This is a genomic window from Rhizobium sp. P2_G2, assembly GCF_056403555.1.
This window is the reverse complement of record NZ_JBFUFF010000035.1, coordinates 1-57671: the sequence shown is the minus strand read 5'-3', so window position 1 is coordinate 57671 and position 57671 is coordinate 1. Positions and strand designations below refer to the sequence as shown.

Here is a 57671-nt window from a genome sequence, read left to right as displayed (position 1 = left end):
GGCCGAGATCGACGATATCCCGAATGGTGTCATGTGCGATAATCTGCCGATCGCAGAGAGAACTGTGGTAGAAAACGACCAGATTAAGACCGTCATGCCGAAGGCTCGGAACCAGCATGCCTTCGAAACCGACGCAGCTCGCGACATTTGTGACCTTGTCCGCGCGCGTAAATTGTTCCGTGACCCGATCCACTTTTCGGATCGCGCCATCTATCTTGATGAGCGTTTGCCTCATGATCACATCCTCCACTTCCAGGCGGCGGACGCCATCGTGGATGTCGTAAAAACGCTCCAGCGTCGGCATTGTGAGCCCGAATTTGGCAAGTTTTTTGGGAGCGCTGAGATCCAATACGGCATCGAGCCGAATGTTGAACTCGAATAGCCTCAAGGGTGTTTCGACCGACTTTCTCGGTGGGCTCATCAATCGATCGAAGTGCGCTTCCGCCAACGCGCCTTTCCGCGTCAGCGAAACGACGATCATATTAAGCCCTCCGCCTGGACACCACATGCTTTCATAGCGTGGCGAATCATGCATGTGCGGCATCGCGACTGCGACATACCACGCTCTGCTCTCACGCGAAGTGGCCGGCTCCTCCGCTATTGCCTTGCCAAGCGCACTGTTCTCCTCGCCTTCCATGAAACGCGATACTACTCTCGCCAATCGCTTCGCCTCTTTGCTTTGAATTCAGGTGCAGACTACTCGTTGAAACCAAAGCGTGCAATTGATCGGGCGTGGTAATCCGATCCTCCTGCTGTATATCATGTACCGCTCCATAGAATCATCCAGCGCAAGTGTGGCCATGTCCGACATCCGCCCCATCCTGATCCTCAATGCCAAGATCCTGACAATGGACCCTGACAATCCGCGGGCAGAAGCGGTTTACGCAGAGGACGGGCGTATTGTTGGTGTCGGCTCGAATGTCGAGATGCGGGCGCTCGCCAAGCCGGAGGCGGAGATCATCGACGCCGGCGGCAATACGCTGGTGCCGGGTTTTTCCGAAAACCATTTGCACCTTTTCTCCGGCGCAGCGGAGCTCGATCATCTGCATCTCACCGGCGTGCACGGTTTCGAAGCCCTGAAACAGGCCGCGCAGACCTATGCGGCAGCCCGCCCGAACGAAACCGTGATCTATGGGCAGGGAGCGGATTACACCATCCTCGGCGGCGACGAGCGTGTCACGCGCCATCATCTCGACCGCATCATCGCCGATCGGCCGTTCGCCATCGTCGCGCATGATCATCACACGGTCTGGGCCAATACCAAGGCGCTGGAATTCGCCGGCCTGCTCAATGGCAAGCAACTCGGGCCGGGCCAGGAAGTGGTTATGGGCGAGGATGGGCTTGCCAATGGCGAATTGCGCGAGATGGAGGCATTCGGGCCGCTGTTCATCGCCTCTGGCTTCGACCGCTATCGCCTTGGCCTCTCCACCGGCGGCGAGCCCAATCCCTATCCGGTCGGGGCGGAATGGGAGAAGGATATTGCCGTCATGCGCCGCGGCCTCGCCTATTGCGCCGAGCACGGTTTTACCTCGCTGCAATGCATGGATGGCAATCTCTATCAGCTGCAATTGCTGGCCGAGATCGAGGAGCGCGACGGTTTTCTGCCTTGCCGGGTGCAGATCCCCTTCCATCTCAAGAACTTCATGCCGCTCTCGGCGCTCGAAAAGGCGTCGATGATGGCCGAGGCCTATCATTCGGATTTCCTCAAATCCGGCGTGGTCAAGATGTTCTTTGACGGCGTGCTCGACAGCTGGACGGCGATCATGGTCGAGCCCTATGCCAACAAGCCGGATTCGCGCGGTGGCGAGAGCCTGTTCACGCCGGATGAGATGAAGGCGGCGGCGATCGAGATCGACCGGCGCGGCCTGCAGATTGCCGTGCACGCCATTGGCGACGGCGCCGTGCGGGCCGTGCTCGACGGCTACGAGGCGGCGCAAAATGCCAATGGCAGGCGTGACAGTCGCCATCGCGTCGAGCATATCGAGGTGGTCCATCCCGACGACATCTCTCGCTTCAAGCAGTTGGGCGTCATCGCCTCGATGCAGCCGCCGCATCCGCCAGGCGCCATGGGCCTGCCGCTCGAGCCGACCGTGTCGATGATCGGCCGCGCCCGCTGGCCCTATTCCTATGCCTGGCGGACGTTGAAGGAAGCCGGTGCGCATATCCCCTTTGCCTCGGATTGGCCGGTGTCGCCGATCGATGCGATGGCCGGCATCCAGGCTGCGGTGACGCGCAAGAAATGGGCCGAGAGCGATCCGGACCAGAGCTTTTCGCTGATGGAAGCCATTGCCGCCTACACGATCGAAGGCGCTTATGCGCAATTCGCCGAGGATCGCAAAGGCATGATCAAGCCCGGCTACTTCGCCGATCTGACGCTGCTGAGCGCGCCGGTGGAGGAGGTTCAGCCGGAGGACCTGCACACGGTGCGGCCGGTGAAGGTCATTTGCGGCGGCCGGGTAACCTATGCGGTGTGAGTGCGCCACATCTGGCTCGGGGATTCAATAAATCCGACCTGACTTGCGCCTTGCTTCGTTTAGGCCGAAGCAAGGCCCTGCGAAAATATATTGAACGAACGGTCAATAGCAGTTGTCAATTCCCATCCGCTGTGGTGAGTTAGCGTCGGTTTCGCCGTAAGACCCGATCAAAGACTGGGCGACGGCGCGATTGGGAACAGAGGCGACATTGCTATTCGCTACGGCACGAGGAGGGTGCACTTTTCCCATTTTTCGGCGGTTCCACGCTGATGGAATCAAGGGTAAACGGGCGATGTGAGCTATTATGGCTGATCAGAACGCGATCGAAATTCGCGGAGTCACAAAATATTACGGTTACGGCGAATATCGGGTGGCGGCGGTCCACGGCGCCAATCTTTCCATTCGCCAGAATGAGTTTTTCACCCTTCTCGGCCCATCGGGCTGCGGCAAGACCACGCTGCTCAGGCTGATCGCCGGCTTCGAATTCCCTCAGGAAGGCGAACTGGCGCTCTATGGCGACAATATCGCCGAAATGCCGCCCTTCAAGCGGCCGATCAACACCGTCTTCCAGAATTACGCGCTCTTTCCGCATATGAGCGTCGCCGACAATATCGGCTTCGGGCTGAAAATGCTCGGCAAGAGCAAGCAGGAGGTTGCCGCTCGCGTCGACCAGATGCTGAAGCTGGTGCGCATGGAGCAGTTCGCCAAGCGTGCCACCAGCCAGCTCTCGGGCGGCCAGCAGCAGCGCGTGGCGCTGGCCCGGGCGCTGGCGCCGTCGCCGAAAGTGCTGCTGCTCGACGAGCCGCTTTCGGCACTCGATTACAAGCTGCGCAAGGAGATGCAGATCGAGCTCAAGCGCCTGCAGGCCGAAACCGGCATTACCTTCGTTTTCGTCACCCATGACCAGGAAGAAGCGCTGACGATGTCGGACCGCATCGCGGTCATGTCGTCGGGCAATATCCTGCAGGTCGGCTCGCCGCGCGATATCTATGATCGGCCGGCGGACCGCTTCGTTGCCGACTTCATCGGCGAGACGAATTTCCTCAAGGGCAAGATCGAATCGCTCGCCAGCGACGAGGCGGTGATCGCGCTCAATTGCGGCGTCTCGGTGATCGCGCCGGCGCCGAAATCGGTCGCCGCCGGAGACGAGGTTACGGTGATGATCCGCCCGGAACATGCCCGCCTCGTGGGGGCGGGAGGGACCGAACGCGCCATCGTCAGCGGCCCGCTCGAGGACATCGTCTATTTCGGCACCGACACCTATTTCAACGTCAAGCTGGCCGACGGAACACTGTTTACCGTGCGCCAGCAGAACCGGCCCGGCGAAGAGGGAAGCTATGCCGGCGGTGACCGTGTCGGCGTGAGCTTCCCGGCCAATTCGATCCGCGTGCTCAGAGGCTGAAATGGCAAGTCATGAGCAACTGATCGCCAGGGAAATACGGAAAGATGTTCGCAATCGCTGGCTGCTTTCCACGCCGGCACTGCTGATCATCCTGCTCGCCGCCACCGGTCCCCTGTTGATCGTTGTCGTCTATTCCTTCCTGACGGCCGGCCCCTATGGCGACGTGGTGTGGAAGTTCTCGACCGATGGCTGGTTCAACGTGTTCTTCGAACGCGATATCTTTGACGGCACGCTGTCCTTCGCCGACGCGCAGCTCTCGATTCTCCTGCGTTCGGTGCGGCTCTCCGTGCTGACCACGATCCTGACGCTGATCTTCGGCTTTCCGACCGCCTATTTCATCTCCACCCGTCCGGCCAAGACGCGCGAGCTCTGGCTGTTCGTGATCACCATACCCTTCTGGACCAATCTTCTCATCCGTACCTTTGCCATGCTGGAAGTGCTGCGCAACGAGGGGCTGATCAACACCATCCTCATTGATCTCGGCATTATCGGCAAGCCGATCCAGATGCTGTTCACCGATGCGGCGATCCTGATCGGCATGGTCTATGTCTACCTGCCGCTGATGGTCCTGCCGCTCTATGCCAGCATGGAAAAGCTCGATTTCCGCCTGGTCGAGGCCGGTTACGATCTCTATGCGACACCGTTCCAGGTGCTGCGGCGGATCATCATCCCGCTGGTCAAGCCGGGCATGATCGCCGGTTCCATCCTGGTCTTCATTCCCTCGCTCGGCGCCTATGTGACGCCCTCGGTGCTCGGCGGTGGCAAGAACATGATGCTCGGCAATCTGATCGAGCTGCAATTCGGCCAGGGCCGGAACTGGCCGCTCGGCTCGGCGATTTCGATCGCGCTGATGGTGATCGTCATGGTGGCGCTGCTTGCCTATGTCCGCAATGCCGGATCATCGACGGAGAAGGGGCATGGCTAGGCAGTTCAACATCCGCCGCCAGGCCGGCTTCACGACGATCGCAATGATCTCGTTCTTCATCCTCTACCTGCCGATCGCGGTGCTGGTCGTGTTCGCCTTCAACTCGGGCGACAGCATGGCGCATTGGCAGGGCCTGTCGCTGCGCTGGTTCTACAAGGCCGCCGGCAATGTCGATGTGATCGACGCCTCGCTGCGCTCCTTCCAGATCGCCCTGATCGCCGGCATTCTGGCGACCATCACCGCGACGCTGGCGGCGATCGCGACGACGCGGACGGCAGCGTATCGGGGGCTGACGGCGAAATATGCGTTCATCAACCTGCCGCTGATGGTGCCGGAAATCGTCACCGCGGTGGCGCTGCTGATCTTCTTCTCGCGCATCAAGATCTGGACCGGCTATTCCGGGCTCGGCTACCTGATCGCCGCCCACACGGCCTTCTGCATTCCCTTCGCCTACCTGCCTGTCAGGGCGCGGCTGGAGAATATGGACCTGACGCTCGAACGGGCGGCTGCCGACCTTTATGCGACGCCCATCCAGGCGTTCCGCCACATCACCCTGCCGCTGCTCTGGCCCGGCATCATTGCCGGCTTCATGCTGGCCTTCGTCATCTCGCTCGACGATGTCGTGATCACCGAATTCGTCAAGTCGGGCGGACAGGACACGCTGCCGACCTACATGCTCGGCCAGATCCGCCGCGCGACATCGCCGGAGGTCAATGCCATTTCCACCGTCTTCCTGCTCCTGTCCGTGGCGGCGGTGACGATCTTCTTCTTCATCAACAACAAGCGTGCACAATGAGGAAAGGTAGAACCATGAAACTGGGAAGGAAATTACTGACGGCAGCCGCGATGCTGATGGCATCGGTCGGTCTCGCCCGCGCCGATGGCGAACTGCACATCTACAATTGGGGCAATTATACCAGCCCCGACATGATCAAGAAGTTCGAGCAGAAATACAATATCAAGGTGACGATCACCGACTATGACTCGAACGACACCGCACTTGCCAAAGTCCGGCAGGGCGGCACCGGTTTCGACATGGCCGTGCCGTCGCAGAACTATCTGCCGATCTGGATCCAGGAAGGCCTGCTGCTCGAAACCGATCCGGRCAAGATGGAGAATTTCAAGAATGTCGCCAAGCAATGGACCGATCCGCCGTTCGATCCGGGCCGCAAATATTCGGTTCCGTGGGCGATGGGCATTGTCGGCGTGGTCGTCAACACCGACGTCTACAAGGGCGACATCAACACCTGGAGCATCATCTTCAATCCGCCGGAAGAGTTGAAGGGCAAGATCAACGTCGTTCCGGAAATGTCCGACGTCATGGATGCGGCGATCCTCTACAATGGCGGCAAGAAGTGCACCGGCGACCTCACGGTGCTCAAGAAAGCCCGCGATACGCTGATGGCCGCCAAGCCCTATTGGGTGGCGATGGAATATAACACCATCCAGAAGATGACCGCCGGCGATTTTTCCGCCACCAGCGACTGGAACGGCTCGGCCTTCCGTCAGCGCCTGGCCAATCCAAAAATCCATTTCGGCTATCCGAAGGAAGGCTTCGTCTACTGGTCCGACAATCTGGTCGTGCTCAAGGAGGCCAAGAATGTCGAGAATGCCAAGCTCTTCCAGAATTTCATGATGGATCCTGAAAGTGCGGGCATGAATTCGGGTTTCCATCGCTATGCGAACGGCATCCTTGGTTCCGAAAAATATATGCCGGCCGACATGAAGGATGCGCCGGAAATCAACGTGCCGGACCAGTTCAAGTCCGTCGGCGTGCAATCGCAGACCTGCCCGCCGGATGTGCAGGCGCTCTACACCAAGATCTGGACCGAACTGCAGAAGTAAGCCTTATCCGGCCGCCTCGCCCCGCGAGGCGGCCGTTCCATTTCCTCATTCCGGCAGAAATCGCATGAAAACCGTCTATTCCGAGCGCCATAAGGGCCATTCCGGCAATGTCGAACTGGTGGCAGGCGCCATCGTGCCGGCCTTCGAAATGCCCTCGCGCGCGGCGTTCATCCTGTCACGCATCGATGACGTGAAGCTCGGGCCGGTGCTGGGGCCGCAAGAGCATGATCTCTCGACCGCCGCCAAGGTGCAGGACAAGGCCTTTCTCGATTTCCTGCCGACCGTCTATCCGCGCTGGAAGGCGGAAGGCCGCGACGGCACCGCACTGCCCTTCACCTGGCCGACCCGCGGCCTGCGCGGCGACAAGCTGCCGGAACATATCGACGGCCAGCTCGGCTTCTATTCCTTCGACGGCGGCTGCGGCTTTGTCGAGGGCACCTGGGACGCGATCAAATCTTCGCATGACGTGGCGCTGACCGCGGCCGGCCTGGTCAGGGGCGGCGAACGCGCCGCTTACGCGCTCTGCCGCCCGCCCGGCCACCATGCCGGGCACAATTTCATGGCCGGCTATTGCTACATCAACAACGCCGCCGTCGCTGCCCAATGGTTCCTCGACCGGGGTGCTGCCCGCGTCTCTATCCTCGATGTCGATTATCACCACGGCAACGGCACGCAGGAAATCTTCTACAGCCGCTCCGACGTGCAGGTGATCAACCTGCATGCCGACCCGATGCAGGAATATCCCTATTTCCTCGGCAGTGCCGACGAGACGGGCGAGGGCGAAGGCCACGGCTTCAATATCAACTATCCAATGCGCTGGGGCACGGACTGGAGCACCTGGAACGAGGCGCTGGAAGACGGCTGCCGCAAGCTCCGGGACTATGCACCGGACGTCGTGATCATCTCACTCGGCGTCGACACCTATGAGAAGGACCCGATCTCGAAATTCAAACTCAAGACCGAGGACTTCCCCAAGATCGGTGCCACGATCGCCAGGCTCGGCCTGCCGACGCTCTTCGTCCAGGAAGGCGGCTACGCCGTCGCCGAAATCGGCGTCAACGCCGTGGGCGTGCTGACCGGCTTCGAAGGCGGCTGAGAATTTTTCGCGGAGGGTGGGCCGGTTTTCCGAACCGCCCCTTGCAATGGCCGGGGAAACCTGCTAATTCCCCGCATCCTCGCGATACAGAAAAGCAAATCACCTTTGTTTTTCAATAGGATGGGCGTGTAGCTCAGCGGGAGAGCACTTCGTTCACACCGAAGGGGTCACAGGTTCGATCCCTGTCACGCCCACCATCCTTTTTATAATATTTTTAATGGTTTAAACTCCAATTGTGCTGAAGCGTCATGGTCCATGTTCCATGCCACTAAAGCCGCTTTCGACGATGAAATTCCACTTGGCACCGTCGCTCATGGTCAGGGGATAAGGCCTGTGATCCGATAGGTCCGGATTGTCCGGTCATAAATCCCGATGTCCTGGCAGCCGCGTGCGATTAATTGGGCCCCCTCGATCGCAGCGAAGATCGCCATCGCGTGCTCCTCCAGATCTTGCCCGCTCGCCGTAGTCCTTGCCCGTGACAACACCTTGGCGATCCAGCCGACATTGGTCTCGGCAAACTTGTCGACCTCGGTCCTGACCTCGGGGGGAAGGTCGTCGAGTTCGGCACTCATGATGCCGCACAGGCACATGCGGTTGTCGTTTGCCAGGGCGGAGCGGAAGATCTCCACGTAGCGATCCATGCACCAGGTAGCATCATTGGACGTCGCCAACAACTCCGCCAAGTAGGCTGCCCCGTCCTCGGTATAGCGACGCGCCAAAGCGGCCCCAAGGTCACCCTTGGTCGGGAAGTGGTAGTGCACGCTGGCACTCTTGATCCCTACCTCCTTCGCGAGCTCGCGGAAGCTCAGGGCATTGTAGCCGTGCGCCTGCACCGTTGCTCTAGCGGCCGCCATCACCGCCTCGCGCATATCATATTTCGTTCTTGCCATCGCCAACCCTTACCTATCACTCGATAGATAGTTGTTGACGTCAAAAAAGGAAAGGGCTAATCGTCTGGTCGTAACCTATCTATCGATAGACAGTTTAAGGAGTCTACTATGAAAATCTTTGATCGCCCCGGCTTTCCCAATCCGGCCCGCATCCGGATCGTCCTCGCCGAGAAAGGGCTCGAACCTGAAGTCGAGTTCGTCTCCGTCGATCTCATCGGCGCCGAACATAAGCAGCCAGCTTTCCTCGAAAAGAACCCTTCGGGCGTGCTGCCGGTCCTCCAACTCGAGGACGGCGCCTACATCAGTGAGGCCACCGCCATCACGGAATATCTCGACAATCTTGACGGCGATCCGCGGCTCACCGGCAAGACGCCGAAGGAAAAGGCCGTCATCCACATGATGCAGAAGCGGGCGGAAACCGAACTGCTCGACGCGGTTGGCAACTACTTCCACCACGCGACGCCTGGCCTCGGCGCCGAGTTGCAAATGTTCAAGAGCCCTGAATGGGCTGGCCGACAAGACTGGGGCATCCGCCAGCGCGATAAGGCCCTCGCCGGCATGAGATATTTCGACACGGTGCTGCAGGACCATCCGTTCGTTGCTGGTGATGCGTTCTCAATGGCCGACATCACTGTGTTTGCCGGGCTGATGTTCGCGGAGGCCGCCGGCATTGGCATCCCTGAAGATTACTCCGCCCTGACGTCCTGGCGCGCGAAAGTCTCTGAACTGCCGAGCGTCAAGAACCGCAGCGGCCAAATGTTTGACTCTGAGGATCTGCGCAGGCTCGGCTTCTAACGCCCGCGCGAATGCGGCTGGAACGCCCCGCCGACACCCCGTCCACATTTGCCAATCGCGCCGTCCCAGGCGGCAATTCTCACGGAGTTTCCTCATGTCTACGATCTCAACACCCGACAGCGCTTCGCGGCGCAACCTGCTCAAAGGGGTCGCCATCGCTGGCGTCGGACTTGCATCCGCGGGGGCCGGCGCCAATCCGGCGAACGCAAAGACCCCCGCGGCAAACCTTGCCGGCAAGCCATCCGGCGATCACCTCGTCACAAAAGATGGCACCAGCCTCTACTACAAGGACTGGGGCGCCGGTCCGGCCGTCGTGTTCAGCCATGGCTATCCCCTGTCGTCCGATGCCTGGGAGGACCAGATGTTCTTCCTGCTGCAGAACGGTTATCGCGTCGTTGCCCATGACCGCCGGGGCTTTGGCCGGTCGAGCCAGCCATCCAGCGGATACGACTACGATACCTTTGCCGACGATTTGGCCCAACTGGTCGAGGGGCTTGATCTGCGGGAGGCGACCTTCGTCGGCCATTCGATGGGCGGTGGCGAGGTTGCACGCTATGTGGCGCGCCATGGCCAGAGCCGCGTCGCCAAGGTCGCCTTCATCTCCTCGGTGACCCCCTTCCTGCTCAAGACCGCCACCAACCCAAACGGTGCGCCGAAGGAGTTGTTCGATACGTTCCGCGCGGCCGTGCAGGCCAACCGCTCCCAGTGGAATCTCGACGTCACTGTGCCATACTACAGCTTCAATCGGCCGGGGGCGCATGTCTCGGAAGGGCTGCGGGAGAGCTACTGGCGGCAGGGGCAGGCAACCGGTTTTCTTGCCGCCTACCATGCGCTTAGCGCTTTCTCGGAGACTGATTTCCGCGACGACCTAAAAAAGATCAGCGTCCCCGCACTGGTAGTCCACGGCAACGATGATCAGATCGTCCCGTTGGAGATCTCCGCGAAACTGACCGCCAGTCTCGTTTCGCATGCCAAGCTGATCGTTTACGAAGGCGGCTCGCATGGATTGCTGCATGTCGACAAGGACCGCTTGAACGCCGACCTGCTGGCGTTCCTTCGCAGCTGACGCTGTCGACTACAAAACGCCCGGGGCTGGCGGCAGCCTGAGCCCCGGCGACTTTGAGCCCCCCGGTCATCAATCAGACCTGCAACGATTGGTTCAAAGACGATCGAGTAGAATAATGCCAGCCCGCCTATTGTTTGATGCATGCCCATTGTCTGGACCCAATTGACTGGACTCGGCGGGGATCATTGATGAGGAAGTTCCAAGCGTTGACGCAGGCATCGACAATCGCCTCATAGCTTTCCCAGACGAGGGTACGAGCTGGTTGTGCCTCAGATATTGCCAGACATTTTCCATCGGGTTCAATTCGGGGGAATAAGGCGGGATGAACATCATGGTGATGTTGTCAGGCACTTTGAGTTCTCCCCCGGTCTGATGCCTGCTGGCGCCATTGCATAACAACAGCGCATGCGCGCCTTTAGCGACATGGGCGCTGATTTCCTTGAGTTGGTCGTTCATGGCACGCGCATCCGCGCACTACGGGCAGGAGTAATACTTTTCGAATTAGCAAAATATTAGTCAAACATAAATTAATATTTCCGCATGGACTGGCGCCGCAGCGATAACGCCCGTTGCGACATAGACGGAGAAGACCAATGCCCAAAATTAGCATCCGAACCTCTTTGGCCGTAATGTTCATTGTGCTGACGGCGTTATTGGTCGCGATTTCAGTCACCTCAGTGTTTCGCATGTCCTCCTTGTTTCAGAACGCGGAGGCGATCGGAGAGGACAAGCTGCCTAAGGTCGCCATAGCGGGGGAAATCAAGTTCAGCTTCAATCTCCTGCGTGCTGCCACTGCCCGACAACTGTTGGCGGTCACGCCGGATGAGATCGCCCTGGAGAACAAGTTCACCAAGAGTGTCGAAAGCTCCCTTGATGAAAGCATGGCGAAACTAGAGGCCATTCTGAACACGGAACGTGGACGCGCCCTGTTCAAGACGATGAAGCAAGAAACAAACAAATACCGCGATATGCGCGACCAGCTCGTCATCAAGCTCCGCGACGCCGGCAAACTCGATGAAGCCAAGGCAAACCTGCGAGGTCCTCTCAAGGATCAAACCGACGTTGCCAACAAGGTCATCGCCGAGATCGTCAATTTCAATATGGGACTAGCAAAGGCTGAGGTCGAAGACGGGAAGTCAAATTACCATGAAACGCTGTTAATCATGGCAATTGTCAGCACCGTGGCTGTTTTGATCGCCATGGGTAGCATGTTCTATGCCATGACAGGGATTTCGAGGCCGATCTCCCGAATCACCGGGGTTATGCGACGACTTGCCGAGGGCGACAGCACGTCTGAGGTGCCATTCTCCGGTCGCAGTGACGAGCTCGGTGAAATGGCTTCAGCCGTCGAAGTTTTCCGGCAGAACGCCATCAACAATGCCCGTCTGGAACAGGAAGCGGCTGCCAATCGCGGCGCTGCGGAAGTTGCCCGTGATGCCGAGCAGCGAAGGATTGCACGGGAAGCGGAGCAACTGCGCGTCGCAACTTCGACACTTGGTGAGAACATGAAGCGGCTGGCAGGAGGCGATCTCACTTGCCGGATCAATACTGAGTTTGCCCCGGAGTACGAGCCGCTCCGAACCGATTTCAACGCTACGGTCGAGCAGCTTAGCCAGACGATTTGCTCTGTTGCTGTTGCGGTCCAGAACATGGACAGCGGCACCCGCGAGATCGCCAATGGCGCCAGCGACCTATCCAAGCGTACCGAGCAGCAGGCGGCTTCGCTGGAAGAAACGGCAGCTGCGATGGAGCAGATTACATCCAATGTCTCCACCTCGACCAAGATGACAGGGGAGGCGAGAAATATCGCTCAGGCAGCAAATAGCAGTGCGACCCAGTCGGCCGAGGTCGTGTCTCGCGCCGAGCAGGCTATGGGACGAATCGAGGAGAGTTCGCAGCAGATCTCCAACATCATTGGCGTAATTGACGAGATCGCGTTCCAGACCAACCTTTTGGCTCTGAATGCTGGTGTCGAAGCTGCGCGCGCTGGCGAGGCAGGCAAGGGTTTTGCTGTCGTCGCTCAGGAAGTACGCGAACTGGCCCAACGGTCGGCTCAGGCCGCCAAGGAAATCAAGGGACTCATTCAGAAGTCTACCGCGGAAGTCGAGGGAGGGGTCACGCTGGTGCGCGAAACCGGCTTGTCTCTGAAAACCATCGGCGACTATATCGCCGAGGTTAACCGGCATATGCAATCGATTGCCCAGGCAGCTCAGGAACAGTCGACTGGCCTCTCTCAGGTCAATGTTGCCGTCAACCAGATGGATCAGACAACCCAACAGAACGCGGCGATGGTCGAGCAGTCGACCGCAGCGGCTGCCGCCCTGGCGCAAGAAGCGGCGAAACTGCGGGACCTCGTGGCAAAGTTCACCGTGGAGCAGAGTTCCACTCAGAGCCAAGCTCTGCGCCAAACGGCGACTGCGATGGCGCGCCCGGCTCCGTCCGTCGCCAAAACCCCTGTACTGCCTCGCACAGCAGGTGGTCCCCGCGCATCGGGCAATTTGGCGACGAAAAGTGACTCGTGGGAAGAATTCTGACGAGACTATCATAGATGTGCCATTTGACGTTGGTCGAACGTGCCTTTGACGCAGGTCTGTGCAGATTAAAATGCTGTTCAGTTTGCGGTGCTTTCGGTTTGGCCGGGGTCAACGTTCGACGCTTATGGTGGGGTCAAACGCACGCCGAACACAGTCTGGCGAGCTTTCAAAGGCTGTGATGGTCGTGGTCATCGCATTTCTGCTTTATCGCCCCGAGGATGATTTTTCGCGTTTACCGGCGCATATTCCATGGCGAAGACGCCATTGCTGAGGGGCGAAGCCGAAATCAGCTCAAACTGCTGCTGCTCTCCAGGTGCGAAGAGGGGTTTGCCCTGGCCGACTGCGCCGGGATAGCTGAGCAACCGGATGCGATCGACCAGGTCGTGGCGCAGAAGCTGCTGGACGATACTGAGGCTGCCATGCACATAAATGTTACCGCCGTCGCCGGCCTTCAGCGCCCGGACCGCATCCGACAGCGAGCCCTTCAGCAACTCGGCCGGCTTCCATTCGAGCGTCTTCAGGCTCGATGACACGACATATTTCGGCAGGGCGTTGAACCTGTCGGCGAAGTCGCCGGTTTCCTCGGGCCAGGAGCCGGCAAAAATCTCGTAGGTCGTGCGGCCGAGAAGCATGGCGCCGCTATCGGCAAGCTCCTCTTCCTTGAACCTGTTCATCTCGTCGTTCCAGGTCACGCTGGGCAGCTTCTCGACCTCGGCAATTCCGTCGACGCTGATGAATTCGGTGACAATAAGCTTCCTCATCTTATCCTCGTTTCTTGACTGCAGCCGGTGATTTCCGAAGTGATGTTTTGAAGACGTGCGACGCCACTCAAATCCGACATGGTGCGCGCATTTCTCTCGGATAGCGGTCGGGAACAGAGAAGATTTTGTCAGCCTGGTTGACAGCGTTCACGCTGATCCGGACCGCATACCCAAAAATCGCTCTGAGAGGCTTAATATCGGTGTGCTTGCCGGTCTCGCCACCTTGGCGACGACTGACCAGCACTGCGCCCAGAGGGCTCCATCAGAGGCCCTTGCACATCTGACCGACATAGAATGATCAATAGTTGAAGAGGAAATCGGTCTCGTCGAGAACGTGATGATCCGTATTTTTCAGAATGAGCACATCCTTGCCGAAAACGAGCCAGGTGTCTGCCTTATGCTGCTCGATATGTGGCTGGAGATCGGCGAAGTTGTCAGGGCCGAGGAGGTAAATATCGATTTGGTCGAGGCCATTGGTAAACCCGCGGGCGGTGTCATGGCCATAGCCTTTGCCGATGCCGAAAAGGTCATATTCGGCGCCACCGATCAGCGTATCTGTGCCACCCCTCCCGAACATCTCGTTGTAGCCTGATTTCCCATTCAGGACATTGTCGCCCGGATTTCCATAGAGATAGTTGTCGCTACCAGTATCGTCGCTGCCAGTGGCGTTGATGTTCTTTTTGCCAAGCAAGGTCAGCGTTTCGACATTGTTTGAGAGGGTGTAGCTGACAGACGACTTCACCGTGTCGGTGCCCTCACTTTCGCTTTCCGAGAACGTCACTTTGGCATTGTCGGTCATGAAGACATCATTGCCGAGCCCGCCGTAGACCGTTTGCTCCCCCTTGGTGCCTCGTAGATCGACAATATCATTGCCATCGCGCAAATAAATCAGGCCGCCAGTAATAACGCCGTCGCTAATCAGTTTTTCCGCTCCGTCGTCTCCGAAGATCCCCCCGACGATCGTTCCGTGATTGACAATTTTGGTGGCAACGCCCGTCGCTGTTTCTATCGACAGCGCCACACCATCAGCGCCAGTGATTGTTCCGCCAACGTCGTTGACGATGGTGTTGCCGGCGCCGGTCACCTTCACGCCACGACTGCCGAAGATAGTACCGCTGTTGGTCAACGTGGCGGCGTCGCCGTAAAGCAAGATCGCTTCGTAGACTTGCCCTTCAACTCTGCCATGGTTTTCAATCGTTGCGAAGTCGCCACTGGAAAAAATTGCCTGATCTCCGGTAATGAGACCAGTAGAGCCAACGACAATATGGGTATTGTTCTGCTGGTTGTTTATCCCGAGAGCCCATAGTTGATCACTATTGCTAACCGGGCTTGAGGCAACGAGGAAGCCGTTAACTGTTATATCCACCCCTGTAGTGACAACATTGACTGCCCACTCGTCTTGTTGTTGGAACAGAGATATTCCGCCGGTCTTTGTCACAACCAAGGAGGTCAGATTGAAGTCTTGGACTCCCTCATGGACAACTGTATCGATGACTGTCTTTGTCACTGCCGTTTCCTCCATGTTTATTAGCATGTAATCATATTGATCTGGCAAATGAAAGGCGCTTGCCCTCAGGGTCTGGCCGGTAATCGGCCACTGGCGATCGTTATCCGTAGACTTTGAACGACTGGCGACGATAGTGTCGCCAGAGCCAATGCAACGGAATCCGCAATGCACACTGACAACGGGATAGTTGCCTGATGCCACGCCACGGGGAGAGGTTGCCTTACACCTCGCTATCCGGAGAGCCGGCGCAGATCGCTATATCGGCCGAACAATGGCGCCTCCTGGAGAAGGCGTTAGGCAGGTCCGTCCTGCTGGGTGCTCGTGAAGCTTTTCAAACCCTCTGCAATGATTATCTCTTGCGTGAACAGCTTGAGCAGGCAGCCATCCGTGTTGCCGATGTTAAGCGATGCGCGGAGAGCGTGAATACCTTTCTGACGCCGCTTCTTCAATTTTCCTTTGGCCAGCCACTTGTTCCGAAGGGCGTCTCGCAGGCCGCCTGGGATGAGTTTCAGTCGCAATTCGACGAGGCGCTGGAAGGTTTTAAGGTGCCGGTTGGGCAAGGGACACCCGGTGACGATGGGGACGCACCAGTCGGCGCCATCTCTCTGTCGCGCAATATGGTGATGGAAGTTGCCACCCGAATCTCTGCAGCGCTTGCGAAAATCCAGAGCGCCGGGGGCGTACCGGACACATTTCAGGATTCAGACGGCATCGAGGTCGGCATGGCACTGCAACACTTTGTCGTTCGCGCCMAGGCCTGGGCGAAAGACAACGGGCTTCCCTACGGCTCGATGAGGTCCCTGGACGACACGGCCGCGCCCTTCGCAACTTTCCTCCATTACGCGATGCGGCTGATGCCGGCGGATATCGTTCCGAGCATCCCGAGTGCTCAAGCCATGGCCGCCCGCATCCTCCGCTCCAAACGAGGCAATTGAAGGCGGGATGCAAATAGACTAAGGAAAATAATCCTATTTGCATCCCTGCTATTTGGATCGTTGTGTGAAAAATGGGCGACGAACACCGGTGAACGAACCGGTGTTCGCGCCACCGGGCGTCTCCCCGGCGAGATGGACCAATGTCTAAAATTTCCATGACGATCGACGATGCCGTTGCCTATTGTGGCATCGGACGGACGAAACTCTACGCGCTGATCAAGGAGGGCAAGCTCACCTCGAGGAAGAGCGGGCGCCGCACGCTGATCCTCACCGAAGAGCTGGATGCCTATGTCCGCGCTCTGCCAAGCTCCAAGACAGCGGCGTGAGGTGTGGCCATGGCAAAACCGACCGAACCGGCGGCGCAACCCGGCACCAGCCGGGCTCAGAGAACCGTGGCAACCGGCCAGACAGTCGATGAACGGAAACCCGCCGAAGYCGCTCTCCAGCTTCAGCCCAATACGCCCACCCCGCCGACGGAGCAGACCATGYCGTCGCTTACCCGTCAGCAGAAATGGAGCCGGGCAAATCCGCTGAAACGGTGGGCACATATGGCGCTCCGCTCGGCCGTTCGACAGGGCCTCGTCGCGCAGAGAGCCTGCGAAGATTGCGGCAGCGAGAAGTCCGAGGCGCACCATACCGATTATTCGCGGCCGATCCATGTCCAATGGCTCTGCCGCGCCTGTCATATGGCCGCACATAAGCGCCTGAAGGGAGCAGCGTTCGATGACAACGCCTCCCTTTGACCCCGTCCGCGCAGCGGCAGAATGGCTTGTGCAGCAGCAGGAGCCACCCTCCATGGTGATTCCGGTCCTGCGCGAACGGTTCGCCCTTTCGGTGACGGAAGCCTGTCACGGCTGCCGGATTGCCGGTGAACTTCGGAGGGCCGCGCATGCGTGACTTCACCAAGGTTTCGCCACTGATCTGGCGGGACAAGCGCTTTCACTGTCTCGCGTCTACCGACGCGAGACTGCTCTATTTTTACTTTCTCACAGGCGAACATCAGAACGCGTGTGGCTGCTTTCGCATTCCGGATGGCTACGCAGCCTCCGATCTACGATGGGATGCGGAGCGCTATGTCCAGGCGCGGGACGAGGTCGTCGCCGGTGGGCTCGCACAGTTCGATCCGGAGACAAGCGAGATCTACGTCAGCGGCTGGTACGAGACCAACCCGATTTGCAACGACAGCCACTTCAAAGGCGCACTCAAAAGTGTCTGCAACATCGAAAGCGACATGATCCGCGAGATTGTCGAACCTGAGATCGAGGCGAGCGACCAGCAAAGGCGCAAGAAAGTGCCAGAAAAGCAATCGCGGCTCGATGCAGCCCTGTTTCGGTCGAGAGACCTTTAGGGGCCGACACGTGACACCCGTGGGACACCGGTGTCGGACCGGTGTCGCACCTGTGTGACCATACAGAGACACAGACACAGACTGAGACGCAGATGGAGACCAAACAAAACCAAACAAAACAAAACTTGAAACCCGCTTCAGTCGCTGCAGTACGAGGTGCGTGGCGATGAACCGGCCGATGGCGTCTTCGGCTACGGCACGGAATCGTGTTCTCCGAGTGCCCGGGGATGAACCGTGAAAGCCCGCGATGTAACCGGCACCAAACGGGTGTTCTCCGCATGCGCGGGGATCGACCGATTTACAACAACTTCGAAACTCCGGCGTTATGTAGGAACCCCACCAGCATTTCGATCCGGAATTAGGTACAGATGTCCCCCAAGGCTGGCGGCACCTGGCTGGCAACGGAAATCTCCACACCTTTGCTGCCCAAAGTTCGCTGCGCAAAGCTGTTGACCGCCGGCCTCCCGAAAGCCGTCGCAGATGAGGTCGAATGCTCGATCCCAACTGCCCTTGCCGGCTTTTTGTACGGATCGAGGCGGACGCCAGTCAGCCGAGCAAAACCGACAGGCCATCTGGCGCCGCCTATGGTCTCGACTTGCGAACGAAGACCGGATCTTTTTTCCGCGGGTCCGGAACTCTGGATTTGCCGTGCTGGTTGACACCAGAACCGAGTTCGATGGTCTGCCAGATGTGGGCCGCATTCGAAACTCCGAACTTGTCCTCCAGCATCCAGACAAACGCCTCTGTCGAGAGAATGTCCAGGTTAAGATTTTCCACCTGCCGCAGCGCCGCTCTTGCCTTTCGATCATCGACGATAAAAACCACGGCCCCGTGATCCCTCACGACTTTTTCGGCGGTCGACAGGATATTGAGAAGGCTCGCATCGCCGCGGCCCGTCCAACTCGGTTTCAAGTCCGGTCGGCTCCCGCCGATCGTCCAGTTGACCATCGCCTTCAGATATTCCCGGCCAGCTTCCGTCTCCATCACCGAAATTCGATGTTTGTTGGCATCGAACCAGTCGCCGATGAGTTTGCGTTGTTCTCTTCTGGGGTCGTCCCCGGGGTCGGGCTCTCGCGTGGATTCGATTTTCACCATGTCGGTGACCCAGACCTCGACCCCTGGGATGAACAGGGCGTCGAGGCCATCGAGCCCCGCATGAGACAGTAAGGACAGAGGGGAGTTGTCCGGGATCAGAAGCCGCGGCGCGCGGTCAATCCCGTCGTTCATCCGCCCATCCCCCAGCGCCGCATTGCGGCCGCCACCTCCGACCGGATTTCATCCTTGTGTTCCCCACTGAGAGCGTGCCTGGCCACTTTCAATGGGAAGTCGGGATCGGCGGTATCGTATCCCAAGGGGTCGACAACTGGCCGATGTAGCGTGGGGCGTGATTTGCGAACCTCCGGGGGAACCGCTTCTCCGGCCGCGATCTTCAGGCGGATGAACTCCTCGGCGGACATGACCACCGTGCGGGGCTGATCCCTGTTCATCACCACGACCGCTTCGACATCGGCCGCGCGCAAGACATCGCCGAGGTTCTTTTGAAGATTGATTGATCGAATGGACTGCATGGCGGCCTCCATATGTTTTACGTAATTTTACATAAATGCGGGGTCGAGTGCAAGAATGGCTTCGGTAGGGCCGATGGGGTTTTTAACCAGCCTGCAGGACTGAACATGAAGGCCGTAAACCCCTCCGTCATGGAACCGTCTATTGCGAGCTGTACGGCGCAGCGAGCAGCGTATTCTCCGCATCCGCGGAGATAAACGGAGAGAAAATGGATCCAGCCAATTCGGCAGTCACCCACTTGCAGACTTTTCGCACGCTTGACGAACCCCACTCGTCCGCATAACCTCACCGCATTCACCAGGGGGGTCCCGACAAGGGGCTGAGATACTGCTGAGCGATTTCGCGGCGCAGTGACCCGTTGAACCTGATCCAGTTCATACTGGCGTAGGGACGGTGCAAGCGCTGACGACACGCGGATTCACGCCCTGAATCCGTATCGGCGTTCTCCATCATTCCGGCTCGATGACTGGGTCTCCAACGCGAAAACTTTGGAGCCTCACGATGAATATTGCCGCAAAGCCTGAAACCCCGACAGTCACCACCGGCCCGCTTCCGGCGTCGACGAAGATTCATATCCAGGGGGAAATCCATCCCGGCATCCGGGTGCCGATGCGCGAGATCGCGCTGCATCCGACCGCTGGCGAGCCGCCGGTGACGGTCTATGATTCCTCCGGCCCCTATACCGATCCCGCGCATGTCGTGGCGATCGAATCCGGCCTGCCGCGGCTGCGCCAGGCATGGATCGAAGCGCGTGGAGACGTGCAGGCTTATGAGGGGCGCGTGGTGAAGCCGGAGGACAATGGCTTTGTCACCGGCGACCGCCTGACGCCGGAATTTCCGGTGCGCGAGCGTCCCTTGAAGGCCAGGGATGGCAGGGCGGTGACGCAGCTTGCCTATGCGCGGGCCGGGATCATCACGCCGGAAATGGAATTCGTCGCCATCCGCGAGAATATCGGACGCAAGGCGATCCGGGAAAAGCTCGCGCGCGACGGCGAGAGTTTTGGCGCGGCTATTCCCGATTATGTGACGCCCGATTTCGTGCGCGAGGAAATCGCCCGGGGGCGGGCGATCATTCCGGCCAATATCAATCACCCGGAGAGCGAGCCGATGATCATCGGCCGGAATTTCCTAGTGAAAATCAATGCCAATATCGGCAATTCCGCCGTCACCTCGTCGATGGCCGAGGAGGCCGACAAGATGGTCTGGGCGATCCGCTGGGGCGCCGATACGATCATGGACCTGTCGACCGGCCGCAACATCCACAATATCCGCGAATGGATCATCCGCAATGCGCCGGTGCCGGTCGGTACTGTGCCGCTCTACCAGGCGCTTGAGAAGGTGGGCGGCATCGCCGAGGACCTGACCTGGGCGGTTTTTCGAGACACGCTGATCGAGCAGGCCGAGCAGGGTGTGGACTATTTCACCATCCATGCCGGCGTGCGGCTTGCCTATATTCCGCTGACGGTCAATCGCGTCACCGGCATCGTCTCGCGCGGCGGCTCGATCATGGCCAAGTGGTGCCTGCATCACCATAGGGAGAGTTTTCTCTACGAGCATTTCGAAGAAATCTGCGACATCTGCCGGGCCTATGACGTCTCCTTCTCGCTGGGCGACGGGCTGCGGCCCGGCTCGATCGCCGATGCCAATGACGCGGCGCAATTTGCCGAACTCGAGACGCTCGGCGAGCTGACCAAAATTGCCTGGGCCCGAGACTGCCAGGTGATGATCGAAGGCCCCGGCCATGTGCCGATGCATAAGATCAAAGAGAATATGGACAAGCAGCTTGCGGTCTGCGGCGAGGCGCCTTTCTATACGCTCGGACCGCTGACCACCGATATCGCGCCGGGCTATGACCACATCACGTCCGGCATTGGTGCCGCGATGATCGGCTGGTTCGGCACGGCCATGCTCTGCTATGTCACACCCAAGGAACATCTCGGCCTGCCCGACCGCAACGACGTCAAGATCGGGGTGATCACCTACAAGATCGCCGCGCATGCTGCCGATCTCGCCAAGGGCCATCCGGCCGCGAAAGTCCGTGATGATGCGCTGTCGCGGGCTCGGTTCGAATTCCGCTGGGAGGACCAGTTCAACCTCTCGCTCGACCCGGATACTGCGCGTTCCTTCCATGACGAGACGCTGCCCAAGGAGGCACACAAGGTCGCGCATTTCTGCTCGATGTGCGGGCCGAAATTCTGCTCGATGCGCATCTCGCACGATCTGCGCGCCGAGGCGCAGAAGGAGGGGCTCGAAGCCATGGCGGCGAAATACCGCGCCGGCGGCGATCTCTATATGCCCGTGGGAGAGTGAGATGCGCATTCTCGTCAGGGGGGCCGGTGTCGCCGGCCTCGCGGTGGCGCATGAACTTGCGTCTCTCGGTTTTGCTGTCGATGTCAGGGATGTCGCACCATCGATCGGGGCGGGTGCCTCGTGGCTGGCCGGTGGCATGCTGGCGCCCTGGTGCGAGCGGGAAAGTGCCGACGAGCGGGTGCTCGTGGAAGGCAGGGCTGCCGCCGATTGGTGGGAGGCTGCCGTGCCTGGCGAAGTCATGCGCAAGGGCACGCTGGTGGTCGCGCCGCAGCGAGATCTGGGCGAGCTTGCCCGCTTCGCGTCACGCACATCCGGATATGAGTGGCTGGGTGAGGATGGCATTGCCGAGCTGGAGCCGGGGCTTGCCGGCCGCTTCCGCAAGGGGCTGTTCTTCCGCGAGGAGGCGCATCTCGATCCGCGGCGGGTGATGCAGGGCCTGCATCGATCGCTGCAGATGCAGGGTGTCCGGTTTCATCTCGGTGTGGCTGACGGTTTGGTCGAGTGCCAATTTGAGCCAGGGCAGTCGCATGTGCCGCAAGACCCTCTCTGGCCTGCCGGCCATCTCCCCCACAAGGGGGGAGAAGACTTGCGGCACCCTGTTCGCCTCAATCAAGGCACAGCGGTGCGGCGAGGTAAGCCCCTCCCCCTTGTGGGGGTCCGAAGGACGGGCCGAGACCGGCGGCTCGACCCTGTAAGTTGGGGAGGGGTCGCCTTGCATTACGATCAAGTGATCGACTGCACCGGTTCTGCAATGATCGGAAGGCTGGAGCGCCTGCGCGGCGTGCGCGGGGAGATGCTCTATCTGGAAACAGAGGAGATCGCATTGTCCCGGCCGGTCCGGCTGCTGCATCCGCGTCACCCGATCTATATCGTCCCACGGCAGCATGGCCGCTTCATGATCGGCGCGACGATGATCGAGAGCGATGCGGGCGGACCGCCCAGCGCGCGTTCGATCATGGAACTGCTCAATGCCGCTTATGCCCTGCATCCGGCCTTTGGCGAAGCCCGTCTGATCGAGACCGGCGCGGGTGTGCGGCCTGCTTTTCCGGATAATTTTCCGCGCGTGATCGCAGCGGGACAGGCGCTGCATGTGAACGGGCTCTATCGCCATGGCTTTTTGCTGGCGCCGGCCATGGCCCGGCAGGTGGCGGAGCTTCTGGCAACGGCTGAGATGAAACGAACAAAGGCAGGAGCGACGGCATGAAACTGATCGTCAATGGCGAAGATCATCACCTTGATGCGGCAACACTCACCGATGTCATGACCCTGCTTGACTACGAGGGGGGATGGCTGGCGACCGCTGTCAATGGCGAGCTCGTTCATCGCGAGGACCGAACGGATTGCCGTCTCACCGACGGCGATCGGATCGAAATTCTCACGCCGCTGCAGGGAGGTTGACATGGTCGCGTTTTATGGAACCGAAATCGGTTCGCGCCTGCTGTTGGGCACGGCGCGCTATCCCAGCCCTGCCGTTCTCGAAGAGGCGGTGCGGCGGTCCGGAACGGAGATCGTGACTGTATCCTTGCGGCGTGAAATGGCCGGCAGCAAAGCAGGCGGGACATTCTTTGACCTGATCCGGGCGCTTGGGGTGCGCGTGCTTCCGAACACGGCAGGGTGCCATTCGGTGTCCGAAGCGGTGCTGACGGCAAAGATGGCGCGCGAGCTGTTGCAGACCGATTGGATCAAGCTGGAAGTGATCGGCCATCACGACACGTTGCAGCCCGATGTCTTCGCCCTGGTGGAGGCGGCAAAGATCCTTTCGGGCGAGGGCTTCAAGGTGTTTCCCTATACCACGGACGATCTCGTCGTCGCCGAACGCCTGCTGGACGCCGGCTGTGAAGTGCTGATGCCCTGGTGCGCGCCGATCGGCTCGGCCATGGGGCCGGTCAACAGGATGGCGCTGAAATCGATGCGGGCGCATTTCCCCGATATTCCCCTGATCGTCGATGCCGGCATCGGCCGTCCCTCGCATGCGGCCACGGTGATGGAGATCGGCTACGATGCCGTGCTGCTCAACACGGCTGTCGCGGGTGCCGGGGAGCCGGCTTTGATGGCCGAGGCCTTCGCGCAAGCCATCGAGGCGGGCCACAAGGCCTGTCGTGCAGGACCGCTCGAACCGCGGGACATGGCCGTGCCGTCGACGCCGGTGATCGGCAAGGCGGTATTCGCATGACGCTCGATCCCTTCTACCTGATCGTCGACAGCGCCGACTGGATCGAACGGCTGGTTCCGCTGGGCGTGAGACTGGTGCAGTTGCGGATCAAGGATGTCTCGGATGACAGGCTGCGCCAGCAAATCCGCCGGGCAAAGGCGATCTGTGCCGATCACGGCTGCCAGCTTATCGTCAACGACTATTGGCAGGTCGCGATCGAGGAAGGCTGCGATTTCATCCATCTGGGCCAGGAGGATCTTGCAACTGCCGATCTCTCAGCCATTCGTCGGGCCGGCTTGAAGCTCGGCCTTTCCACGCATGACGAGGCGGAGCTTGCAACGGCGCTGGCCGCCAGGCCGGACTATGTCGCACTCGGTCCGATCTATCCGACCATCCTCAAGCAGATGCAATGGGCACCGCAGGGGCTTGAACGCATCAGAGACTGGAAACGGCGCGTCGCCCCGCTGCCGCTGGTGGCGATCGGCGGCTTGAATGTGGGGAGGCTGCAAGGCGTGTTCGAGGCGGGTGCCGATAGCGCGGCTGTCGTCACCGACATTACGCTCAATGCCGATCCCGTGGCGCGGACACGGGAATGGATCGAACGAACGGCGGCGTGGCGATGAGTGTCAGACCGAAAGTTCTGGTTGTCGCCGGCTCGGACTCTTCCGGCGGCGCTGGCGTCGCACGCGATGTGGCGACGATTGCCGGTTTCGGCGTCGGAGCCTCGGTCGCCATCACGGCGATCACCGCGCAGACGCATGCGGCCGTCATCGCGGTCGAGCCCATATCCGCGCATCTGGTCGCCGCCCAGATGCGGGCGGCACTGGCCGCCGATCCGATCGCAGCCATCAAGATCGGAATGATGGCGACGGCGGAGGTGGTGCAGGCCATCGCCGACGTGCTGGCCGACAATGCCGGCATTCCGGCCGTTCTCGATCCGGTGCTTGCGAGCTCGTCGGGAACCCGGTTGCTCTCTGATCCCGGGCTCGACAGCCTGAGGCAAAGGCTGCTGCCCGCCGCTTGCCTGGTGACGCCCAATCTCCCCGAGCTTGGTATTCTCACAGATCGCGAAACGGCCCGTTCGGACGCTGAAATATCGCACCAGGCCGCGCAAATCCTGGACACGGGCTGTCCCGCCGTGCTGGTCAAGGGCGGCCATGGGGACGGCGCGATGTCGATCGACACGCTCTATGTGTCCGCCGTGCCGCCAGGATACTTCGCTTCGCCGAGACGCCAGGTCACGTTGCGGGGAACGGGCTGCATGTTGTCGAGCGCCGTCGCGGCGCATCTGGCGCTCGGCCAGGACATGCCGGCGGCGCTCGCCGCGGCAAAGGCGTTCATGGACCGGCAGTTCGATGCGGCGGCCGAGTGATCGTCGACATTGCGGTCGATGGCCTGAACGAAGCCGATGACGGGGACGCAGAGATATTCTTGCCGCCGCTGGCCGATATACTGCGGGGCCCATGCAAAACACGCCGGGTCCCCTGAACAGGGGATTGTGCGACTTTGTCGCATCTATACCGTTTTGAGATCAAAACGGGGAGCGATCAATGTCTTATTCAATGGTGTTGAAGGAAACTGTCGAGGGAACCGACAAATCCGTGACCTTTGCCGGCATCGGCGGGGATTCGGTCATCGTCACGGGGACCGGGTTCAAATACGATGCCGACGGCTATCTCAAGGCCGGCAACATCACCAAGCTGACCTATATCGACGATGATTTTTCAGGCCCCGTGAAGGCGCAGACGGTGACGATGAAGCACGCCGTCTCCGCCGCGGACCTATATGACGATCTCCTGTCACCGGCGATTGCGCTGATCAAGCAGACGGCGGATTGGTCGACGATCGATACGATCGACACATTCACGTCCAAGCAGATCGTCATCGAGATGGACAACTTCAATTTCGTCACGATCAAGGGCACGGGCTTCACCCAGGATCCGACAAAGGGCACGGTGACGTCGCTCGAATATTCCGACTTCAACGGTCATTCGCTCGACACGGTCGACAACCTGCATGCCTCGCTGTCCGCGGTCATGACGGCGCTCGGCGGGTCGGGTGATATCTACAACTACCTCGCCCAGGGCGACAGTTCGATCAAGGATTTCACCGCTTTCCCGCCGACGCTGGAAGGAGGCCTCGGCGATGACAGGCTTGATGGCGGCGATGCTGCCTTTCCCGTTGCTGATTATCGTCATACGGCGCTTTCGGGGATCAAGGCGGACCTCGGTACGGGAAAAGTGACCGGCGGTGCGGGCCATGACACATTGGTCGATGTCATCGGCCTCCAGGGCAGCAATTTCAACGACGAGATCATCGGCAAGGATACAAAGGACGGCACCTTCGGAGAGCAGTTGAACGGAAATGGCGGCGCCGACAAGATCAGCGGGCTTGGCGGTATCGACTATCTCTATGGAGATGACGGCAACGACACGCTTTCGGGCGGCAAGGGCGACGACAAACTGACCGGCGGAGCCGGCAACGACAAGATCGATGGCGGTGACGGGGTCGATCTTGTCAGTTTCGATGGCGATGTCCTGGGCAAGAAGGGCGTCGAGATCGATCTCGGCAAGACGGGCCTCCAGAATTTCGGCGCCTGGGGGAAGGACACGATCCTGAATGTGGAAGGCGTCTATGGCAGCGCCAACAATGACTCGATCACGGGCACCGACAAGCGTGACGAAGTGCTGATCGGCGGCGGCGGCACGGATGTCATCAAGGGGCTCGGCGGCAATGACACGCTCTATGCCCAGATCGGGCCGGGCGGCTTCTACACCGAAGTCATCGGCAACGATACGCTGGATGGCGGCGCCGGCAATGATATCCTCAATAGCGGTGACGGCGCCGACCTGATGATCGGAGGCGCGGGCAAGGACACGTTCGTTTTTCAACGGCTTCCCCAGACATTTTTCGGCGACGACGTCGACAAGATCAAGGATTTCGACAGCAAGCAGGACACGATCAAGATGGCCCACCAGGCGATCGACCAGTTCGATGCAGGCAAGGTGAGCGCCGACCATTTCGTCCTCGGCACCGCCGCCAAGGATGGCGACGATTGGCTGATCTATGACAAGAAGACCGGCAATCTCTACTACGACGAGGATGGCAGCGGCACCGATCACGATCAGGTGTTGATCACCACCCTCATGAACAAAGGCGACCTGTCCAATACAGACTTTCTCCTGACCTGAATTCGATCGGGTGCGCTCTCGGCCATATTGCGATTGCAGCGACTGCGCCAACGCGGCGAGGCGTCTGTCACGGCGTAACGCGATGCGAATGGTTGAAAAATGAGCACGAAATTCGATTGACTACAAAGTGAGCTTGTCATAGCTTCGCCTGACAAATGGCACTGATCGCCAACGGCAAATGAGCCCCGATCTCCGCAAATTTCTGCGGACGGGGCTTTTTTTATGCCGTTTCTCCGGTCGTGCCCTGGCCTGATTGTTCCAATTGGGAGTTTGGCGTGGCAGACGGTGTTCGTGGTCAGAGCGGTGGATTGCCGGGCAGGTGTCAGGCCGGTGCGTGCCGTCATCGTCCCGGATTGCAGGAGGCGTCGTGATCCGGAAGACCATCCCCCTTTCGCTGCTTTATTCGACCACGGGCACCTATGCGGCGCTTGGCCGCGACGCCGTGGATGGCGCCCTGACGGCTGTTGCCGAGGTCAACGGCGACCCCGCTTCATCCTTCCAGTTCGAGCCGCGGGTCGATGATCCCGCTGGCAATGCCGAGCGCTATGCCGAATTCGCCGAAGCGGCCATCCGGCAGCGGGGATGCCGGCATATCGTCGGCACGATCACGTCCTGGAGTCGCAAGGATGTGCTGCCGGTCGTCGAACGGCATGGGGCGCTGCTCTGGTACGCTTTTCCCTATGAAGGCTATGAGACCAGCGACAGCGTCGTCTATCTCGGAGCCTGTCCCAACCAGCATCTGCTGCCGCTGTTCGATCATGTGCTGCCGCGCTATGGCAGGCGGCCGTTCATCGTCGGGTCGAACTATATCTGGGGCTGGGAGATCGGCCGGATTGCCCGTGAGATGACCGAGGCGGCGGGTGGCGAAGTGCTGGCCGAGCGCTTTGTGCCGCTCGGCTCGGAAGAGGTCGACCATCTGATTGCCGAGATCCGCCAGAAGCGGCCGGATTTCATTCTCTCCAATCTCGTCGGCCGCTCCGTCCATGCCTTCATCCGCGCCTATGCGGAATTGCGCGACAGCGACCCGGAATTCGGCGCCGACCGCCGGCCGATCGTCGCCTGCAACTTTTCAGAAACAGACCTCGAAGGGCTGAGCCCACGCGCAAAGGCAGGTCATATCGTCACCGATATCTATCTGGACAAGCTCGACACCGAGGAGAACCGGCGTTTCAAGGCGCGGCTGGCGGCGCGTCGCGGGGGAGGGCGGCCGGTCACCGGGCCGTTCGTCTTTGCCTATATGGCGGTTTCCATCCTTGCCCAGGCCATCGCCGATGCCGGCACCGACGATCCCGATGTGATCCGCAAGGTGGTGACGCAGCGCCGGTTCGAGACACCGATCGGGCCGGTCTCCTTCGATCCGCGCACGCATCACGCCGGGCTGAGGCCCTATATCGGCCGCTCCGACGAGGAGGGTGGCTTCGAGGTGTTCGACATGGACACGCCGGTCATCGAGGCCGATCCCTATCTGGTGCGCTCGGCCTTTCCCGCCAAGCCCGTGGGCCATGCGCCGGCACCGGGACTGAAGGTGGTGAAATGAGCCAGTTCGAACGGCCGATGTTTTCGAACTGRCAGGCGGTGATCCTGCACCGGCCGCATCCGGCCGTCGAGGCGCTGACGCGGCAGCTGCAATCGCTGCATATCCGGGTCAGGTCCGTCTGGCCGCAGCTCGACGAGCAGGATGCGACAGCCGATGTGGTGTTTTTCGATGCCGATATGGGGCACGACCAGCAGTTTCCCTGGCCATCGGGCTTTTCGCCCATGCCGCTCGTGGCGCTCATCGGCTCGGAAGCGCCGGGACGGATCGAATGGGCGCTGGCCCAGGGTTCGAACGCGCATATGCTCAAGCCGATCGGCTCGACCGGCGCCTATAGCGCGCTGCTGATCGCCGCGCACGCCTATCGGAAGGCGCGCAGCCATGCCGACGATATCCGTGTGCTCGAGGACCGGTTGCGGCAGCGGCCGATCGTGGTGCGCGCCGTGTTGCAGCTGATGCAGCAGGGCTATGCCGGCGAGACTGCGGCCTTCAAGCGGCTGAGAAGCATTTCCATGGATTGGGGCATGACGATCGAGGAGGCGGCGGATGCCATCTGCAGGAACGACAAGCGCACGCGCGGCGGACCATAGAACAAGGATGAAAAAGGGAGACGGAATATGGAGATAAAGGAAGGCTATGCACCCTATGGCGCCTACCGGACCTGGTACCGGATCACCGGCGACCTGGCCTCCGGCAAGCCGCCGCTGATCGTGGCGCATGGCGGGCCGGGCTGCACGCATGACTATGTCGACAGCTTCAAGGATATTGCCGAAACCGGCCGCGCGGTGATCCATTACGATCAGGTCGGCAATGGCAAATCCACGCATCTGCCGGACAAGGGCGGGGATTTCTGGACCGTCGATTTCTTCAAGGCCGAGCTTCACAATCTCATCGATCATCTCGGCATTCGCCAGAGCTATTGCCTGCTCGGCCAGTCCTGGGGCGGCATGCTGTCGGCGGAGTTTTCGGTCGACCGGCCGGCCGGGCTGAAGGCACTGGTGATCGCCAATTCGCCGGCCGCCATGGTCACCTGGATTTCTGAGGCCAATCGCCTGCGCGATGCGCTGCCGGCCGATGTGCAGGCGACGCTGCTCAAGCACGAACAGGCCGGCACCACGGATTCGGCTGACTATACCAAGGCCACGGATGTGTTCAACGAGCGCCATGTCTGCCGCGTCGTGCCGATGCCGCCCGAGGTGAAGCGCACCTTCGATGCCATCGCCGAGGACCCGACCGTCTACCACACGATGAACGGGCCGAACGAATTCCACGTCATCGGCACGATGAAGGACTGGTCGATCGTCGGCCGCCTGTCRACCATCACTGTGCCGGTGCTGCTGATCTCCGGCCGCTTCGACGAGGCGACCGCGGCCTGCGTGCAGCCCTATGCCGATGAAATTCCGGATGTGCGCTGGCGAATCTTCGAACAATCCAGCCATATGCCGCATGTCGAGGAACGTGCCGCCTGCATGGCCGAGGTGGGTGCCTTCCTGGATGCGAAAGCGCCCTGAAAACAGGGCCGCCCTTCGGGGCGGTCGCGAATGCCAGTCCTATCGAACCAGCCACAACAACAGGGGAACAGACCATCATGACCAAGAGATCAATGACAACCTTCCGTCGTGCAGGGGCCGCTCTTGCCGGCGTCCTGCTCGCCCAGACTATGCTTGCGGGCCTCGCCCATGCCGAGGACCGTGCGGCGCTCATGACCCAGCATCGCGGCGGCAGCATGGTGCTGTCGGCCGTGTCTGCGGCCGGCACCATCGACCCGGCGATCAACTATACCGCCCAGTACTGGCAGATCTACCAGATGACCTATGACGGCCTGGTCAAGTTCAAGCAGGCCGGCGGCATCGAGGGCTTCAAGATCGTCCCCGATATCGCCGAGGCGATGCCGGAGATGAAGAATGACGGCAAGACCTTCGTGTTCAAGATCCGCAAGGGCATCATGTTCTCCAACGGCAAGGAACTGACGCCGGCCGATGTCGTCGCCTCGTTCCAGCGCATCTTCAAGGTCAAGGGGCCGACCGTCGGCAGCTTCTATAACGGCATTGTCGGCGCCGACAAATGCATCGCTACGCCCGATACCTGCACGCTCGACGGCGGCATCAGCGCCGATGCGGCCGCCGGTACTGTGACCATCAATCTCGTCGCAGCGGATTCGGAGTTCTTCGACAAGCTCGCCGTGCCGCATGCCTCGATCGTGCCGGCCGATACCCCGGCCAAGGATGCCGGGACGACGCCGATCCCGACCACTGGTCCCTATTATTTCGACAGCTACAATCCCAATGAAGCGCTGGTCATGAAGCGCAATCCGCATTTCAAGGAATGGAGTGCCGATGCCGAGCCTGATGGCTATGCCGACGAGATCATTTACAAGTTCGGCATGACAGAAGAAGCTGTCATCAACGCCATACAGAACGGCCAGGTCGACTGGATGTTCGATACGCCGCCGGCCGACCGTCTGCCGGAACTCGGCACCAAATATGCCAAGCAGATGCATCTCGATCCGCTCGCCGCCTTCTGGTACGCGCCGATGAACACCAACCTGGCGCCGTTCAACAATGTCAAGGCGCGCCAGGCGCTGAACTATGCACTCGATCGCGATGCGCTGGTCGGCCTGTTCGGCGGCGACGCGCTGGGGCAGCCGACCTGCCAGATCCTGCCGCCGGATTTCCCCGGCCATGTTGATGATTGCATCTACACCAAGGATCCAGGCCCGACCTGGTCGGAGGCCGACATGGACAAGGCCAAGCAACTGGTCGAGGAATCCGGCACGAAGGGCCAGAAGGTCACCGTGATCGCCGAAGACAATGCCGTTGCGCGGGGCATCGGCACCTATGTCCAGAGCGTGTTGACCCAGCTTGGATATGAAGCCTCGATGAAGGCGATCTCGCCGAATATCGAGTTCTCTTACATCCAGAACACCAACAACAACGTCCAGATCAGCATCACGCAGTGGTACATGGACTATCCGGCGGCGTCGGACTTCCTCAACGTGCTGCTCTCCTGCGGCAGCTTCACCAAGGGCAGTGATTCCTCGATCAACATTTCGGGCTATTGCAACAAGGACCTCGATGCTCAGATGAAGGCGGCGATGAAGCTCTCGCTCACCGACGAGAAGGGCGCCGAAGCCGAATGGGCGAAGATCGACAAGGGCTATATGGCTGAGGCGCCGCTTGCGCCGCTGTTCACGCCGAAAAGCGTCAATTTCAGCTCGGCCCGCCTCGGCAATTACCTGTTCAACAAGCAGAACCGCTGGATCATCTCCCAGTCCTGGGTGAAATAATCCGTGTGGGCAATGGCGTGCAGCCGCATGCCATTGCCCGCTTCATCCTTGAACAATCCGAATCGGCGAGAACAGCGGCTGTTTGCGACCGTGTGACCGTCGGTGACGGCAGGAACTGGAAATGACCCTCGTATCCGACAGCATTGCCAATCCGATGGAGAATTCGGAAAGCAAAGGCCTCCGAAAAGGCTCCAGCCACTGGCAACGCGCCTGGCGGCTTCTCAAGCGCGACAAGCCGACGATCGCCGCCGCCCTGGTGCTGCTGGTGATCATCCTGTCGAGCCTCGCCGCACCGCTTTATGCGCATTACGTGTCGGGCACCGATCCGTTCAGCTCCAATCTCAGCGGCAAGATCAAGATCGACGGCAAGAAGGTCAAGATCATGCAGCCTTCGACCGAGGGGCTGGGTCTTGGCGTGACGCCGATCGGGCCGACTTGGGCTGCGCAATATTTCCTCGGCGCCGATACGCAGGGGCGTGATGTCGCCGCCCGGCTGCTTTACGGCGGCCGCAATTCGCTGCTGATCGCATCCTGCGCCACGGCCATCTGTCTTGTCTTCGCCGCGCTGATCGGCATCTGCGCCGGCTTTTTCGGCGGCGCCGTCGATATGGTTCTGTCGCGGTTCCTCGACATCCTCTGGGCCTTTCCCGTCTATCTCCTGGCTATTTCGCTGTCGATCGTGCTGATTTCCAAGGGCATCGTGCTCGGCCCGATCGAGATAACGGCAGACAGCCTGCTGCTGCCGATCGGCATTATCGGCATCATCTACGTGCCCTATGTGGCGCGCCCGGTGCGCGGCCGCGTGCTGGCGCTGAAGAACAGCGAATTCGTGCTGGCGGCGATCGGTCTCGGCATTCCCGAATGGCGCATCCTGTGGAAGGACATCCTGCCGAATGTCTCGACCATGTTGATTGTCTTCATTCCGCTGATGATGGCGCTCAATATCGTCACGGAATCATCGCTCTCCTTCCTGTCGATCGGCGTGCAGGCGCCGGATGCAAGCTGGGGCACCATCATCCAGGATGGCCAGACGCTGCTTTACACCCGCCCGATCGTGGCGCTGGCGCCGGGCATTGCCATCGCGCTCACCGTGCTGACGCTCAATGTCGTGGGCGACAGTATCCGCGACGCGCTCGACCCGCGCACCAAGATCGTCTGAGGAGGCGGAGATGACCTACGCAATCCTCCAGCGTCTCGGGCAGATGCTGTTCGTGATGTTCGGCATTTCGGTGCTGGTGTTCCTGATCTTCTTCGCTACGCCCGGTTCCGACCCTGCCGCCCGCATTGCCGGCCGCAATGCCTCGCAGGAGACGGTCGCGCAGATCCGCACCGAATTCGGCTTCGACCGGCCCTTGCCGGTGCAATATGTGCTGATGATGAAGCGACTGTTCGTGACGCAGGATCTCGCATCCTACGTCAATCGCGGCATGCGCGTCGTGCCGCAGGTCGTGGAAGCGGCGCCGGTGACGCTGTCGCTGGTGTTCGGCGCCGCCGTGCTCTGGGTGGTTGGCGGCGTGGTCTTCGGCGTCATCGCCGCGATGGCCCGCGACACCGTGCTCGACCGGGGCCTGATGGCGCTGGCGCTGATCGGCGTCTCCATGCCGGTCTACTGGCTGGGAGAGGTGATGAACCTGATCTCGCAGAGCCGGTTTCATGACAGCTGGGCATTTTCCTGGGTGCCGGCGCTTGGCTACAAGCCGCTGTTTTCCGATCCGGTCGGCTGGTTCCTGACCCTGATCATCCCGTGGTCGACGCTGGCCGCGCTTTATGTGGGCATCTATGGCCGGGTGCTACGCGCCAATCTGGTCGAGGCCTATCAGGAGGACTATATCCGCACCGCCCGCGCCAAGGGGCTGAGCCCGATGCGGGTGATGCTGCGGCATGCGCTCCGGACATCCTTGATCCCGTTCGTGACCATGTTCGGGCTGGATTTCGGCGCGCTGGTCGGCGGCTCGGCGCTGCTGACCGAAGTGGTGTTCGGGCTCAACGGCGTCGGCCGGCTGACCTACCAGGCGCTGCTCAATCTCGACCTGCCGATGATCATGGGCACGGTCATGTACGCCTCCTTCTTCGTCGTGCTCGCCAATGGCCTGGTCGACATCGTCTATGTGCTGATCGACCCGCGTATCAGGGAGAATTGAGATGACGCCCCCTGAAAAACCGCTGCTGCTCGATGTCAACGGCCTGAGCGTCTCCTTCGCCACCGACCACGGCGTGGTCAAGGCGGTCGATGATGTGTCCTTCAGCGTCCGCGAAGGTGAGATCCTGTCGATCGTCGGCGAATCCGGCTCGGGAAAATCCGTGACGCTGCTGTCGCTGCTGGGACTGCATGACCGCAAGACCACGCGCGTCGAAGGTGCCGTCTCGTTTCGCGGCCAGCATATCATTGAAATGACGGCCAGCCAGATGCGCCGTATCCGCGGCAAGGAAATCGGGCTGATCTCGCAGGACCCGATGACGGCGCTCACGCCCGTCTATACGATCGGCTGGCAGATCGCCGAGCAGATCCGCGCCCATGAGCCGATCTCTCAGCGTGCCGCTCGGCTCAGGGCAATCGAACTGCTGGCCGAAGTCGGTTTCTCCAATCCCGCCGAGGCAGTCGAGCGCTATCCGCACCAGCTGTCCGGCGGCATGCGGCAGCGGGCTGTCATTGCCATGGCGCTCTCCTGCCAGCCGGCGCTGCTGGTCGCCGACGAACCGACGACGGCGCTCGACGTGACGGTGCAGGCGCAGGTGCTCGACCTGTTGCTCAGGCTGCGCAAGGACCTGGGCTCGGCGATCATCCTCATCACCCACGACATGGGCGTGGTCTCGGAAGTCGCCGACAAGGTGGCGGTGATGTATGCCGGCCGCATCGTCGAGCGCGGCACGACACGGGAAATCTTCTCCAATCCCATCCATCCCTATACCTGGGGCTTGATGGCCTCGATCCCGCCGCTGACCGGCGAGCGTCCGAAGCGGCTGATTTCCATCGCCGGCATGCCGCCGACGCCGGGYAGCATTCCGGAGGGTTGCGGCTTTCAGCCGCGTTGCCGGTTCGCCCGCCCCGAATGCGCGGGCCGGCCGCCGCTGCGTCGCATCGACGATCAGGCAGCCCTTTGCATCCTCGACGGCGAGCAGCGTGATGCCCTGCGCAGCACTGTTTTGACATTGGAAGAGCCCGCATGAGCGCGACCGACAAGACCAAGCCGCTGCTTTCCGCCGAGGCGCTGACCAAGAATTTTGTCGTCGGCAAGACCATCCGGCCCGGTTCGGGACGCATTCTGCATGCCGTCGACGACATCAGCCTCGATGTCTATCCCGGCGAGACGCTGGGCCTGGTGGGCGAATCCGGCAGCGGCAAATCCACGCTCGGCCGCTGCCTGACCCGGCTTTATGACATCACTGCCGGTCGGCTGACCTTCGACGGGCAGGATATTTCCAAAGCGGAAAAGCGAGCGCTCAAGCCGGTGCGGCGCAAGATGCAGATGATCTTCCAGGATCCTTCCGCCTCGCTCAATCCGCGCCGCAAGGTGCGCGACATGCTGGGCGAGGTGCTGAAGGTGCATGATATCCGCCGGGGATCGGAGATCGACGATCGCTTGGCCGAACTGATGGAACTGGTCGGCCTGCGCCGCGAATATCTCGACCGCTATCCGCACGAATTCTCCGGCGGCCAGCGCCAGCGCATCGGCATCGCGCGGGCACTGGCAGTCGAGCCGGCGCTGATCGTCGCCGACGAGCCGGTGTCAGCTTTGGATGTGTCGGTCCAGGCGCAGATCGTCAACCTGTTCGCCGACCTGCGCCAGCGGCTCAACCTCACCTATGTGTTCATCGCCCATGATCTCGCGGTGGTGCGGCAAGTGTCGAGCCGGGTGGCCGTCATGTATCTTGGGTCGATCGTCGAAGTCGGCGAGACCGATGCGCTCTACGGCGCGCCGCGCCACCCCTATACGCAGGCGCTGCTTTCGGCCATCCCCCAGCCGCACAATCGCGGCAAGCAGGAGCGCATCCTGCTCACGGGAGAAATCCCAAGCCCGCTCAATCCGCCCAAGGGCTGCAAATTCTCGACCCGCTGCCCCTATGCCCAAGCGCTCTGCCATGAGACGCGGCCGGTGCTGACCGGCGATGCAAGTGGCCGCAGCGTTGCTTGTCATTTTCCGCTGGAGTGATCGAACTCACGCCTTCACATAGCGGACACCGCGGGCCAGCCAGCAGCCAATCGTCAGTCCAGTGACCTTGCCGTCGCCATTGCGTTCGAAGACCATGCTCCAGTCTCCCGGCGCAGGCGCATCGAGGCCGCGCGGGCAGGGCATCAGCCAGACGTCCGTCCCGATTGCATAGAGGGACTGCATGCGCGATGTGCCAAGGAAACCCTTGCAGACAACGAACATTGCACCGCCGCTGGAAGTGACCTGGAGGTCGGCATCCAGTTCTTCGCAATGAAAGCGGCCCTCGATATCCTTACGCGCCTCACCGCTGACAGGCTTCAGCCGTAGCGATAGATTCTCGTCCGCACGCTTCAGGAGGATGTCGCTGCCGTCTCGCGACAGCACCATTTCGTCGGAGCGCGCCGTTCCATCCGGCATCAGGGTCACGATTTCCGGCGAGGTCTCGAACCGCGCGGTCAAGCGACCGGTGTCGAGCGGCGTCAGGCTCAATGTGAGCTTCGTCTCCTGGTCGAGATAGTGACCGGCCCAGTCTGCTTCGCGGGCAAGGCGCGCCGGAGCAGCCTTCGTTTGACCGAGGGCGGCGAGCATGACCTGCTCCGCGGCGGCATGGGCATCGCTCTCATGGTTGAACATGACGACAACCGAAAGCCGCTCGGATGGCGCATGGAGCCGCTGCAATCGCCAACCGCGCAGCGCCCCGCCGTGACCGGTCATTTTGATGCCGCCGATGATCATATGCGCCAGGCCGAAACCATAGCTGGCGGCAGCGCCGTCCGAAAAGGTCTGCGGCTTCGAGATGCGCGCATAAGGGCTTGCCATGTCGTCACGGCCGGCGTCGATGAAAGTCTCCCAGGCGATCATGTCGTCCAGCGAGGCCCAGATGCCCGCATCGCCGGACCAGTAGAGATTGTTTATGGCCGGGCGGAAGCCAACCTGGACATTGCCCTCATAGCCGATGGCCGCTCCCTTGAACTTGCCGGTGTCAGGAAACAGCTCCGCCGTCAGCATGCCTGCCGGTCCGAACAGATGCCTGGCGAAGAGATCGCCAAGCTTTTCGCCGGTATGGGCCTCGATCAGGTCGGACAGGATACGGAAATTACCGTTCGAATAGGAATAATGCGAGCCGGGCGCAAAATGCGTCGTCCTGGTCCGCCCAAGCAGGCTCGGCCCATCTTCCGGCCGGAACGCGCCCTCCGGATCGGCGCCGCAGAGAACCGTCAGCGCCCAATAATCACGCAGGCCGGATTGGTTGTTGCAGAGATCGACGACGCGGGGCAGATCGCTCTCGAAGTTGGGCAGGTAAGCCGCGAGCGCCGCGTCCAGCAGGGAAGGATCGCCGACGCTTTCCAGGAGGGTCGCGCAGGTGAATTCCTTGCTGATCGAGCAGATCGGCATGATCGTCGAGGGTGCCATCGGCACATGACGTTCAAGATCCGCATAGCCCCAGGCATCTCTGACCTCGATCTGGCCGTCGCGGATCACGGCAACCGCGCCTCCCGGCCCTTTGTAGAGATCCGGCAGGGAGCGAATGGTGGCGTCGAGGAGCGGATGCTTGGATGACATGTGAACTCGCATCAGATGAACGTGGGGGCAATTCTAGGGGGCGTTAAGAACAGGAAGTGCGACTCAGCGAGGTCGGCCTTGCCCACATCATCCAGGATAAGCACAGACTTGTGGCATCGGAATAGTCGGAAATGCCTACGGCATTGAGTGCGCTCGATGATTGTGAGCGTCCTCGCCGAAAGGTCGCGGTCTCTGGCGAGAGGTCCTACAGGGCCAGCGCGTCGCGGAGCGTCAGGCCTTCCTGAACCCTGAGATCGAGGTCCGCCTCGATATGATGGATGTGATGCAGCATCAGGTCGCAGGCGCGATCAGCGTCATGTTTTTCAAGCGCATCCAGAACGGCGCCGTGTTCGTTGTGGCCACAACTCGAAATGCCGGAGCGGCCATAGAGGGCGATCACCAGGGATGAGCGGGCGAYGAGCTCGTCCATGAACTTCTGCAGGATGGCATTGCCCGCATGGCTTGCCAGCATCAAATGGAAATCGCCGGAGGCCTTGATCTCGGCCCGCCGTGCCGTCGGGCCGCGCTCGTTCATGAAGCGCGATTCCTGCTCCAGGTGTTGGCGAAGTGCCGCAATGTCGGCCGGCATCAGCCGCTCGGCGGCGGCGCGCACGATGCCCGGCTCGATCAGACGGCGGGAATCGAACACCTGCCTGGCCTCTTCCGGCGTCGGATTGGAGACGAAGGCGCCGCGATTGCGCTCAATCTTTACCAGGCCTTCATAAGCCAGCATCTGCAATACCGAGCGCACCACGGTGCGGCTGACATCGAACAGCGTGCCGACCTCGGCTTCCGAGAGTTTTGCCCCCGGGGCAAGCCTGCGGTCGACGATCGCGTCACGCAGTGCGTCGCGGATCGCCTGGGCGCGGTCTTCCTGGTTCTGGTCGATGTCAGCTGTTTTTTCGATGATATTCATGCGCGGATTCCCATCATCTTGTTCTATCGCGAATGGGGCCGCGTGGGAATGCTGATGATCCTAAAAATTATTGCATACGATTTGACCATGGGATCGCCGACAATCGCTTGTTTTTTACGCAAGCAGGGGAGGGTGGTTTTGCCGACATATTACTAACAGGAAAATAAGAATGTAAATCAGCGCTTTATTGCAATGCGGCGAAGTTGGCACGGCGGATGCATGGCTTGTGCAGTGCATGGGAGCGCCGCATGAGCAAAGCCGCCGAAATCGACATCGTCTCCGTCTCCAAGGTCTATGGCCAGACGACGGCAGTGCATTCGATCAGCCTGAAGATTCCTGCCGGCACCTATTGCTGCCTGCTCGGGCCATCCGGCTGCGGCAAGACCTCGACGCTGAGAATGATCGCCGGCCATGAGGCGATTTCGAGCGGTGACGTCAGGCTCGGCAATATTGTGGTGACCGACCTGCCGCCGGCCAAGCGCGGCACAGCAATGATGTTCCAGTCCTATGCGCTGTTTCCGCATCTCGATCTCGTCGACAATGTCGCCTTCAGCCTGAAGATGAAGGGTGTCGACAAGGCCGAGCGCCATGCCAAGGCGATGGCCATGCTCAAGCTGATGCAGCTTGAGCCCTATGCGACGCGGCGGCCTGCGCAATTGTCCGGCGGCCAGCAGCAGCGCGTGGCGCTTGCCCGCGCGCTGATCACCGATCCCGAGGCCTTGCTGCTCGACGAGCCGCTCTCCGCACTCGATCCGTTCCTCAAGATCAAGATGCGCGCCGAGCTCAAGAAGTTGCAGACCTCGCTTGGCATTTCCTTCGTGCATGTGACCCATAGCCAGGAAGAGGCGATGGCCCTGGCCGACCTGATCGTGATCATGAACGATGGCCGGATCGAGCAGGCTGCGGCCCCGCGCACAGTTTTTGAGCAGCCGGCCACGGCCTTTGTCGCCCGCTTCATGGGGGATCACAATGTGATTTCCGGCAAGATCACCGCCACGACTGAACATGGCACCGATCTCGACGTGGTGGGCGGTGGCAAGTTCTCGGCGACGGGCCGGCAAAGCGAGATCGGCGCGCCGGCGGACATTGCCATCCGCACCGATCGCGTTCGGGTCGGCGAGACCTCGATACCAGGTTTCGGTTTCACCGGCATCGTCTCCAACGTCGAATATCGCGGCTCGACAGTGAAACTGTCCCTCGCCGGCGCAGGCATCGAGGACTTCACCGTCATCCTCGGCGACAACGAATTTTTTGCCCAGCCGATCACGGTCGGCCAGGCCGTGCCCCTCTTCTGGGAGCCGCGCGACGCCATCGTGCTTGGCCGGCTCGACAGCTGATCCCTCAGAACAACATAAAAGGAGAACAGACCATGCGTGACACCAATAATGACAAGACTGCCGAAAAAGCGGGCATTTCGCGCCGCTCGCTGTTGAAAACCGGTGCCGCCGCCGTCGGCGCCGCCGCCGGCACAGGCCTCATCACCGGCTTCCCGACCATCTGGGCGAAGACCAATATCACGCTTCGTCAGTTCGGCACCGGCGTGTCCAACCTCAACGACATTGCCGAGAAGTGCAAGGCCGATACCGGCATCACGCTTGAAATGACGGCGACTGACTCCGACGCCGCCGCCCAGCGCGCCGTGACCCAGCCGAACTCCTACGACATTGCCGACATCGAATACTGGATCCTGAAGAAGGTCTATGCGGCCGGCGTCATCCAGCCGATGGAAACCAAGAAGCTGAAATATTACGATGCCGTCGTGCCGCTGTTCAAGAATGGCAAGCTCAAGCCCGACAGCGTTATCGCCCAAGGCACCGCGCCGCACACCGTCGGTTATGTCGAGACCAAAGACGCGAAGAAATTCGCCGGCCACGAGACCGAATTCTTCACCATGATGCCGACGATCTACAATGCCGATACGCTGGGCATTCGTCCCGACCTCGTCGGCCGCGAGATCACCAGCTGGGCCGACATTCTCGACCCGAAATTCAAGGGCAAGACGGCGATCCTCAACATTCCGTCGATCGGCATCATGGATGCGGCGATGATCATGGAAGCCGCCGGCAACATCAAATATGCCGACAAGGGCAACATGACCAAGGAAGAAATCGACAAGACGATCGACTTCCTGATCAAGACCAAGGGCGACGGCCAGTTCCGCGCCTTCTGGAAGTCGTTCGACGAATCGGTCAACCTGATGGCCTCGGGCGAAGTCGTCATCCAGTCCATGTGGTCGCCGGCCGTCGCGGCCGTCCGTTCCAAGGGCATCGCCTGCAAATTCCAGCCGCTCAAGGAAGGCTATCGTTCGTGGGGTGGTGGCCTCGGCCTCGCATCGCACCTCTCCGGGGCACAGCTCGATGCGGCCTATGAATATATCAACTGGTACACGTCCGGCTGGGTCGGCGGTTATCTCAACCGCCAGGGCTATTATTCGGCCTGCATGGACACCGCCAAGAAATATATGTCCGAGGACGAATGGGGCTACTGGATCGAAGGCAAGCCGGCCAAGGGCGACATCAAGGCTCCGGACGGCAAGGTTATGGAAAAGGCCGGCGCTGTGCGCGACGGCGGCTCGTTCGAAAACCGCATGGGTCACGTCGCCTGCTGGAACTCGGTGATGGACGAGGACCGCTACATGGTCAAGCGTTGGAACGAATTCATCGCGGCGTGAGGCTTCGTCCCTCGCAGGGCGATGCATCCCGATCTGCCCCTCACCCTAGCCCTCTCCCCGTTGAAACGGGGAGAGGGAATCCGCTTCGAGACCGCCTTGCTGTCAGAACATTCTGCAACGGCTGAGGGGCGGGATGCCGGCGCCGCATTTCCCTTCTCCCCGTCACTACGGGGAGAAGGTGGCGGCAGCCGGATGAGGGGCATGGCACTGCTTGAACCGCTGGAGAAACCCGATGGCCGCCGTCGCAGACGCCGCAATCGTCAAGACCAAATCGAGGACCCGCAAACCCGGCAGCACTCTTGCTGCTGTCGCCGCCTATCTGCAGGCGCTGCCGCTCTTGCTCATCCTCGGCTTCTTCCTGCTGATCCCGGTGCTGATGATCGTCGTCGTCAGCTTCTGGGATTACGACTTCGCTGCCATGTATCCGGCCTTCCTCACCTCGAATTACACCGACACGCTCGGATCCTGGGTGACGTGGAAGACCTATCTCAACACGCTGAAATTCGCCGTCATCGTCTGGGCGATCACCCTGTTCATCGGCTTCTGGGTTGCCTACTTTCTCGCATTCCACATACGGACGACGGCAATGCAGATGGTGTTGTTCCTCGTCTGCACCGTGCCTTTCCTGACCTCGAACATCATCCGCATGATCTCCTGGATTCCAGTGCTCGGCCGCAACGGCCTTGTCAATTCGGCACTGGTCAAGCTCGGCATCGTGCCGCAGCCGATCGAGTGGCTGCTCTATTCGGAATTCGCCGTCGTGCTCGCCATGGTGCATCTCAATACACTGTTCATGGTCACGCCGATCTTCAACACGCTGATGCGCATCGACAAATCGCTGGTCGAGGCGGCCCGCGACGCCGGCGCGTCGAGCTGGCAGATCCTCACCAATGTCATTATCCCGCTTGCCAAGCCCGGCATGGCGATCGGCACGATCTTCGTCGTGACATTGGTGATGGCAGACTTCTCCACCGTGCAGGTGATGTCCGGGGGCCAGAGTGCGTCGGTGGCACTGATGATGAAGAACCAGATGTCGCTGCTGCAATACCCGGCAGCAGCAGCGAATGCCGTGGTTCTCCTGGTGCTCGTGCTCCTGATGGTCGCGGGGATCCTGCGCATCGTCGACATCCGCAAGGAGCTCTGACATGCACCGTGAGAAACGCTCCCGTGAATTTTACATCCTGGCCGTCTTTTTCGCGCTCTTCGTGCTCTTCCTCTACGGCCCTTTGTCGGCGATCCTGATCCTGTCTTTCCAAGGGCCGGATGGCGGGCTGACCTTCCCGCTCAACGGCGTGTCGCTGCACTGGTTCGCCAACCTGTTCGAAAAGCAGGCGGTGGGCGATTTCGGCGGTTCGTTCGAGCGGTCGTTGACCCTCGGCCTGATGGTCATGGTGGTCAATGTCGTCGTGTCGCTGCTTGCCGGTCTCGCCTTTCGGCGCAAGTTTCTCGGTGCAACGCCGCTGTTCTATCTCGCCATTGCCAGCCTCGTCGTACCGTCGATCATCATCTCGCTCGGCATCGGCGTTCTCTTCCAGCAATTGGGCATCGAGCCCTCCTGGTACACGTCGGGCTTCGGCGCGCATCTCACCTGGACACTGCCGTTCGGCGTGCTGATCATGTTTGCGGTGTTCAACCGGTTCTCACCGGCCTATGAGGAAGCGGCGCGCGACCTCGGTGCGACGTCCTGGCAGACGTTTCGATATGTACTTCTGCCGATGATCGCGCCGAGCCTGGTCGGTGTCGGCCTGTTCGGCTTCACGCTTTCCTATGACGAGTTCGCCCGCACGCTGATGACATCGGGGACCTATAATACGCTGCCGCTCGAAATCTACGGCATGACCACCAATGTCACGACGCCGGTGCTCTATGCGCTCGGCACGGTGACGACGGTTTTCTCCTTCCTCGTTATCGGCGGCACGTTGGGCACCATCGTCTACCTCAATCGGGCGCGGGCGCGCGGATGAGCGAAGTCAGGCGAACGAAACTGCTGGTCGTCAATCCCAATACGACAGCAAGCATGACTGCGACGATTGCCGACGCCGCCGCGCGGGTCAAAGGACCGCTGACGGATGTGATCGCCATCACCTCGTCCATGGGACCGGTGTCCATCGAGGGTTATTATGACGAGGCTTTCGCGGTGCCGGGCCTGCTGATCGAACTGGCAAAGGGCGAACAGGCGGGAGCGGATGCTGCGATCATCGCCTGCTTCGACGATACGGGCCTGGATGCGGCGCGGGCGCTGGTCGATATGCCGGTGATCGGGATCTGTGAGGCGGCAATTGCCGCAACCGCGTTCATTGCCCAGCGTTTCACGGTGGTGACGACGATGGAGCGCTCGCGCCAGCCGCTCGAACATCTCGTGCAACGCTATGGCATGGCGCATCGCTGCAATGTGCGGGCGGCCGATATTCCGGTTCTGTCGCTCGAAGACCCCCGTTCGAACGCCAAGCCGCGCCTGCGCGAGGAGATCGCCTCGGCACTGAAACAGGATCGTGCCGAAGCGATCGTACTTGGCTGCGCCGGCATGGCGGATCTCGTCGAGGATTTGCGGGCAGAGTTCGGCGTGCCGGTCATCGATGGCGTYGCAGCCGCGGTCAAGCAGGCCGAGATGCTGGTGGCGCTCGGGCTGAAGACATCCAAGCGCGGCGCCTATGCGAGGCCGATCGGCAAGCCCTATCTTGGGCTGTTGGAAGCCTTCGCACCAGACAGGATTGCTGGTCGCTCTCACGGGTTATGATCTTTCTGCCAGGTGCGCCTCGGTCGTTCGCTTCACGCAGGACCGGCGATCGCATCGTCGTGCGATATTCGCAACGCGCATAAAACAAACCTCGATTTCGTTTTTCCGCTGACCGGATTGGCAAGCAACTGGCGCTGAGCCTTCTGGCGTCGGCGCGTTGGTACACCCAAACGTGAGAAAACCTTTTCTCACTTGACATCCATCATGAGAAAAGGTTTTCTCTCGCCAATCGAGGAGAAAAGAGCTGAAGGTCGAGGGAGGAAAAAGAGGGCGTACCACGATCCACGATGTCGCTCGCGTGGCCGGTGTCAGCATTTCGACGGCATCGAAGGCATTGAACGATACGGGGCGCATGTCGACGGAGACTCGGGCACGGGTCAAGCGGCTGGCGATCGAGATCGGGTTCCGGCCAAACGCTCTGGCGCGCGGGCTGCTCAGCAAACGTAGCTTTACCATCGGGTTGCTGACCAATGACACCTATGGCCGTTTTACCCTGCCTGTGATGGCGGGGATTTCGGAAGCCTTGGTGGATCACGGCGTCTCGGTTTTCCTCTGCGCCATCGAGGATGATCCGGCGCTCGCCCAGATTCATGTCGATGCGATGCTGGAGAAGCAGGTCGATGGTATTATTGCCACGGGAAAGCGCCTCGATCGGCGCCTGCCTGTGGACCTGTCGCACCTGCCGGTGCCGGTGGTCTACGCCTTCACCGAAGGCACGCCCGGCAGTGTCACTTTCCGCTCGGACGATGCGCAAGGTGCGCGGCTGGCGGTGGAATGGCTTGGGAAGATCGGGCGTTTGAGGTTGGCCCATATCACCGGGCCGAAGGATTTCTTTTCGGTCCGCGAGCGGGCGCATGCCTTCCATGCCGTCGCGGGCGAAGACGAGCCGGTGCTGTACGGCCCCTGGTCTGAGACCTGGGGGCATCAGGCGGTCGCGCAGCTCTGGGGTCGTGAGGATGCCGAGCGGCCGGACGGGATTTTCTGCGGCAACGATCAGATTGCACGCGGTGTGATCGATGCGTTGCGCGAGCGTGGCATCAAGGTGCCGGAGGACGTCTCGGTTGTCGGCTTCGACAATTGGGAGATCGTTGCGGCCCAGACGCGACCGCCGCTGACGACGGTGGACATGGGGTTGCGCGAACTCGGGCGGCAGGCGGGCGTCACCGTGCTGGCGCTCGCTGAAGGAAAGCCCGTCGAGCCGGGCGTGAGGAAATTGCCGTGCCGGCTGGTGGTACGGCAGTCATGTGGGGGTGAAAACCCCGGACAATGAGGATCGGCGCGGAGGAAAAGCGCCATTTTGGGAGGAATGACATGCTGAAAAGATTGCTGGCCGCCACGGCCATCGCCACGCTGAGCTTCGCCTCGGCCGCGTCTGCCGGGGAAAAGATCGAGATGTGGGTCCGTTCCGGTATCGGCGACTCCTTCAAGAAGGTGGTCGAGGCCTATAACAAGAGCCACGAAAACCAGGTGGAAGCCACCGAAGTGCCGTTCTCGGAACTGGTGCAGAAATACGCGACGGCGATCGCCGGCGGCCAGGCCCCGGACGCGCTGTCCATGGACCTGATCTATACGCCGGCTTTCGCCTCGGCGGGCCAGCTCGAGGACTTGACGGATTGGGCCAAGAGCCTGCCCTATTTCAATTCGCTGTCGCCGTCGCATGTCAAGCTCGGCACCTATGACGGCAAGATCTACGGCCTGCCGCTTTCGGTCGAGACCTCGGTCTTCGCCTGGAACAAGGACCTCTACAAGAAGGCCGGCCTCGACCCGGAAAAAGCGCCGAAGACCTGGGATGAGATCGAAGCCAATGCGGAAAAAATCCGCAAGCTGGGTGACGACACCTATGGCTTCTACTTCTCCGGCGGCGGCTGCGGCGGCTGCATGATCTTCACCTTCACCCCGCTCACCTGGGGCGCCGGCGCCGATATCCTGTCGGCCGACAGCAAGAAGGCGACGCTCGACACGCCGCAAATGCGCAAGGCGGTCAGCATCTATCGCGACATGGTTAAGAAGGACCTGGTGCCGCCGGGTGCCGCAAGTGATACGGGTGCCAACTTCCTCTCCTTCACCAATGGCAAGATCGGCCAGCAGAGCCTCGGCGCTTTCGCCATCGGCACGCTTGTCACGCAATATCCGAACATCCATTTCGGCGTGACGCTGATCCCGGGCGTCGACGGCAATCCCTCGTCCTTCGCCGGCGGCGACAATTTCGTCGTCACCAAGGGCACGAAGAAGATCGCCGCGGTCAAGGAATTCCTCGAATATATCTATTCGATGGACGGCCAGAAGGTGATGGCGAAATATGGCAGCCTGCCGACCCGCGGCGATATCGCCCAGGAAGTGCTCAAAGGCCTCGATCCGCGCCTGCAGGTGGGTATCGATGCGATCAAGGTCGCCAAGACCCCCTATACGCTGCAGTTCAATGACCTGATCAACAGCGCCAACGGCCCCTGGGCGTCGTTCACCAATGCGGCCATCTTCGGCAACGATGTCGATGGGGCCTTCTCCACTGCGCAGTCGGAAATGCAGTCGATCATCGACAATGCGCAGTGAGTATTAAGACATCTGATTTCGAGGCCCGGCGGTGCTTGGGCCTCGAAATTGACAGTAGGGCAATCGCTTGCGGCAAGGCCCTCTCTGGCCTGCCGGCCATCTCCCCCACAAGGGGGGAGAAGACTTGTGGCACGCTCTCTGCCTCAATCGAGGTATGAGGGTGCGGCAGGTCAAATCCCTCCCCTTGTGGGGAGGGGTCTTCGTGCCACACGCGGTAGCCCAGGATTTGACGGCGAGCCTTGGCCGGGAGGCTCTGGAGGCGGTGCCTCCACCTCCCGGCCTTTTTTCTGAACTTTGGAGTGCATCCATGGCCGTCATCGGTCAACAACAGGTCATCACCCAACCGCTCGTCCGGGTAAGGCGCCGGCGGCGGACGTCGAACTGGCGGGGCATGCTCTATGTCGCCCCGGCCATGGCGCTGGTGATCCTGTTCTTCGTCGTACCGGTGATTTTCACCGGCTGGATGAGCCTGCATAAATGGCCGCTGATGGGCACGCCCGCCTGGTCCGGCTTCAAGAACTACACCCGCATGCTGACGGATGCGCGGTTTCTCACCTCGCTCAAATTTACCGCTTACTACACGGTGATCGTCACCATCGCGATTTTCGCCGTTGCCTTTCCGTTGGCAATCTTCGTCGAGAAGCAGCGCAAATTGGTGAGCGCCTATCGCACCATCATCTTCCTGCCGGTCGTGGTTGGGCTGGCGACGGCATCGTTGCTCTGGGTCTGGCTCGTCAATGTCGATGCCGGCTTCTTCGGTCCGGCACTGCGCGACATGGGCGTGGTCGAGAAGAGCCCCAATCTGCTCGCCTCGTTCGGCACCGCCTTCTACACGATCATCGTCATGGTCGTCTGGAAGATCGCCGGCTTCACCATGATCATCCTGCTCACCGGCCTGCAGGCTATTCCATCCGAACTGACGGAGGCGGCGCGCATCGACGGCGCCGGGCGCTGGCAGCGCTTCCGCTACCTGACGCTGCCGCTCATGCGGCGAACGATCGCGCTGGCGCTGATCATCTCGATCACCGGCTCGATCCTTGCCTTCGACCAATTCTACATCATGACATCAGGCGGACCGCAGAACCAGATGATCTCAGTGGTTTACTACATCTTCATCCAGTCCTTCATCTCGTTCAATCTCGGCTATGGCGCAGCTCTGTCGATTGCGCTGCTGGTCATCCTCGTCATCATCAGCATTGCCCAGCTCTGGCTGTTGCGCATCGGGGAGGACAAGCCATGAGCACGACACGGCAAATCGCCCGGGCGCGAAAGGCGTTCTGGGATGGCGTCACCTATCACGGCATCGGCCTGATCGTCGTCATCTTCTTCTTTGCGCCGTTTGCGATCACGTTTCTCTCATCCTTCAAGCATGGCTCAGAGGCGATGCTGCCGCCCTTGCCGCCATGGCCGACAGGCGGCTTCAGCATCGACACCTATCAGGTGCTCGACACGTTCGGCGCCGGCGTCTGGACGCATACGCTCAATTCTTTCACCGTGTCCATTGCCACGGCGGTGCTGACGGTGGCTGTCAGCCTGCTCGCAGGCTACGGCTTCTCGCGCTATCGCTTTCCGCTGAAGAACGTGATGTTCGTGCTGATCATCGCCACGCTGATGATCCCCTTCCAGTCGATCCTGACGCCGCTGTTCATCATCCTGGCGCGCATGGGGCTCAACAATTCGCTGTTCGGGCTGACGCTCGTCTATGTGACGCTGCAATTGCCGTTCTCGGTGTTCATGATGCGCAACGCCTTCGACGCGGTGCCGAAGGAGATAGAGGAGGCGGCGCGCATCGATGGCGCCCGCGATCTGAGGCTGCTCGTCCGCGTGCTCTTCCCGCTCGTCCTGCCCGGCGTGGCGACGGTGGCGATCTTCGCCTTCCTCAATGCCTGGAACGAATTCCTGGCGGCGCTGATACTGCTCTCCTCGGCCGACAAATTCACGCTGCCCGTGCTGATGATGGGCGTGCGCGCTGGCCGTCTCGGGGCCATCAATTGGGGCGCGGTACAGGCCGGAGTGGTGGTGATGACCATACCCTGCCTGATCGTCTTCCTGCTTCTGCAACGCTATTACATGCGCGGGCTGATGGCCGGCGCGGTGAAATAATCCCCCTTCAGAATGGATAGAGACATGACCAAGAGGAAAGACCGCCAGTTCCGTCCCTTGCCCGTACCGAGCGTTACGCTTGGCGGCCTGTTCGGCGAGCGCCAGGACGCCATCTGCAACTCGACCGCCGAGACGCTGCTTGATCGCTGCGTTGAAGCTGGCATGCTGCGCGCCATCGATGTCAGTCAGCCGAGCCCGGGCATCGTCATCCCGATCAGCCCCTGGGGCGGCTCGACCCAGATGTTCTGGGACAGCGACCTCGGCAAGTCGATCGAGACGGTTGCCTATTCGCTTTATCGCCGGGCCAATCCGGAGCTCGAAGCGCGCGTCGATGCGATCATCGACATGTATGAGAAGCTGCAGGACAAGGACGGCTATATCAATGCCTGGTTCCAGCGCGTCCAGCCCGACCGCCGCTGGACCAATCTGCGCGACCACCATGAACTCTATTGCGCCGGCCATCTGATCGAGGGCGCGGTTGCTTATTACCAGGCGACCGGCAAGAAGAAGCTGCTCGACATCATGTGCCGCTTTGCCGACTATATGATCAAGATGTTCGGCCATGGTCCGGGGCAGATGCCGGGCTATTGCGGCCACGAAGAGGTCGAACTGGCGCTGGTCAAGCTTGCCCGCGTGACCGGCGAGCAGAAATATCTCGACCTGTCGAAATTCTTCATCGACGAGCGCGGCACCGAACCGCATTTCTTCACCGAGGAAGCGATCCGCGACGGCCGCGACCCGGCTGATTTCCACCAGAAGACCTATCAATATGGCCAGGCGCATGAGCCGGTGCGTGACCAGCGCAAGGTCGTCGGCCACGCCGTGCGCGCCATGTATCTCTATTCGGGCATGGCCGACATCGCCACGGAATACAATGACGATAGCCTGACTTCGGCGCTCGAAGGGCTCTGGGACGACCTGATCACCAAGCAGATGTATGTCACCGGCGGCATTGGGCCGGCGGCGTCCAACGAAGGTTTCACCGATTATTACGACCTGCCCAACGAAAGCGCCTATGCCGAGACCTGCGCCTCGGTCGGCCTGGTGTTCTGGGCCAACCGCATGCTCGGCCGCGGCCCGGACCGCCGCTATGCCGATATCATGGAACAGGCGCTCTATAATGGCGCGATGAGCGGCCTGTCGCTCGACGGCAAGACCTTCTTCTACGAAAATCCGCTCGAAAGCGCCGGCAAGCATCATCGCTGGGTCTGGCACAATTGCCCCTGCTGCCCGCCCAATATCGCCAGGCTGCTGACCTCGATCGGCTCCTACATGTATGCGGTTGCCGACGATGAGATCGCCGTGCACCTCTATGGTGAGAGCTCGGCAAAATTCGAATGCGCAGGCACCAATGTCGAGCTCAAGCAGCAGACCAACTATCCCTGGCAGAGCGCGGTGCATTTCGACGTTTCGACCGACAAGACCGCGCGCTTCGCGATTTCGCTGCGCGTCCCGGAATGGGCGCATGGCGCGTCGCTTGCGGTCAATGGCGAGAGCCTCGACCTCGCTTCGCTCACCGTCGACGGCTATGCCCGCATCGAGCGCGAGTGGAAGAGTGGCGACGCCGTGGATCTGAACATCCCGCTGGAAGCCCGTGCGCTCTGGGCCAATCCCCTGGTCCGGCAGGACGCCGGCCGCAAGGCGCTGATGCGCGGCCCTCTTGTCTATTGCGTCGAGGCGACCGACAATGGCGCAGGGCTGAACGGCATCGAACTGGGTGCGCTCGGGCCGGCGAAGGAAAGCACCATCGCCGCGCTTAATGGTGCGGTGGCGCTCGACCTGCCGGTCAAGCGGGCGAGGGCGGATTGGGGCAGTGACCTCTATCGCACCGCACCGCCGGAAGCTCAGGACGCGACGGCGCGGTTCGTGCCCTATCATCTCTGGGACAATCGCGCGCCGGGCGAGATGCTGGTGTGGATCAGGAGCGGGAAATAGCATGGCCGGTACCGGCGTCGTATTGAGCGGCATCCGCAAGACGTTCGGCGGATTGCAGGTCATCCATGGCATCGATCTCCGCATCGACGAAGGCTCTTTCGTGGTCTTCGTCGGCCCGTCGGGCTGCGGCAAATCGACATTGCTGAGGATGATCGCCGGGCTCGAAGAGGTCACCGATGGCGAGATCCAGATCAAGGGCAGGGACGTCACCGATCTCGACCCTTCCGATCGCGGCATCGCCATGGTGTTTCAATCCTATGCGCTTTATCCGCATATGAGCGTGCGCGAAAACCTGGCTTTCGGGCTGAAGATGGCGAACACGCCGGTGTCGGAGATCGACACGCGGGTGAAAGCGGCCGCGGCGATCCTCAAGATCGAGCATCTGATGGACCGCCGGCCCGGCCAGCTCTCGGGCGGCCAGCGCCAGCGTGTCGCCATCGGTCGCGCCATTGTCCGCAAGCCGGATGTCTTCCTGTTTGACGAGCCACTGTCGAACCTCGATGCCGAGCTGCGCGTCTCGATGCGGATCGAGATCGCGCGGCTGCATCGCGAACTCGGCAACACGATGATCTACGTCACCCACGACCAGACCGAAGCGATGACGCTGGCCGACAAGATCGTCGTGCTGCGTGACGGCCGCAAAGAGCAGGAGGGGACACCGCGCGAGCTTTATGAAAATCCCGCCAACATCTTCGTCGCCGGCTTCATCGGCTCACCGCGGATGAACCTGCTCGACGCGACCTGGGCCGGGAACGGCACGATTAAAGTCGCTGGCAACGAGATCGGCGCGGCAGTCGCCGGCCATGGTCTGACGAACGGCCAGAAGATCACCTTCGGAGTGCGGCCGGAGCATTTGCGTGTCTCCGAGCATCACGAGGGCGCGCTCAGTGCGACGGTCGATTTCGCCGAATATCTCGGTGGGACGCAGTTCCTGTATTGCCAGCTCGAAGATGGTCAGCCGCTAACGGTCGAATATCGTGGCTCCGCTGATATCGAGGCTGGGAGCAAGCTGTCGTTTACGAGTGATCCCGGGCACCAGCGGCTGTTCAATGCCGAGGGGCTGCGGCTTTACGATTGATAGGTGGGCTCTGCCAATTCTGTTTTGGCAAGACATCAGGGGGTGGCCGCACCTCTTCAATCTTTTTGTGGTGCGGTCATCCATGCCTGCGCCACGATCCCGTCCGGATATGTCTCGAACAATCCTTATGCTCAACCGCGATGCGGGCGCAGATGATAGGTCAACGCCATCGACAACATGAATTCGAGCGCTGCTTTGTCGACCTCGCTGTCGACCGGCAGCAGCACAGCGCGTGTTCCTTCAAATCGAAAATCATTCCCGAACCGCTCGCGGAATTCATCCACCAGCGTCGTGCGGCAGATGAAATACACCGCCGCATGATCTGGTGATTGTCGCGGCCAACCGAGCCGGATGGTGCTGCCGCTGCCGGTCGCTTCCGTGAGATAGGCCGGCTCTCCCCATCTCAGCGCTTCCGAGATCGCGCCGATGCGCGGATCGTCGCTGGCAATGCCGAAAATCAGCGCGCGAATTTCAGCGAGCCGATGCCGCACCTCTGGCGGAAAGGCGTCGAATGCGGCTTGCACATTCTCCGGCATCGGCTGCATCTCACGCCTCTCTAATCAAATGGTCTCGAGTGGCAGGAAGATATCGGTGCGCAGATCCGGCGGCGCGGTGTCGGCCGGGCTGTTGAGATATTCTTCCAGCATCGGTCCATCGGCGGCCTCATGGTCTGACGCTGGCAACCAGACGCCCATCAGCCAGCGATAGGCATCGCGCATATCGGCATAGGGGCCTCTGTAGGAGAGCTTGGCGAAGGCACCTCCTTTGGTATCGACCGGCTCCAGCCCCGACGGCAGGACAATGCCGTCGGCCACTGCGATGCAGGCCGCCGAGCGGAGATCGTCGACGTCGACGGCGTCGGGATCGTCATCATAAACGCCGATCATCCGCGACTGGCGGGTGACCAAGCCGGCCGGAACAGCGGTGGCGAAGAGCCGTTCGAAGGCGCGGCTGATCAACATATAGCTGCCGCAATGCGGCACTGAGGCGCAATGCATTGCCGGCCGCGTCACGATCTCGACCGGAAAGCCGGTGGCGTCGCTCGTTCGGTTGGCGGCCTTGAACAGCGCATGGCTGCCGCCCTCGCGATAGGCGCCCGGGGTCATGCCATAGGATTGCTTGAAGGCCCGCCCGAAAGCCTCCGCCGTCGTGTAACCGGCGCGTCGGGCGATCTCGCCGATGTGAGTATCGGAATTGGCGAGCCGGTCGGCAGCACGGCTGAGCCTCAGCCGGCGGACAGTTGCGGCAACGGTCTCGCCCTGCATGGCCGTATAGACCCGATGCCAGTGCCAGCGCGACATGGCGGCGACATCGGCCAACAGGTCGAGATTGAGCTCGTCCTCGATATGGTCGTGGAGATAGTCCACCACGCGACCGATGCGGGCGGCGTAGCTGTGCCTGATGTCGTTCGTCTTCATGAGCATTTTGTCGTCTCCCTTTCGATGAAAGGCAACATGGCATGGAGGGGGCTGACAGATATTGCTGAGTTTGAGGTCGCTCAAAACCTGCTGGGATCGATGTGCTGCATTACGATGAGGCGATCTCCAGCCACGGCCAGCGAGAAACATATTCCTGGCACTTGCGTATGAATCTGTCCGGCTGGGCATTGAGCGGGTTCATTCTGAGAATGCCGTCCCACATGTCGTCAAGTGTGTCGGGGGCGTAGAGACAGCCGCTTTCGACTTTCAAACCGATGCGGGTGCATGAGATCAGATAGCGATCGATGCCATCTTCCACGTCAACCAGCCTTGGGCAGGGGCTGCCAAAAGTCTCCGAATACCAAAGATGGACACGTGCCTGGTTCTTGATATCCAGATTTCCGGCAACATCGCCGAAAGCATCCCTCACTCTGCGGATGACCGCGTCTTCGGCTTCCCATGAAAGGTCACTGTCGTCGAAGTAAAATACATCGTAGTCCTTGATGCCGTGCCGAGGGTCATTGCCGCTCTTCAAATTCCACAACGTTTGAAAGAGGCACCCGGCCGTCAACGCACACTGGGGAAGGCGTAGGCTTGGAAGCACGCTCAGGAGCCTGTCGTTGATGGGGTTTTCCCTGACACAAGACACAAATTGCTTTGCCGTGATAGACACCGCTCTCTTCTGCGCAATTCGATTCCGTCGCCGGATCATCGCATGGCAAGTGCAAAACACAAGCCGAGAGCGCTGCCCCTCAAAGCAGATGATGGGACGGCGCGGGTCTGATGGAGGTTCTCCCAAAACACAATACCCCGCGACCGTTTCCAGCCGCAGGGCACTGGGGAGAGCTCTTGATCCGGTTTACAGGTTGCTCAGCAACTCATTGACGCGGGTTTCCATATCGGCAAGCGCGGCACCGACATCCTTCTGGCCAGTTTCGGCGGCGTTCATTTCTTCGCCGACGATGTCCTGGATGGCGAACCGGCGCAGGACGGCGGATGGCAGCGGGCGGCCGAGAGCGGCAAGCGGCAGCAGCGTGTTGCGATGCGGCAGGGCCTTGAACTTGTCGGAGTTGAGGACAGCCTTGTAAGCCGGCAGATGGCCGGTGCGCGACCAATCGAAGTCATTGTCGGCGAAGAATTTCAGGTACTTGCCGATCGCGGCGATCTGTTCCGGCGTGCGGTCCTTCTGCGACACCGCCCAGGTGTGGCCGTCGGCATATTGCGCCTTTTGGCCCGGGAAGAGCTGCGGGAACGGATAGACGGCATAACCGCCGGCATTCAGCGCCGTGCCCGGCTTTTCCGAGGCTGCATTGTAATCGCCGATCACCCAGGTGCCGTTCAGATGAACGCCGCCTTCACCAGCCAGGAAGGCATTGATGCCTGTGCCATAGTCGAGATTGGGGGTGATATCGCCGTTCGTATAGAGCGTGCGGAACATTTCGACGACCTTCTTGGCCTCCGGCGCGTTCAGCTTGACATGCTTGGGATCGGCGAAGAAATCGGAATTCTGCTGGAAGAGATAGCTGTAGAGGTTCCAGGCCAGGTTTGCGGTTTCATTGGCCGTCGGCTGGATGAAATAGGGCTTGCCGGTCTTCTCCTTGAACTGCTTGGCCTGGGCCAGCAATTCATCGACGCTGGTCGGCAGCTTTGGCGTACCATCCGTATTGACGAGATCGGCCTTCTTGAACAGGCCCATATTGATGTGGAACAAGAGGCTCCAGGTGTCGATCGGCAGGCCGTAAATCTTGCCGTCTTCCTTGGTAACACCGTTCTTGGCGGCATCGGTGAAGCTGTCCGGCGTGACGCCGACGGACTTCAGGACATCGTCGAGCGGCATCAACAGGCCCTTCGACTGATAATCCGACAGCACGGATTCATGGATGGTGACGATGTCGGGCGCGTCGCCGGAAGCGAATTGCGCGGTCAACTGGTCATAGCCCGGCCATTCGACCGTCGTAACCGACACGTGCACATCCGGATTGTCGGCGTTGAACTTGTTGATCAGGGACGTCATGATGCCGCATTCGCCGACGGCCTTGCTGACATCGGTGTTCTTGCCCCATTCGGCATCGCAGGCGCCGAAGAAGCGCTGCACGGTCAATTCGACCGGCGCCGCGAGGGCTGAGGCGGCGCTCAGGAGCGCTGCAGCGGAAACGGCCGCCCTCACCAGGTTTGCTATCTTAAATGCCATATGCTTTCCTCCTTGAAGCGCCCTCCGGCGCGTTTAGATATTCCCCTCGGGTCGCCTTCCCGTGCTCCTCGACACGGTCTGAAGGCGGCCAAGTCCTACTTCACCGCAGCCCCCGAGACGGCCGTGACGATGTATTTCTGGAAAAACAGGTAGACGATCAGGATTGGTGCGCCGGCAAACACGGCCTGGGACATCAGGAAACCGACGCCCTCCGACTGCGCGAAATTGCTCTGCGTCGAGGCGATACCCACGGTCAGCGTGAACATCTCCTTCTTGGTGGCTGAGATCAGCGGCCAGAAATAGTCGTTCCACGCGCCGAGGAAGGTGAAGATGCCCAGCGTCGCCTGCGCCGGCACGGTGAGCGGCAAGAGCACCTTCCAGAAGATACGGAACCGGCTTGCATTGTCGAGCATGGCCGCCTCGTCGAGTTCGCGTGGGATGGCGCGGAAATATTGCGTCATCAGGAAGACGCCGAAGGCGTTCGACAGGCCTGGCAGGATCAGGCCCTGGTAGGTGTTGTGGAACTTCAGCCAGCTGAAGATCTGGTGGCGGGAGACCAGCACGGCCTGTTCCGGCACGGCGAGCCCGAGCAGCACGATGATGAACAGGATGTCGCGCCCAGGAAAATTCAGCCGGGCGAAGCCGTAGCCGGCCAACGACGAGAGAACGAGGGTGAAGAGCGTCAGTCCGCCGGCGACGATGATGCTGTTGAGCACCCAGCGGAAGACCGAGGACGTCAGGACCGTATTGATGTAATTGACGACCGTATAGGGCGCGCGGAACACCGAGGTTGGATCGACCATCAGTTCGTGGTTATCCTTGAACGACAGCGCCACGACGAACAGCACCGGCGCCACCATGAGAATGGCGAGCAGGACCACGAGGCCGAAGATCACGCGGTCGCCGAAGGCCCGACCCTTGATGGAAACGGATGCGCTCATCACTGTTCTCCCTTGCGGCGATTGACGAAATACTGCGCCATGGCGGCAATCAGGATCAGGATGAACAGGATTTCCGAGGCGGCGGCACCAAGGCCGAGATCCCAGCGGCGGAAGGCCGTGTCATAGATATAGAGCACGATCGGCTTGGTCAGGTTGTTGGGTCCGCCGCGCGTCATCAGCCAAGGCTGGCCGAACAACTGGAACTGCAGCACGATCTGGATGATGATCACCAGCACGAAGGTGCGCTTGATCGAGGGCAGGGTGATCGAGCGCAGCGTCTGCCAGCGATTGGCATTGTCGAGTGCTGCGGCCTCGTAGATATCCTGCGGAATCTGTTGCAGCGCCGAGAGAAACAGCATCATCGGCAGGCCGATGCACCACCAGATGGTCGCGATGGCAATGCCGATCATTGCCAGGTTGGGATCGGAAATGAAGGCTGGCGCCTTGGCGCCGAAGGCGCTGTAGAGGATCGCGAGCAGACCGAAATCGGGAATATAGACGATGCGCCAGATCAGCGTGACGATGGTGACGGAGAGAACCGAGGACGAAAAGAAGATGGTGCGCATCACAGCCGCGGAACGTGTCCGCTGATTGAGCGCCAGCGCCAGGAACAGGCCGATCACCGCCAGCAGCGGCACGGTCAACAGCACGAAATAGAAGGTGTTCCAGATCGATTGCAGGAAGACCCTGTCATTGAAAAGGCGGATATAGTTGCCGAAACCGACGAACTTGCCGGTGGCGAAGGTGTCGGCCTTATGGAAGCTCAGCCAGATTCCCCAGAACAGCGGAAAGACCAGCAGCGTCGCGAAGAAGAACAGATAGGGTGCGACGAAGGCAAAATGCTTCCAGTCGGCGGCATTGATATCGGCGCTCGGTGCGCGCGCGACGGTGGCCGACGGGCTCCCGGAAAGTGCGATCTCGTTAGCCATCGCCAAGCTCCCGTCCATGCCAGGCAAGGCCGGCGGCGTTGAAGAGATGTGCCTTGGCGCCGTCGAATGTCAGCGCGATCGCATCCCCGACCTTCAGGCGGCTGTTGCCGGTGTCATTGGCGACCACGACCTGCCCGTCCTTCAACCGCGTATAGACCAGCGTGCGTTCGCCGAGCCGCTCGAGCACGTCGATCACGCCATCGGCATGGCCCTGACCCGCTGGAGCGACCAGGATCGCTTCGGAACGAATGCCAAGCGTATAATCACCCGCCGGCAGCGTGCCCCAGCCGATGGCGGTCTGGATCGTCGTGGCGTCGCCCAGCGTCGCAACGGCATCCTTGCCGGCGTCGCCGGAGAGTTTCGCGGTGATGAAATTCATTTGCGGCGAGCCGACGAAGCCTGCGACAAAGCGCGTCGCCGGCCGCTCGTAAATTTCCATCGGTGAGCCGATCTGCTCGATCTTCTTGTTGTTCATCACCACGATGCGGTCGGCGAGCGTCATCGCCTCGATCTGGTCGTGGGTGACGAAGATCATCGTCGACTTCAGCCGCTGGTGCAGTTGCGCCAGCTCGATGCGGGTGCGGGTTCTGAGTGCGGCGTCGAGATTGGAGAGCGGCTCGTCGAACAGGAAGGCTTTCGGCTCCTTGACGATGGCGCGGCCGATGGCGACGCGCTGGCGCTGGCCGCCCGACAGCTGGCCGGGCTTGCGCTCGAGCAGGTGCTCGATTTCCAGCATGCGGCTTGCCTCGGCGATGCGGCCGTCGATGACGGATCTCTCCGTGGCGATGTTCTGCAGGCCGAAACCGAGATTGTCGCGCACGGTCATATGCGGATAGAGCGCATAGGACTGGAAGACCATGGCGATGTCGCG

55 protein-coding genes, 1 tRNA gene and 1 riboswitch (1 of these 57 running past the window's edge) are annotated in these 57671 nt (G+C 60.8%); of the genes, 40 read left to right on the top strand and 16 right to left on the bottom strand.

Features of this window, described 5'->3' with window-relative positions:
* A protein-coding gene (locus AC1D06_RS22760; protein WP_477878730.1) for a hypothetical protein crosses the window boundary here: on the bottom strand, positions 1-481 show its 5' portion. The gene continues 41 nt to the left of window position 1, outside the view; the window shows 481 of its 522 coding nt (coding positions 1-481); the start codon lies at positions 479-481; its stop codon lies beyond the left edge, outside the window.
* Positions 482-800: 319 nt separating this feature from the next.
* Between AC1D06_RS22760 and AC1D06_RS22755 the strand changes: the two genes are divergently transcribed.
* From AC1D06_RS22755 to AC1D06_RS22725, 7 genes are all read left to right on the top strand, one after another.
* On the top strand, positions 801-2474 hold the full coding sequence (locus AC1D06_RS22755) for an amidohydrolase (RefSeq protein WP_477988074.1): 1674 nt from the start codon (positions 801-803) through the stop codon (positions 2472-2474).
* Between the two features lie 304 nt (positions 2475-2778).
* Positions 2779-3876, top strand: a complete 1098-nt coding sequence (locus AC1D06_RS22750) for an ABC transporter ATP-binding protein (RefSeq protein ID WP_477988073.1) — start codon at positions 2779-2781, stop codon at positions 3874-3876.
* 1 nt (position 3877) lies between these two features.
* Entirely contained in the window at positions 3878-4801 is a 924-nt protein-coding gene (locus AC1D06_RS22745; protein ID WP_477878733.1) for an ABC transporter permease, read from the top strand.
* Positions 4794-5597: an ABC transporter permease gene (locus AC1D06_RS22740; RefSeq protein WP_477878734.1), complete on the top strand. Its 804-nt coding sequence runs from the start codon at positions 4794-4796 to the stop codon at positions 5595-5597. The genes AC1D06_RS22745 and AC1D06_RS22740 overlap by 8 nt, the downstream gene beginning before the upstream one ends.
* Before the next feature lie 14 nt (positions 5598-5611).
* Positions 5612-6646 carry an ABC transporter substrate-binding protein gene (locus AC1D06_RS22735; protein ID WP_477988072.1) on the top strand — a complete coding sequence of 345 codons (1035 nt, stop codon included), beginning with the start codon at positions 5612-5614 and terminating at the stop codon, positions 6644-6646.
* A 64-nt stretch (positions 6647-6710) separates the two neighbouring features.
* Positions 6711-7742 carry a histone deacetylase family protein gene (locus tag AC1D06_RS22730; protein ID WP_477988071.1) on the top strand — a complete coding sequence of 344 codons (1032 nt, stop codon included), beginning with the start codon at positions 6711-6713 and terminating at the stop codon, positions 7740-7742.
* Positions 7743-7864: 122 nt separating this feature from the next.
* Positions 7865-7939 (top strand) — tRNA-Val (locus AC1D06_RS22725).
* Positions 7940-8059: 120 nt separating this feature from the next.
* Here AC1D06_RS22725 and AC1D06_RS22720 read toward each other — a convergent pair.
* On the bottom strand, positions 8060-8632 hold the full coding sequence (locus AC1D06_RS22720; RefSeq protein WP_477878747.1) for a TetR/AcrR family transcriptional regulator: 573 nt from the start codon (positions 8630-8632) through the stop codon (positions 8060-8062).
* Between the two features lie 108 nt (positions 8633-8740).
* Here AC1D06_RS22720 and AC1D06_RS22715 point away from each other — a divergent pair, with 108 nt between their 5' ends.
* Both AC1D06_RS22715 and AC1D06_RS22710 read left to right on the top strand, forming a co-directional pair.
* Positions 8741-9427 (top strand): glutathione S-transferase family protein, encoded by a 687-nt coding sequence (locus AC1D06_RS22715; RefSeq protein WP_477988070.1) that lies wholly within the window; start codon positions 8741-8743, stop codon positions 9425-9427.
* Positions 9428-9521: 94 nt separating this feature from the next.
* Positions 9522-10493: an alpha/beta fold hydrolase gene (locus tag AC1D06_RS22710; RefSeq protein WP_477988069.1), complete on the top strand. Its 972-nt coding sequence runs from the start codon at positions 9522-9524 to the stop codon at positions 10491-10493.
* A gap of 93 nt (positions 10494-10586) precedes the next feature.
* Here AC1D06_RS22710 and AC1D06_RS22705 read toward each other — a convergent pair whose 3' ends face one another.
* A complete protein-coding gene (locus tag AC1D06_RS22705; protein ID WP_477988068.1) occupies positions 10587-10949 on the bottom strand; it encodes a transposase in 363 nt (120 codons plus the stop codon).
* A 137-nt stretch (positions 10950-11086) separates the two neighbouring features.
* Here AC1D06_RS22705 and AC1D06_RS22700 point away from each other — a divergent pair, with 137 nt between their 5' ends.
* The gene (locus tag AC1D06_RS22700) at positions 11087-13027 is read left to right on the top strand and encodes a methyl-accepting chemotaxis protein (RefSeq protein ID WP_477988067.1); all 1941 of its coding nucleotides are present in this window, start codon (positions 11087-11089) and stop codon (positions 13025-13027) included.
* A 188-nt stretch (positions 13028-13215) separates the two neighbouring features.
* Here the strand turns inward: AC1D06_RS22700 and AC1D06_RS22695 are convergent, their stop codons facing one another.
* On the bottom strand, positions 13216-13788 hold the full coding sequence (locus AC1D06_RS22695) for a dihydrofolate reductase family protein (protein WP_477988066.1): 573 nt from the start codon (positions 13786-13788) through the stop codon (positions 13216-13218).
* Between the two features lie 298 nt (positions 13789-14086).
* Positions 14087-15295 (bottom strand): calcium-binding protein, encoded by a 1209-nt coding sequence (locus AC1D06_RS22690; protein WP_477988065.1) that lies wholly within the window; start codon positions 15293-15295, stop codon positions 14087-14089.
* Between the two features lie 215 nt (positions 15296-15510).
* On the opposite strand from AC1D06_RS22690, the gene AC1D06_RS22685 reads away from it, so the two are divergent.
* The 4 genes from AC1D06_RS22685 (at position 15511) to AC1D06_RS22670 (ending at position 17578) form a co-directional block, all read left to right on the top strand.
* Positions 15511-16230, top strand: a complete 720-nt coding sequence (locus AC1D06_RS22685) for a hypothetical protein (RefSeq protein ID WP_477988064.1) — start codon at positions 15511-15513, stop codon at positions 16228-16230.
* Positions 16231-16370: 140 nt separating this feature from the next.
* Positions 16371-16556 (top strand): helix-turn-helix domain-containing protein, encoded by a 186-nt coding sequence (locus tag AC1D06_RS22680; protein WP_477988063.1) that lies wholly within the window; start codon positions 16371-16373, stop codon positions 16554-16556.
* 9 nt (positions 16557-16565) lie between these two features.
* Positions 16566-16973, top strand: a complete 408-nt coding sequence (locus AC1D06_RS22675; RefSeq protein ID WP_477988062.1) for a hypothetical protein — start codon at positions 16566-16568, stop codon at positions 16971-16973.
* A 146-nt stretch (positions 16974-17119) separates the two neighbouring features.
* Positions 17120-17578, top strand: a complete 459-nt coding sequence (locus AC1D06_RS22670) for a hypothetical protein (RefSeq protein ID WP_477878757.1) — start codon at positions 17120-17122, stop codon at positions 17576-17578.
* A 582-nt stretch (positions 17579-18160) separates the two neighbouring features.
* On the opposite strand, the gene AC1D06_RS22665 is transcribed toward AC1D06_RS22670, so the two are convergent.
* Together AC1D06_RS22665 and AC1D06_RS22660 are read right to left on the bottom strand one after the other, a co-directional pair.
* Positions 18161-18805, bottom strand: a complete 645-nt coding sequence (locus AC1D06_RS22665; RefSeq protein ID WP_477988061.1) for a hypothetical protein — start codon at positions 18803-18805, stop codon at positions 18161-18163.
* A complete protein-coding gene (locus AC1D06_RS22660) occupies positions 18802-19146 on the bottom strand; it encodes a type II toxin-antitoxin system Phd/YefM family antitoxin (protein WP_477988060.1) in 345 nt (114 codons plus the stop codon). The genes AC1D06_RS22665 and AC1D06_RS22660 overlap by 4 nt, the downstream gene beginning before the upstream one ends.
* A gap of 287 nt (positions 19147-19433) precedes the next feature.
* Positions 19434-19553, top strand: a riboswitch (TPP riboswitch).
* 92 nt (positions 19554-19645) lie between these two features.
* Here AC1D06_RS22660 and thiC point away from each other — a divergent pair.
* The 15 genes from thiC to AC1D06_RS22585 all read left to right on the top strand — a co-directional run bounded on the left by thiC (position 19646) and on the right by AC1D06_RS22585 (position 35768).
* On the top strand, positions 19646-21454 hold the full coding sequence (gene thiC, locus AC1D06_RS22655; protein ID WP_477988059.1) for a phosphomethylpyrimidine synthase ThiC: 1809 nt from the start codon (positions 19646-19648) through the stop codon (positions 21452-21454).
* A 1-nt stretch (position 21455) separates the two neighbouring features.
* Positions 21456-22658, top strand: coding sequence for an FAD-dependent oxidoreductase (locus AC1D06_RS22650; protein ID WP_477988058.1), 1203 nt, complete (start codon positions 21456-21458; stop codon positions 22656-22658).
* Positions 22655-22852 carry a sulfur carrier protein ThiS gene (gene thiS, locus AC1D06_RS22645; RefSeq protein WP_477988057.1) on the top strand — a complete coding sequence of 66 codons (198 nt, stop codon included), beginning with the start codon at positions 22655-22657 and terminating at the stop codon, positions 22850-22852. Before AC1D06_RS22650 ends, thiS begins: the two co-directional genes overlap by 4 nt.
* A gap of 1 nt (position 22853) precedes the next feature.
* A complete protein-coding gene (locus AC1D06_RS22640) occupies positions 22854-23627 on the top strand; it encodes a thiazole synthase (RefSeq protein ID WP_477988056.1) in 774 nt (257 codons plus the stop codon).
* Positions 23624-24229 carry a thiamine phosphate synthase gene (locus tag AC1D06_RS22635; protein WP_477988055.1) on the top strand — a complete coding sequence of 202 codons (606 nt, stop codon included), beginning with the start codon at positions 23624-23626 and terminating at the stop codon, positions 24227-24229. The genes AC1D06_RS22640 and AC1D06_RS22635 overlap by 4 nt, the downstream gene beginning before the upstream one ends.
* Positions 24199-24978, top strand: a complete 780-nt coding sequence (locus AC1D06_RS22630; protein ID WP_477988054.1) for a hydroxymethylpyrimidine/phosphomethylpyrimidine kinase — start codon at positions 24199-24201, stop codon at positions 24976-24978. Before AC1D06_RS22635 ends, AC1D06_RS22630 begins: the two co-directional genes overlap by 31 nt.
* Before the next feature lie 178 nt (positions 24979-25156).
* Entirely contained in the window at positions 25157-26797 is a 1641-nt protein-coding gene (locus AC1D06_RS22625) for a calcium-binding protein (RefSeq protein WP_477988053.1), read from the top strand.
* A gap of 367 nt (positions 26798-27164) precedes the next feature.
* The gene (locus AC1D06_RS22620) at positions 27165-28334 is read left to right on the top strand and encodes a transporter substrate-binding domain-containing protein (RefSeq protein ID WP_477988052.1); all 1170 of its coding nucleotides are present in this window, start codon (positions 27165-27167) and stop codon (positions 28332-28334) included.
* Complete coding sequence (locus AC1D06_RS22615) at positions 28331-28921, top strand: ANTAR domain-containing response regulator (RefSeq protein ID WP_477988051.1); 591 nt, start codon at positions 28331-28333, stop codon at positions 28919-28921. The genes AC1D06_RS22620 and AC1D06_RS22615 overlap by 4 nt, the downstream gene beginning before the upstream one ends.
* 27 nt (positions 28922-28948) lie before the next feature.
* Positions 28949-29842, top strand: a complete 894-nt coding sequence (locus AC1D06_RS22610; protein WP_477988050.1) for a proline iminopeptidase-family hydrolase — start codon at positions 28949-28951, stop codon at positions 29840-29842.
* A 77-nt stretch (positions 29843-29919) separates the two neighbouring features.
* Complete coding sequence (locus tag AC1D06_RS22605) at positions 29920-31617, top strand: ABC transporter substrate-binding protein (RefSeq protein WP_477988049.1); 1698 nt, start codon at positions 29920-29922, stop codon at positions 31615-31617.
* A 121-nt stretch (positions 31618-31738) separates the two neighbouring features.
* A complete protein-coding gene (locus tag AC1D06_RS22600; protein WP_477988048.1) occupies positions 31739-32776 on the top strand; it encodes an ABC transporter permease in 1038 nt (345 codons plus the stop codon).
* Positions 32777-32786: 10 nt separating this feature from the next.
* Positions 32787-33758: an ABC transporter permease gene (locus tag AC1D06_RS22595; RefSeq protein ID WP_477988047.1), complete on the top strand. Its 972-nt coding sequence runs from the start codon at positions 32787-32789 to the stop codon at positions 33756-33758.
* A gap of 1 nt (position 33759) precedes the next feature.
* Positions 33760-34785 carry an ABC transporter ATP-binding protein gene (locus AC1D06_RS22590; RefSeq protein ID WP_477988046.1) on the top strand — a complete coding sequence of 342 codons (1026 nt, stop codon included), beginning with the start codon at positions 33760-33762 and terminating at the stop codon, positions 34783-34785.
* On the top strand, positions 34782-35768 hold the full coding sequence (locus tag AC1D06_RS22585; RefSeq protein ID WP_477988045.1) for an ABC transporter ATP-binding protein: 987 nt from the start codon (positions 34782-34784) through the stop codon (positions 35766-35768). Before AC1D06_RS22590 ends, AC1D06_RS22585 begins: the two co-directional genes overlap by 4 nt.
* Before the next feature lie 6 nt (positions 35769-35774).
* On the opposite strand, the gene AC1D06_RS22580 is transcribed toward AC1D06_RS22585, so the two are convergent.
* Together AC1D06_RS22580 and AC1D06_RS22575 are read right to left on the bottom strand one after the other, a co-directional pair.
* Complete coding sequence (locus tag AC1D06_RS22580; protein ID WP_477988044.1) at positions 35775-37331, bottom strand: D-aminopeptidase; 1557 nt, start codon at positions 37329-37331, stop codon at positions 35775-35777.
* A 205-nt stretch (positions 37332-37536) separates the two neighbouring features.
* On the bottom strand, positions 37537-38247 hold the full coding sequence (locus tag AC1D06_RS22575) for a GntR family transcriptional regulator (RefSeq protein WP_477988043.1): 711 nt from the start codon (positions 38245-38247) through the stop codon (positions 37537-37539).
* A 248-nt stretch (positions 38248-38495) separates the two neighbouring features.
* Here AC1D06_RS22575 and AC1D06_RS22570 point away from each other — a divergent pair, with 248 nt between their 5' ends.
* From AC1D06_RS22570 to AC1D06_RS22520, 11 genes are all read left to right on the top strand, one after another.
* Positions 38496-39584 (top strand): ABC transporter ATP-binding protein, encoded by a 1089-nt coding sequence (locus AC1D06_RS22570; RefSeq protein ID WP_477988042.1) that lies wholly within the window; start codon positions 38496-38498, stop codon positions 39582-39584.
* Between the two features lie 32 nt (positions 39585-39616).
* Entirely contained in the window at positions 39617-40918 is a 1302-nt protein-coding gene (locus AC1D06_RS22565; protein ID WP_477988041.1) for an ABC transporter substrate-binding protein, read from the top strand.
* 232 nt (positions 40919-41150) lie between these two features.
* Positions 41151-42062: an ABC transporter permease gene (locus AC1D06_RS22560; protein ID WP_477988040.1), complete on the top strand. Its 912-nt coding sequence runs from the start codon at positions 41151-41153 to the stop codon at positions 42060-42062.
* A 1-nt stretch (position 42063) separates the two neighbouring features.
* Positions 42064-42882 (top strand): ABC transporter permease, encoded by an 819-nt coding sequence (locus tag AC1D06_RS22555; RefSeq protein WP_477988039.1) that lies wholly within the window; start codon positions 42064-42066, stop codon positions 42880-42882.
* Positions 42879-43655 (top strand): aspartate/glutamate racemase family protein, encoded by a 777-nt coding sequence (locus AC1D06_RS22550; RefSeq protein ID WP_477988038.1) that lies wholly within the window; start codon positions 42879-42881, stop codon positions 43653-43655. Before AC1D06_RS22555 ends, AC1D06_RS22550 begins: the two co-directional genes overlap by 4 nt.
* A 244-nt stretch (positions 43656-43899) precedes the next feature.
* Positions 43900-44925 (top strand): LacI family DNA-binding transcriptional regulator, encoded by a 1026-nt coding sequence (locus AC1D06_RS22545; protein ID WP_477988083.1) that lies wholly within the window; start codon positions 43900-43902, stop codon positions 44923-44925.
* Positions 44926-44966: 41 nt separating this feature from the next.
* Positions 44967-46205 carry an ABC transporter substrate-binding protein gene (locus AC1D06_RS22540; RefSeq protein ID WP_477988037.1) on the top strand — a complete coding sequence of 413 codons (1239 nt, stop codon included), beginning with the start codon at positions 44967-44969 and terminating at the stop codon, positions 46203-46205.
* 307 nt (positions 46206-46512) lie between these two features.
* The gene (locus tag AC1D06_RS22535; RefSeq protein WP_477988036.1) at positions 46513-47445 is read left to right on the top strand and encodes a carbohydrate ABC transporter permease; all 933 of its coding nucleotides are present in this window, start codon (positions 46513-46515) and stop codon (positions 47443-47445) included.
* The gene (locus AC1D06_RS22530) at positions 47442-48308 is read left to right on the top strand and encodes a carbohydrate ABC transporter permease (protein WP_477878783.1); all 867 of its coding nucleotides are present in this window, start codon (positions 47442-47444) and stop codon (positions 48306-48308) included. Before AC1D06_RS22535 ends, AC1D06_RS22530 begins: the two co-directional genes overlap by 4 nt.
* A 24-nt stretch (positions 48309-48332) precedes the next feature.
* A complete protein-coding gene (locus AC1D06_RS22525; protein ID WP_477988034.1) occupies positions 48333-50243 on the top strand; it encodes a glycoside hydrolase family 127 protein in 1911 nt (636 codons plus the stop codon).
* Position 50244: 1 nt separating this feature from the next.
* Positions 50245-51321: an ABC transporter ATP-binding protein gene (locus tag AC1D06_RS22520; protein WP_477988033.1), complete on the top strand. Its 1077-nt coding sequence runs from the start codon at positions 50245-50247 to the stop codon at positions 51319-51321.
* A gap of 131 nt (positions 51322-51452) precedes the next feature.
* On the opposite strand, the gene AC1D06_RS22515 is transcribed toward AC1D06_RS22520, so the two are convergent.
* The 7 genes from AC1D06_RS22515 to AC1D06_RS22485 form a co-directional block, all read right to left on the bottom strand.
* On the bottom strand, positions 51453-51866 hold the full coding sequence (locus tag AC1D06_RS22515; RefSeq protein WP_477988032.1) for a DUF1801 domain-containing protein: 414 nt from the start codon (positions 51864-51866) through the stop codon (positions 51453-51455).
* Positions 51867-51881: 15 nt separating this feature from the next.
* Entirely contained in the window at positions 51882-52745 is an 864-nt protein-coding gene (locus AC1D06_RS22510; protein ID WP_477988031.1) for an AraC family transcriptional regulator, read from the bottom strand.
* 103 nt (positions 52746-52848) lie between these two features.
* On the bottom strand, positions 52849-53412 hold the full coding sequence (locus tag AC1D06_RS22505) for a nucleotidyltransferase family protein (protein ID WP_477988030.1): 564 nt from the start codon (positions 53410-53412) through the stop codon (positions 52849-52851).
* A 186-nt stretch (positions 53413-53598) separates the two neighbouring features.
* Complete coding sequence (locus AC1D06_RS22500; RefSeq protein WP_477988029.1) at positions 53599-54930, bottom strand: extracellular solute-binding protein; 1332 nt, start codon at positions 54928-54930, stop codon at positions 53599-53601.
* 95 nt (positions 54931-55025) lie between these two features.
* On the bottom strand, positions 55026-55871 hold the full coding sequence (locus AC1D06_RS22495; RefSeq protein ID WP_477878790.1) for a carbohydrate ABC transporter permease: 846 nt from the start codon (positions 55869-55871) through the stop codon (positions 55026-55028).
* A complete protein-coding gene (locus AC1D06_RS22490) occupies positions 55871-56800 on the bottom strand; it encodes a carbohydrate ABC transporter permease (protein WP_477878791.1) in 930 nt (309 codons plus the stop codon). The genes AC1D06_RS22495 and AC1D06_RS22490 overlap by 1 nt, the downstream gene beginning before the upstream one ends.
* Positions 56793-57671 (bottom strand): ABC transporter ATP-binding protein (locus AC1D06_RS22485; RefSeq protein WP_477988028.1); only part of this gene is annotated, 879 nt, incomplete at its 5' end. The genes AC1D06_RS22490 and AC1D06_RS22485, both read right to left, overlap by 8 nt.

Coding starts and splice junctions, on each gene's coding strand:
- AC1D06_RS22755 (WP_477988074.1), top strand. CDS start 801: ATGTCCGACATCCGCCCCATCCTGATCCTCAATGCCAAGATCCTGACA.
- AC1D06_RS22750 (WP_477988073.1), top strand. CDS start 2,779: ATGGCTGATCAGAACGCGATCGAAATTCGCGGAGTCACAAAATATTAC.
- AC1D06_RS22745 (WP_477878733.1), top strand. CDS start 3,878: ATGGCAAGTCATGAGCAACTGATCGCCAGGGAAATACGGAAAGATGTT.
- AC1D06_RS22740 (WP_477878734.1), top strand. CDS start 4,794: ATGGCTAGGCAGTTCAACATCCGCCGCCAGGCCGGCTTCACGACGATC.
- AC1D06_RS22730 (WP_477988071.1), top strand. CDS start 6,711: ATGAAAACCGTCTATTCCGAGCGCCATAAGGGCCATTCCGGCAATGTC.
- AC1D06_RS22720 (WP_477878747.1), bottom strand. CDS start 8,632: ATGGCAAGAACGAAATATGATATGCGCGAGGCGGTGATGGCGGCCGCT.
- AC1D06_RS22715 (WP_477988070.1), top strand. CDS start 8,741: ATGAAAATCTTTGATCGCCCCGGCTTTCCCAATCCGGCCCGCATCCGG.
- AC1D06_RS22710 (WP_477988069.1), top strand. CDS start 9,522: ATGTCTACGATCTCAACACCCGACAGCGCTTCGCGGCGCAACCTGCTC.
- AC1D06_RS22705 (WP_477988068.1), bottom strand. CDS start 10,949: ATGAACGACCAACTCAAGGAAATCAGCGCCCATGTCGCTAAAGGCGCG.
- AC1D06_RS22700 (WP_477988067.1), top strand. CDS start 11,087: ATGCCCAAAATTAGCATCCGAACCTCTTTGGCCGTAATGTTCATTGTG.
- AC1D06_RS22695 (WP_477988066.1), bottom strand. CDS start 13,788: ATGAGGAAGCTTATTGTCACCGAATTCATCAGCGTCGACGGAATTGCC.
- AC1D06_RS22680 (WP_477988063.1), top strand. CDS start 16,371: ATGTCTAAAATTTCCATGACGATCGACGATGCCGTTGCCTATTGTGGC.
- AC1D06_RS22670 (WP_477878757.1), top strand. CDS start 17,120: ATGCGTGACTTCACCAAGGTTTCGCCACTGATCTGGCGGGACAAGCGC.
- AC1D06_RS22665 (WP_477988061.1), bottom strand. CDS start 18,805: ATGAACGACGGGATTGACCGCGCGCCGCGGCTTCTGATCCCGGACAAC.
- AC1D06_RS22660 (WP_477988060.1), bottom strand. CDS start 19,146: ATGCAGTCCATTCGATCAATCAATCTTCAAAAGAACCTCGGCGATGTC.
- thiC (WP_477988059.1), top strand. CDS start 19,646: ATGAATATTGCCGCAAAGCCTGAAACCCCGACAGTCACCACCGGCCCG.
- AC1D06_RS22650 (WP_477988058.1), top strand. CDS start 21,456: ATGCGCATTCTCGTCAGGGGGGCCGGTGTCGCCGGCCTCGCGGTGGCG.
- thiS (WP_477988057.1), top strand. CDS start 22,655: ATGAAACTGATCGTCAATGGCGAAGATCATCACCTTGATGCGGCAACA.
- AC1D06_RS22640 (WP_477988056.1), top strand. CDS start 22,854: ATGGTCGCGTTTTATGGAACCGAAATCGGTTCGCGCCTGCTGTTGGGC.
- AC1D06_RS22635 (WP_477988055.1), top strand. CDS start 23,624: ATGACGCTCGATCCCTTCTACCTGATCGTCGACAGCGCCGACTGGATC.
- AC1D06_RS22630 (WP_477988054.1), top strand. CDS start 24,199: ATGGATCGAACGAACGGCGGCGTGGCGATGAGTGTCAGACCGAAAGTT.
- AC1D06_RS22625 (WP_477988053.1), top strand. CDS start 25,157: ATGTCTTATTCAATGGTGTTGAAGGAAACTGTCGAGGGAACCGACAAA.
- AC1D06_RS22605 (WP_477988049.1), top strand. CDS start 29,920: ATGACCAAGAGATCAATGACAACCTTCCGTCGTGCAGGGGCCGCTCTT.
- AC1D06_RS22600 (WP_477988048.1), top strand. CDS start 31,739: ATGACCCTCGTATCCGACAGCATTGCCAATCCGATGGAGAATTCGGAA.
- AC1D06_RS22595 (WP_477988047.1), top strand. CDS start 32,787: ATGACCTACGCAATCCTCCAGCGTCTCGGGCAGATGCTGTTCGTGATG.
- AC1D06_RS22585 (WP_477988045.1), top strand. CDS start 34,782: ATGAGCGCGACCGACAAGACCAAGCCGCTGCTTTCCGCCGAGGCGCTG.
- AC1D06_RS22580 (WP_477988044.1), bottom strand. CDS start 37,331: ATGTCATCCAAGCATCCGCTCCTCGACGCCACCATTCGCTCCCTGCCG.
- AC1D06_RS22570 (WP_477988042.1), top strand. CDS start 38,496: ATGAGCAAAGCCGCCGAAATCGACATCGTCTCCGTCTCCAAGGTCTAT.
- AC1D06_RS22565 (WP_477988041.1), top strand. CDS start 39,617: ATGCGTGACACCAATAATGACAAGACTGCCGAAAAAGCGGGCATTTCG.
- AC1D06_RS22560 (WP_477988040.1), top strand. CDS start 41,151: ATGGCCGCCGTCGCAGACGCCGCAATCGTCAAGACCAAATCGAGGACC.
- AC1D06_RS22555 (WP_477988039.1), top strand. CDS start 42,064: ATGCACCGTGAGAAACGCTCCCGTGAATTTTACATCCTGGCCGTCTTT.
- AC1D06_RS22540 (WP_477988037.1), top strand. CDS start 44,967: ATGCTGAAAAGATTGCTGGCCGCCACGGCCATCGCCACGCTGAGCTTC.
- AC1D06_RS22535 (WP_477988036.1), top strand. CDS start 46,513: ATGGCCGTCATCGGTCAACAACAGGTCATCACCCAACCGCTCGTCCGG.
- AC1D06_RS22530 (WP_477878783.1), top strand. CDS start 47,442: ATGAGCACGACACGGCAAATCGCCCGGGCGCGAAAGGCGTTCTGGGAT.
- AC1D06_RS22525 (WP_477988034.1), top strand. CDS start 48,333: ATGACCAAGAGGAAAGACCGCCAGTTCCGTCCCTTGCCCGTACCGAGC.
- AC1D06_RS22520 (WP_477988033.1), top strand. CDS start 50,245: ATGGCCGGTACCGGCGTCGTATTGAGCGGCATCCGCAAGACGTTCGGC.
- AC1D06_RS22515 (WP_477988032.1), bottom strand. CDS start 51,866: ATGCAGCCGATGCCGGAGAATGTGCAAGCCGCATTCGACGCCTTTCCG.
- AC1D06_RS22510 (WP_477988031.1), bottom strand. CDS start 52,745: ATGCTCATGAAGACGAACGACATCAGGCACAGCTACGCCGCCCGCATC.
- AC1D06_RS22500 (WP_477988029.1), bottom strand. CDS start 54,930: ATGGCATTTAAGATAGCAAACCTGGTGAGGGCGGCCGTTTCCGCTGCA.
- AC1D06_RS22495 (WP_477878790.1), bottom strand. CDS start 55,871: ATGAGCGCATCCGTTTCCATCAAGGGTCGGGCCTTCGGCGACCGCGTG.
- AC1D06_RS22490 (WP_477878791.1), bottom strand. CDS start 56,800: ATGGCTAACGAGATCGCACTTTCCGGGAGCCCGTCGGCCACCGTCGCG.